This is a genomic window from Haloarcula rubra (genome assembly GCF_019599465.1).
Lineage (GTDB): Archaea > Halobacteriota > Halobacteria > Halobacteriales > Haloarculaceae > Haloarcula > Haloarcula rubra.
In genome coordinates this window covers 164,032-217,185 of sequence record NZ_RKLR01000001.1, presented here as the reverse complement: position 1 = coordinate 217,185, position 53,154 = coordinate 164,032, and the positions used below count along the sequence as shown (strand labels likewise).

At 67.3% G+C, this 53,154-nt stretch carries 66 protein-coding genes (2 of these 66 cut by a window edge); 26 read left to right on the top strand and 40 right to left on the bottom strand.

The window, feature by feature from the left end; all coding sequences use genetic code 11:
- Positions 1–997, bottom strand: partial view of a hypothetical protein gene (locus tag EGH21_RS01225; RefSeq protein WP_220616655.1) — the 5' portion only. Its footprint begins 158 nt before the window's first position; only the first 997 of its 1,155 coding nucleotides appear in the window; its start codon is at positions 995–997; the stop codon falls past the left edge of the window.
- 125 nt (positions 998–1,122) lie between these two features.
- Here EGH21_RS01225 and EGH21_RS01220 point away from each other — a divergent pair, with 125 nt between their 5' ends.
- The 3 genes from EGH21_RS01220 to EGH21_RS01210 all read left to right on the top strand — a co-directional run bounded on the left by EGH21_RS01220 (position 1,123) and on the right by EGH21_RS01210 (position 3,660).
- On the top strand, positions 1,123–2,358 hold the full coding sequence (locus EGH21_RS01220) for a digeranylgeranylglycerophospholipid reductase (RefSeq protein WP_220616654.1): 1,236 nt from the start codon (positions 1,123–1,125) through the stop codon (positions 2,356–2,358).
- Positions 2,359–2,427: 69 nt separating this feature from the next.
- A complete protein-coding gene (locus tag EGH21_RS01215; RefSeq protein ID WP_220616653.1) occupies positions 2,428–3,147 on the top strand; it encodes a diacylglycerol kinase catalytic domain-containing protein in 720 nt (239 codons plus the stop codon).
- 51 nt (positions 3,148–3,198) lie between these two features.
- Entirely contained in the window at positions 3,199–3,660 is a 462-nt protein-coding gene (locus EGH21_RS01210) for a DUF7313 family protein (protein WP_220616652.1), read from the top strand.
- Positions 3,661–3,816: 156 nt separating this feature from the next.
- On the opposite strand, the gene EGH21_RS01205 is transcribed toward EGH21_RS01210, so the two are convergent.
- The 8 genes from EGH21_RS01205 to EGH21_RS01170 form a co-directional block, all read right to left on the bottom strand.
- Complete coding sequence (locus EGH21_RS01205; RefSeq protein WP_220616651.1) at positions 3,817–4,089, bottom strand: DUF7314 family protein; 273 nt, start codon at positions 4,087–4,089, stop codon at positions 3,817–3,819.
- On the bottom strand, positions 4,082–4,432 hold the full coding sequence (locus EGH21_RS01200; protein ID WP_236035354.1) for a DUF7315 family membrane protein: 351 nt from the start codon (positions 4,430–4,432) through the stop codon (positions 4,082–4,084). Before EGH21_RS01200 ends, EGH21_RS01205 begins: the two co-directional genes overlap by 8 nt.
- A gap of 138 nt (positions 4,433–4,570) precedes the next feature.
- On the bottom strand, positions 4,571–5,344 hold the full coding sequence (locus EGH21_RS01195) for a cytochrome b family protein (RefSeq protein ID WP_220616650.1): 774 nt from the start codon (positions 5,342–5,344) through the stop codon (positions 4,571–4,573).
- Positions 5,345–5,348: 4 nt separating this feature from the next.
- Positions 5,349–6,152, bottom strand: a complete 804-nt coding sequence (locus EGH21_RS01190) for a cytochrome b (RefSeq protein ID WP_220616649.1) — start codon at positions 6,150–6,152, stop codon at positions 5,349–5,351.
- 3 nt (positions 6,153–6,155) lie between these two features.
- Positions 6,156–7,016, bottom strand: a complete 861-nt coding sequence (locus EGH21_RS01185) for a ubiquinol-cytochrome c reductase iron-sulfur subunit (protein WP_220616648.1) — start codon at positions 7,014–7,016, stop codon at positions 6,156–6,158.
- A gap of 1 nt (position 7,017) precedes the next feature.
- Complete coding sequence (locus EGH21_RS01180; protein WP_220616647.1) at positions 7,018–7,437, bottom strand: DUF7318 family protein; 420 nt, start codon at positions 7,435–7,437, stop codon at positions 7,018–7,020.
- Positions 7,437–8,102: a halocyanin domain-containing protein gene (locus EGH21_RS01175; RefSeq protein WP_220616646.1), complete on the bottom strand. Its 666-nt coding sequence runs from the start codon at positions 8,100–8,102 to the stop codon at positions 7,437–7,439. Before EGH21_RS01175 ends, EGH21_RS01180 begins: the two co-directional genes overlap by 1 nt.
- 61 nt (positions 8,103–8,163) lie before the next feature.
- Positions 8,164–9,033, bottom strand: a complete 870-nt coding sequence (locus tag EGH21_RS01170; RefSeq protein ID WP_220616645.1) for a DUF7319 domain-containing protein — start codon at positions 9,031–9,033, stop codon at positions 8,164–8,166.
- 86 nt (positions 9,034–9,119) lie between these two features.
- Here EGH21_RS01170 and EGH21_RS01165 point away from each other — a divergent pair, with 86 nt between their 5' ends.
- Together EGH21_RS01165 and EGH21_RS01160 are read left to right on the top strand one after the other, a co-directional pair.
- The gene (locus EGH21_RS01165; RefSeq protein WP_220616644.1) at positions 9,120–9,608 is read left to right on the top strand and encodes a DUF7321 family protein; all 489 of its coding nucleotides are present in this window, start codon (positions 9,120–9,122) and stop codon (positions 9,606–9,608) included.
- Between the two features lie 88 nt (positions 9,609–9,696).
- Complete coding sequence (locus EGH21_RS01160; RefSeq protein ID WP_220616643.1) at positions 9,697–10,218, top strand: universal stress protein; 522 nt, start codon at positions 9,697–9,699, stop codon at positions 10,216–10,218.
- Between the two features lie 21 nt (positions 10,219–10,239).
- On the opposite strand, the gene nth is transcribed toward EGH21_RS01160, so the two are convergent.
- Entirely contained in the window at positions 10,240–10,926 is a 687-nt protein-coding gene (nth, locus tag EGH21_RS01155; RefSeq protein ID WP_220616642.1) for an endonuclease III, read from the bottom strand.
- Between the two features lie 112 nt (positions 10,927–11,038).
- Here nth and EGH21_RS01150 point away from each other — a divergent pair, with 112 nt between their 5' ends.
- The gene (locus EGH21_RS01150; protein WP_220616641.1) at positions 11,039–11,572 is read left to right on the top strand and encodes a GNAT family N-acetyltransferase; all 534 of its coding nucleotides are present in this window, start codon (positions 11,039–11,041) and stop codon (positions 11,570–11,572) included.
- Here EGH21_RS01150 and EGH21_RS01145 read toward each other — a convergent pair.
- From EGH21_RS01145 to EGH21_RS01135, 3 genes are all read right to left on the bottom strand, one after another.
- Positions 11,569–12,033 carry a peroxiredoxin family protein gene (locus EGH21_RS01145; RefSeq protein WP_220616640.1) on the bottom strand — a complete coding sequence of 155 codons (465 nt, stop codon included), beginning with the start codon at positions 12,031–12,033 and terminating at the stop codon, positions 11,569–11,571. The genes EGH21_RS01150 and EGH21_RS01145 overlap by 4 nt on opposite strands.
- 126 nt (positions 12,034–12,159) lie before the next feature.
- Positions 12,160–12,447, bottom strand: coding sequence for a hypothetical protein (locus EGH21_RS01140; RefSeq protein WP_220616639.1), 288 nt, complete (start codon positions 12,445–12,447; stop codon positions 12,160–12,162).
- A 16-nt stretch (positions 12,448–12,463) separates the two neighbouring features.
- Positions 12,464–12,988, bottom strand: a complete 525-nt coding sequence (locus tag EGH21_RS01135) for a DoxX family protein (RefSeq protein ID WP_220616638.1) — start codon at positions 12,986–12,988, stop codon at positions 12,464–12,466.
- 219 nt (positions 12,989–13,207) lie between these two features.
- Here EGH21_RS01135 and EGH21_RS01130 point away from each other — a divergent pair, with 219 nt between their 5' ends.
- Together EGH21_RS01130 and EGH21_RS01125 are read left to right on the top strand one after the other, a co-directional pair.
- Positions 13,208–14,668, top strand: a complete 1,461-nt coding sequence (locus EGH21_RS01130; RefSeq protein ID WP_220616637.1) for an RtcB family protein — start codon at positions 13,208–13,210, stop codon at positions 14,666–14,668.
- A gap of 57 nt (positions 14,669–14,725) precedes the next feature.
- Positions 14,726–15,136, top strand: coding sequence for a universal stress protein (locus EGH21_RS01125; protein ID WP_220616636.1), 411 nt, complete (start codon positions 14,726–14,728; stop codon positions 15,134–15,136).
- Positions 15,137–15,157: 21 nt separating this feature from the next.
- Here the strand turns inward: EGH21_RS01125 and EGH21_RS01120 are convergent, their stop codons facing one another.
- A complete protein-coding gene (locus EGH21_RS01120; protein ID WP_220616635.1) occupies positions 15,158–15,436 on the bottom strand; it encodes a hypothetical protein in 279 nt (92 codons plus the stop codon).
- Between the two features lie 76 nt (positions 15,437–15,512).
- The gene (locus EGH21_RS01115; protein ID WP_220616634.1) at positions 15,513–16,652 is read right to left on the bottom strand and encodes an acyl-CoA dehydrogenase family protein; all 1,140 of its coding nucleotides are present in this window, start codon (positions 16,650–16,652) and stop codon (positions 15,513–15,515) included.
- 78 nt (positions 16,653–16,730) lie between these two features.
- On the opposite strand from EGH21_RS01115, the gene EGH21_RS01110 reads away from it, so the two are divergent.
- Positions 16,731–17,528, top strand: coding sequence for an RIO1 family regulatory kinase/ATPase domain-containing protein (locus EGH21_RS01110; protein ID WP_220616633.1), 798 nt, complete (start codon positions 16,731–16,733; stop codon positions 17,526–17,528).
- Here EGH21_RS01110 and EGH21_RS01105 read toward each other — a convergent pair.
- Both EGH21_RS01105 and EGH21_RS01100 read right to left on the bottom strand, forming a co-directional pair.
- Positions 17,521–18,411, bottom strand: coding sequence for a DMT family transporter (locus EGH21_RS01105; RefSeq protein ID WP_220616632.1), 891 nt, complete (start codon positions 18,409–18,411; stop codon positions 17,521–17,523). The two genes, EGH21_RS01110 and EGH21_RS01105, sit on opposite strands and share 8 nt — an antisense overlap.
- The gene (locus EGH21_RS01100) at positions 18,408–18,959 is read right to left on the bottom strand and encodes an NAD(P)/FAD-dependent oxidoreductase (protein ID WP_220616631.1); all 552 of its coding nucleotides are present in this window, start codon (positions 18,957–18,959) and stop codon (positions 18,408–18,410) included. Before EGH21_RS01100 ends, EGH21_RS01105 begins: the two co-directional genes overlap by 4 nt.
- Before the next feature lie 133 nt (positions 18,960–19,092).
- Here EGH21_RS01100 and EGH21_RS01095 point away from each other — a divergent pair, with 133 nt between their 5' ends.
- Complete coding sequence (locus tag EGH21_RS01095) at positions 19,093–19,635, top strand: hypothetical protein (protein ID WP_220616630.1); 543 nt, start codon at positions 19,093–19,095, stop codon at positions 19,633–19,635.
- Here EGH21_RS01095 and EGH21_RS01090 read toward each other — a convergent pair.
- The 3 genes from EGH21_RS01090 to EGH21_RS01080 all read right to left on the bottom strand — a co-directional run bounded on the left by EGH21_RS01090 (position 19,632) and on the right by EGH21_RS01080 (position 22,350).
- Positions 19,632–20,117, bottom strand: coding sequence for an SRPBCC family protein (locus tag EGH21_RS01090; protein WP_220616629.1), 486 nt, complete (start codon positions 20,115–20,117; stop codon positions 19,632–19,634). The two genes, EGH21_RS01095 and EGH21_RS01090, sit on opposite strands and share 4 nt — an antisense overlap.
- Positions 20,118–20,182: 65 nt before the next feature.
- The gene (locus tag EGH21_RS01085; protein ID WP_220616628.1) at positions 20,183–21,439 is read right to left on the bottom strand and encodes a Glu/Leu/Phe/Val family dehydrogenase; all 1,257 of its coding nucleotides are present in this window, start codon (positions 21,437–21,439) and stop codon (positions 20,183–20,185) included.
- Positions 21,440–21,486: 47 nt separating this feature from the next.
- Positions 21,487–22,350: an HpcH/HpaI aldolase/citrate lyase family protein gene (locus EGH21_RS01080; protein WP_220616627.1), complete on the bottom strand. Its 864-nt coding sequence runs from the start codon at positions 22,348–22,350 to the stop codon at positions 21,487–21,489.
- Positions 22,351–22,440: 90 nt separating this feature from the next.
- On the opposite strand from EGH21_RS01080, the gene EGH21_RS01075 reads away from it, so the two are divergent.
- The 3 genes from EGH21_RS01075 to EGH21_RS01065 all read left to right on the top strand — a co-directional run bounded on the left by EGH21_RS01075 (position 22,441) and on the right by EGH21_RS01065 (position 24,061).
- The gene (locus EGH21_RS01075) at positions 22,441–22,890 is read left to right on the top strand and encodes a MaoC family dehydratase (RefSeq protein ID WP_220616626.1); all 450 of its coding nucleotides are present in this window, start codon (positions 22,441–22,443) and stop codon (positions 22,888–22,890) included.
- A 2-nt stretch (positions 22,891–22,892) separates the two neighbouring features.
- Positions 22,893–23,738: a CPBP family intramembrane glutamic endopeptidase gene (locus EGH21_RS01070; RefSeq protein WP_220616625.1), complete on the top strand. Its 846-nt coding sequence runs from the start codon at positions 22,893–22,895 to the stop codon at positions 23,736–23,738.
- Between the two features lie 113 nt (positions 23,739–23,851).
- Complete coding sequence (locus tag EGH21_RS01065; RefSeq protein ID WP_220616624.1) at positions 23,852–24,061, top strand: TOBE domain-containing protein; 210 nt, start codon at positions 23,852–23,854, stop codon at positions 24,059–24,061.
- Position 24,062: 1 nt separating this feature from the next.
- Here the strand turns inward: EGH21_RS01065 and EGH21_RS01060 are convergent, their stop codons facing one another.
- Positions 24,063–25,835, bottom strand: a complete 1,773-nt coding sequence (locus EGH21_RS01060; RefSeq protein ID WP_220616623.1) for an acyl-CoA carboxylase subunit beta — start codon at positions 25,833–25,835, stop codon at positions 24,063–24,065.
- Positions 25,836–25,947: 112 nt separating this feature from the next.
- On the opposite strand from EGH21_RS01060, the gene EGH21_RS01055 reads away from it, so the two are divergent.
- Entirely contained in the window at positions 25,948–27,915 is a 1,968-nt protein-coding gene (locus tag EGH21_RS01055) for a PKD domain-containing protein (RefSeq protein ID WP_220616622.1), read from the top strand.
- On the opposite strand, the gene EGH21_RS01050 is transcribed toward EGH21_RS01055, so the two are convergent.
- Entirely contained in the window at positions 27,909–28,784 is an 876-nt protein-coding gene (locus tag EGH21_RS01050; protein ID WP_220616621.1) for a class 1 fructose-bisphosphatase, read from the bottom strand. The genes EGH21_RS01055 and EGH21_RS01050 overlap by 7 nt on opposite strands.
- Positions 28,785–29,051: 267 nt before the next feature.
- Here EGH21_RS01050 and EGH21_RS01045 point away from each other — a divergent pair, with 267 nt between their 5' ends.
- Together EGH21_RS01045 and EGH21_RS01040 are read left to right on the top strand one after the other, a co-directional pair.
- A complete protein-coding gene (locus tag EGH21_RS01045) occupies positions 29,052–29,909 on the top strand; it encodes a 3-hydroxyacyl-CoA dehydrogenase family protein (protein ID WP_220616620.1) in 858 nt (285 codons plus the stop codon).
- An 85-nt stretch (positions 29,910–29,994) separates the two neighbouring features.
- Complete coding sequence (locus tag EGH21_RS01040; RefSeq protein ID WP_220616619.1) at positions 29,995–31,137, top strand: acyl-CoA dehydrogenase; 1,143 nt, start codon at positions 29,995–29,997, stop codon at positions 31,135–31,137.
- A gap of 1 nt (position 31,138) precedes the next feature.
- Here the strand turns inward: EGH21_RS01040 and EGH21_RS01035 are convergent, their stop codons facing one another.
- Both EGH21_RS01035 and EGH21_RS01030 read right to left on the bottom strand, forming a co-directional pair.
- Positions 31,139–31,438: a helix-turn-helix transcriptional regulator gene (locus EGH21_RS01035; protein ID WP_220617280.1), complete on the bottom strand. Its 300-nt coding sequence runs from the start codon at positions 31,436–31,438 to the stop codon at positions 31,139–31,141.
- Between the two features lie 58 nt (positions 31,439–31,496).
- Positions 31,497–32,921 (bottom strand): HTTM domain-containing protein, encoded by a 1,425-nt coding sequence (locus EGH21_RS01030; protein WP_328764986.1) that lies wholly within the window; start codon positions 32,919–32,921, stop codon positions 31,497–31,499.
- 88 nt (positions 32,922–33,009) lie between these two features.
- On the opposite strand from EGH21_RS01030, the gene EGH21_RS01025 reads away from it, so the two are divergent.
- The 6 genes from EGH21_RS01025 (at position 33,010) to EGH21_RS01005 (ending at position 36,338) form a co-directional block, all read left to right on the top strand.
- On the top strand, positions 33,010–33,297 hold the full coding sequence (locus EGH21_RS01025; RefSeq protein ID WP_220616617.1) for a DUF7111 family protein: 288 nt from the start codon (positions 33,010–33,012) through the stop codon (positions 33,295–33,297).
- 42 nt (positions 33,298–33,339) lie between these two features.
- On the top strand, positions 33,340–33,525 hold the full coding sequence (locus EGH21_RS01020) for a hypothetical protein (RefSeq protein WP_220617320.1): 186 nt from the start codon (positions 33,340–33,342) through the stop codon (positions 33,523–33,525).
- Between the two features lie 48 nt (positions 33,526–33,573).
- Positions 33,574–33,705 (top strand): hypothetical protein, encoded by a 132-nt coding sequence (locus EGH21_RS24345; protein ID WP_268899033.1) that lies wholly within the window; start codon positions 33,574–33,576, stop codon positions 33,703–33,705.
- A 69-nt stretch (positions 33,706–33,774) separates the two neighbouring features.
- Positions 33,775–34,197, top strand: coding sequence for a cobalamin B12-binding domain-containing protein (locus EGH21_RS01015; protein WP_220616616.1), 423 nt, complete (start codon positions 33,775–33,777; stop codon positions 34,195–34,197).
- Positions 34,194–35,237: a methylmalonyl Co-A mutase-associated GTPase MeaB gene (gene meaB, locus EGH21_RS01010; protein ID WP_220616615.1), complete on the top strand. Its 1,044-nt coding sequence runs from the start codon at positions 34,194–34,196 to the stop codon at positions 35,235–35,237. Before EGH21_RS01015 ends, meaB begins: the two co-directional genes overlap by 4 nt.
- 153 nt (positions 35,238–35,390) lie before the next feature.
- Entirely contained in the window at positions 35,391–36,338 is a 948-nt protein-coding gene (locus tag EGH21_RS01005) for an alpha/beta fold hydrolase (RefSeq protein ID WP_220616614.1), read from the top strand.
- On the opposite strand, the gene EGH21_RS01000 is transcribed toward EGH21_RS01005, so the two are convergent.
- The 3 genes from EGH21_RS01000 to EGH21_RS00990 form a co-directional block, all read right to left on the bottom strand.
- Complete coding sequence (locus EGH21_RS01000) at positions 36,335–36,721, bottom strand: Zn-ribbon domain-containing OB-fold protein (protein WP_220616613.1); 387 nt, start codon at positions 36,719–36,721, stop codon at positions 36,335–36,337. The genes EGH21_RS01005 and EGH21_RS01000 overlap by 4 nt on opposite strands.
- Positions 36,718–37,884 (bottom strand): thiolase C-terminal domain-containing protein, encoded by a 1,167-nt coding sequence (locus EGH21_RS00995; protein WP_220616612.1) that lies wholly within the window; start codon positions 37,882–37,884, stop codon positions 36,718–36,720. Before EGH21_RS00995 ends, EGH21_RS01000 begins: the two co-directional genes overlap by 4 nt.
- Positions 37,885–38,049: 165 nt before the next feature.
- On the bottom strand, positions 38,050–38,247 hold the full coding sequence (locus tag EGH21_RS00990) for a DUF5800 family protein (protein ID WP_220616611.1): 198 nt from the start codon (positions 38,245–38,247) through the stop codon (positions 38,050–38,052).
- Positions 38,248–38,391: 144 nt separating this feature from the next.
- On the opposite strand from EGH21_RS00990, the gene EGH21_RS00985 reads away from it, so the two are divergent.
- Both EGH21_RS00985 and EGH21_RS00980 read left to right on the top strand, forming a co-directional pair.
- Positions 38,392–39,432, top strand: a complete 1,041-nt coding sequence (locus EGH21_RS00985; protein WP_220616610.1) for a polymer-forming cytoskeletal protein — start codon at positions 38,392–38,394, stop codon at positions 39,430–39,432.
- Between the two features lie 90 nt (positions 39,433–39,522).
- Complete coding sequence (locus EGH21_RS00980; RefSeq protein WP_220616609.1) at positions 39,523–40,701, top strand: redox-regulated ATPase YchF; 1,179 nt, start codon at positions 39,523–39,525, stop codon at positions 40,699–40,701.
- Between the two features lie 15 nt (positions 40,702–40,716).
- Here EGH21_RS00980 and EGH21_RS00975 read toward each other — a convergent pair whose 3' ends face one another.
- The 4 genes from EGH21_RS00975 to EGH21_RS00960 all read right to left on the bottom strand — a co-directional run bounded on the left by EGH21_RS00975 (position 40,717) and on the right by EGH21_RS00960 (position 44,374).
- Entirely contained in the window at positions 40,717–41,889 is a 1,173-nt protein-coding gene (locus EGH21_RS00975; protein WP_220616608.1) for a DUF5305 domain-containing protein, read from the bottom strand.
- A gap of 196 nt (positions 41,890–42,085) precedes the next feature.
- Complete coding sequence (locus EGH21_RS00970) at positions 42,086–42,403, bottom strand: DUF7964 domain-containing protein (protein ID WP_220616607.1); 318 nt, start codon at positions 42,401–42,403, stop codon at positions 42,086–42,088.
- Positions 42,404–42,515: 112 nt separating this feature from the next.
- Positions 42,516–43,673, bottom strand: coding sequence for a signal peptidase I (locus EGH21_RS00965; protein WP_220616606.1), 1,158 nt, complete (start codon positions 43,671–43,673; stop codon positions 42,516–42,518).
- A 134-nt stretch (positions 43,674–43,807) separates the two neighbouring features.
- On the bottom strand, positions 43,808–44,374 hold the full coding sequence (locus EGH21_RS00960; protein WP_220616605.1) for a hypothetical protein: 567 nt from the start codon (positions 44,372–44,374) through the stop codon (positions 43,808–43,810).
- A 245-nt stretch (positions 44,375–44,619) separates the two neighbouring features.
- On the opposite strand from EGH21_RS00960, the gene EGH21_RS00955 reads away from it, so the two are divergent.
- Complete coding sequence (locus tag EGH21_RS00955; RefSeq protein ID WP_220616604.1) at positions 44,620–45,213, top strand: DUF7344 domain-containing protein; 594 nt, start codon at positions 44,620–44,622, stop codon at positions 45,211–45,213.
- Entirely contained in the window at positions 45,210–47,336 is a 2,127-nt protein-coding gene (locus EGH21_RS00950; protein WP_220616603.1) for a hypothetical protein, read from the top strand. Before EGH21_RS00955 ends, EGH21_RS00950 begins: the two co-directional genes overlap by 4 nt.
- Before the next feature lie 99 nt (positions 47,337–47,435).
- On the opposite strand, the gene EGH21_RS00945 is transcribed toward EGH21_RS00950, so the two are convergent.
- From EGH21_RS00945 to EGH21_RS00905, 9 genes are all read right to left on the bottom strand, one after another.
- Positions 47,436–48,290, bottom strand: a complete 855-nt coding sequence (locus tag EGH21_RS00945; RefSeq protein ID WP_220616602.1) for a UbiA family prenyltransferase — start codon at positions 48,288–48,290, stop codon at positions 47,436–47,438.
- A gap of 58 nt (positions 48,291–48,348) precedes the next feature.
- On the bottom strand, positions 48,349–48,720 hold the full coding sequence (locus EGH21_RS00940) for a hypothetical protein (RefSeq protein WP_220616601.1): 372 nt from the start codon (positions 48,718–48,720) through the stop codon (positions 48,349–48,351).
- A 60-nt stretch (positions 48,721–48,780) separates the two neighbouring features.
- Positions 48,781–49,077, bottom strand: coding sequence for a DUF8036 family membrane protein (locus tag EGH21_RS00935; protein ID WP_220616600.1), 297 nt, complete (start codon positions 49,075–49,077; stop codon positions 48,781–48,783).
- Positions 49,078–49,114: 37 nt separating this feature from the next.
- Positions 49,115–49,393, bottom strand: coding sequence for an ArsR/SmtB family transcription factor (locus tag EGH21_RS00930; RefSeq protein WP_220617279.1), 279 nt, complete (start codon positions 49,391–49,393; stop codon positions 49,115–49,117).
- Between the two features lie 179 nt (positions 49,394–49,572).
- Entirely contained in the window at positions 49,573–50,697 is a 1,125-nt protein-coding gene (locus EGH21_RS00925; RefSeq protein WP_220616599.1) for a pyridoxal phosphate-dependent aminotransferase, read from the bottom strand.
- A gap of 59 nt (positions 50,698–50,756) precedes the next feature.
- The gene (locus EGH21_RS00920) at positions 50,757–51,134 is read right to left on the bottom strand and encodes a hypothetical protein (protein WP_220616598.1); all 378 of its coding nucleotides are present in this window, start codon (positions 51,132–51,134) and stop codon (positions 50,757–50,759) included.
- A 143-nt stretch (positions 51,135–51,277) separates the two neighbouring features.
- Positions 51,278–52,441, bottom strand: coding sequence for a thiolase family protein (locus EGH21_RS00915; RefSeq protein WP_220616597.1), 1,164 nt, complete (start codon positions 52,439–52,441; stop codon positions 51,278–51,280).
- A 51-nt stretch (positions 52,442–52,492) separates the two neighbouring features.
- Positions 52,493–52,672, bottom strand: coding sequence for a hypothetical protein (locus EGH21_RS00910; RefSeq protein ID WP_220616596.1), 180 nt, complete (start codon positions 52,670–52,672; stop codon positions 52,493–52,495).
- Between the two features lie 34 nt (positions 52,673–52,706).
- Positions 52,707–53,154, bottom strand: the 3' portion of a protein-coding gene (locus EGH21_RS00905; RefSeq protein ID WP_220616595.1) for a DUF7839 domain-containing protein. 323 nt of this gene lie beyond the right edge of the window; the window shows 448 of its 771 coding nt (coding positions 324–771); the start codon falls outside the window, past its right edge — the gene reads right to left on this strand; its stop codon occupies positions 52,707–52,709.

Below are 53,154 nucleotides of genomic sequence, written 5' to 3'. Positions count from 1 at the left end.
CCGGTGCGAGGACGTACTCGGCGGTGACGGGCGTCAACTGGCCCTCGGCCCGGTCGTCGGCGTAGTCGTCCACGTCGTCCAGCCACACCTGCGCGCCGATGATGGCGAGGACGATGGCCTTCGCGAAGTCGTCGTCAATATCCAGTCCGGCGAGTCGGTAGAGGTCCAACATCCCGTCGTAGATGACGCCGACGCGGGCGTACTGGGTCTTGCTGTACGGCAGGTCCTTCTCGGCGTCGGTGAGCGTCGCCGGTTCCTCGTCGTAGTCGGCGAACTTGTACTCCTCGCGGATCGCCTCCCGTGCGCTCTCGTCGCCGTCTTCGGCCGCTTCCAGCAGTTCCCGGAAGTGTTCGTCCCGGTCCTGATGAGCCTCGGAGTAGTCGACGGCCCACTGGTACGCGTCCGCGACGATGGACGGCATCTCGTCCAAGAGGCCGTCGAGGTGGGACTGGAGCGCGGCCTGTGCCGTCTCGGCCACCCGTCGAGGGTCGACGTCGACGTCCGTCTCGAAGTCCTCGAACTCGTCGTCGTTGATAGCGTCACGCATGTCGCCGTCGACGAGCGCCTCGATGGAGAGGCGGGTCATCTGCTCGGCCCGGACGACCATCTCGCGGGGCGAGAGGTCGGGCGTGTCGCCGTCCAGTGCGCCGCTCTCGACGGGGGGAACGCCGGTCGCTATCTCCTCGGTGACCGGGTCGCCGTCGGCCTCTCGGCGGGCCTCGCGGTAGACGTACCCCAGCGTCAACTGTGCGGGCAGGATGAGTTTGGTGTCGTAACTGAACGACACCGGCCGACCGAACTCGTCTTCGAGCGCGGCCTCGACGCGGTCGTACACGTCGGCCATCATCCGCTCGGTTCGGTCGTCGATTTCGGACTTGAGTGCGAGGCTGGCGTAGTCGAACACGCCGGAGTCGGCGTAGTACCCCAGCACCGACCGGACGGCGGTCGGTAACCTCGGCCTATCGGCCAGCACACCAGCACCTGTTTTGAGAACCATGTATCGTCTCCCCGCGTCTGGCAACTGGTGTGACTGGTGGCTCCTTTACCCTTTCGAGAGACACCGCCGCCGTCGCAGGCAGTGGATAAAGCAAGACTGATTACGGATACGAGTAACCCACAACCATGCGCGACCGCTTTGACGTGGTGATAGCCGGGGCTGGGCCCGCGGGTGGGCAGTGTGCCCGTGACCTGGCCGAGCGGAACTACGACGTGCTGGTACTCGAGACGGAAGAGGAATCGGAGTTCCCACGTCAGAGCAACAAATCGACCGCCGGGACCTTCCCCTCCGCGATGACCGCCTTCGCCATCCCGGACGACGTCGTCATGCAGTACACGGAGGAGGTGGTCCTCGAATCGCCGAACGACCACTACGTCCGCACCCAGACCGGGGCCGTTCTGGAGTTCGCCGACTTCAAGCGGTTCCTCGTCCGTGACAGTCGCGAGAAGGGGGCGACGTATCGGTTCGACTCGCGGGTCTCTGCCCCCATCATGGAGGACGGCGACATCGTCGGTGTCCGGTACGACGGTGACGAGGAGGTGTACGCCGACGTCATCATCGACGCCACCGGCCCCGCGGCACCGCTGGCGAAGAAACTCGGCGTCTGTGACCTCCAGCGGGAGAAGCAGGCCATCGGCATCGAGTACGAGTTCGAGAACGTCGACCTGAACCACGACGGCTACGCCGACCTGCGCGACACGATGATGCTCCGACTGGACCACGACCTCGCGCCCGGCGGCTACTCGTGGATCTTCCACACCGGCGAAGACACCGCGAAGGTCGGCCTCTGTTACATCCAGAACGCCTCCCACCACCAGTACGCCAAAGACGGGATGGGTATCGACGACTATCTCGAGTACTGGCTCGACTCGGACCCGCGCTTCGAGGACGCCGAGAAGATCGAGGGGACCCAGGCCCACCGTGGCTCCGCCCACATCCAGCCGCCGAAGTCACTCAGCACGGACAACTTCATGGCCATCGGCGACACCGTCCCGAGTATCGACCCTCTGTGGGGTGAAGGCATCCACAAGGGGATGAAGTCGGCCCGGGCCGCCGCCGCGACGGTGGACGCGGCGCTCACCCCGGAGACGCCGGACACCTCCGCGGAGTCGCTCTCCGTCTACGACCAACTCTGGCACAGTCAGGTCGCCCCGAAACACCGCTCTCGCCTGATGATGACCGAACTGCTGTATCTCGCACCGAACGAACGGTACGACCAGTTGATGGCCGACCTCCGGAGCACCGACGCGGACACGCTCACGCAGATAAACAACGGTGACCGGCGGGCCATCACGAAGCTCGCACACCTCTCTGACGTCCCGCTCCTCGCGAAGTACGCCCGACAGCGACTGTCGAACTGACCGCGGCCGCCCGGCGACGCCGTGGCCCAGTGCGGCAACTTTTTCTCCGGCCGCCCGAACCGTCCGACAATGAGCGACAGCGCGCTCGGTGTCGTCGGCGACGAGAGCGTGGCCGACCGACTCCGCGACGCCGGCGTCTCCGTCGATGTCGGCTCACCGGCGGACCCCCCGACGACCGAGCGAGTCGTCGCCGTCGGTCAGACGGCCGTCGCCGGAGTCGGTGCGAGCGACCACGACCCGCTCTTGCTCCCCGTCGACGCCGGACGCGGCGTCCGGTCGGTGACACGGGACGCCGTGCTGGCGGCCGTACGGGGGCTGGACGACGCCCACGTCGACCGACACCCGGTGGTGGCGGTCACGACCGCCGGCGACACCGTCGGGCGGGCGGTGTGGGACGTGACCGCCGTCACCGCTGACGCCGCTCGCATCTCGGAGTACGCCGTCGAGACGCCGAGCGATTCGGTGGGACAGTTCCGCGCCGACGGTATCACCGTCGCGACCCCCGCCGGGTCGCCGGAGTACGCCCGCCGCGTCGGCGGCCCCGTGCTGGCCCCCGTGGCCGGGGTCGGCGTCGCCGCGCCCATCGCCCCGTTCGCGACCAACCCCGACCACTGGGTGCTGCCGCTCGACGACCTCACCGTCTCCGTCGAGCGCGACGAAGCCACCGTCGCGCTGTACGTGGACGGTGTCCACGAGGGCACCGTCGCCTGTGGACAGACCGTCACCCTCTCGCGGAGCGGGCCGATGCGCGTCGCCGTCGTCGACGAGAGTCGGTCCCGCTTCGCCTGATTCCTGCCGAGATTGGAAAGACACTAATGGCCCTCGGACAGAGGTTTGCGTATGCAGCCATCCGTAACCCTCTTCGGGCCACTGGACACCATCATGGGGGCCACCGGTCCGGGGGACGTGCTCGTCGTCGAGTACCTCCTCCTGGCGCTGGTGGTTGGCAACTTCCTGACGCGTATGGTGGCACACAGGCGCTACACTACCCAGTACGACGACGGTGGGGCCGAAGCCATCAGCCGGCATCCGGTCCACGTCGCGAGCAACGTCCTGTTGGTCGTCACGTCGTTCTACTACATGACCCTCGCTCACCACGGCGGGATGGTCCTCTCGGTGCTCGTCCTCGGGTTGGTCATCACCGACTTCTTCGAGTTCGAGTCCCGGAAAGTCGAAGCGCGCCGTGACCTCGCCCTCGAACGACCGAAGGGCGCACTCGTCGCCGCGATGGTCGTCTTCATGTACGCCGGCTACCAGAGCCTCTTCTGGGTCATCAAGGGCCCCTGGTCCGCTATCGTCTAAGCGGGCCGTCGTCGTTTTTCCGTCTTCGCTACCTCTCGCCGTGGCCTCGTTCGTGTCCGAGCAGACACGTCTCGCTGCACGCTGGCCGAAGCCGAGCGCACCCGTCGCTACGAGACGGAGCGCGTGACTCGAAGCAGAAAGAGACCGACCGGTCGCTCAGGCGGACCGCTCGTCGAGGTACTCGCGAAGCTCACCGACGAGGGGGATGAGTACCCAGAACGTGAGCGCGCCGAAGACGGCGAACCAGAAGAACACGTCCATCATCGCGATGGCCATGCTGTCGAAGACGGTTCGCGACTCGGCCGGTGGCAGTTCGCCGATGAGCTGTGCGCCCTCGAAGCTCGGTGTCCGGTACCATCCAGCGATGGTCATCCAGCCGAGTCCGCCGACCATCAGCGCGCCGAACCCTTTGATGAACTCGTCAGCCATTATCGGACAGTTCGTCAGCGTCGTCTTTAGACTTTCCCATCTCCTCGGTGCGGAATCGCGTCGAAAAGGCGTACACGACGGCCCCGATGAGGATGAGGCCGACGCCGGCGATGGCCACCGGGACGTCTATCTCCGAGGCCGGCGCCGACGCTCTGTTGGTCGCGACGTCGACGAGGATGAACCCGCCCACGACGCTGAACACCGCGATGAGCGTCGAGAACACCGTGACGGTCTTGTAGACGCGGAGGGGGACCACGACGTCACGAGAGCGTCCGCCGTCCGGCGCGCCCGCCTCCTCCGTGGCCTCGGCCTCCGTCGGCACGCCCGACTGGTCCTCGGTCATCACGACAGCTAGGGGCGCGAGATACTTTACTGCGGCGAGACGCGGACGTGTCGGGTCCCGTCGTCGCTACGAACGAAGGGACAGCGACCGCTGGGGGAATCGGCGACACGACGACGAAAGCGGGAGAAAGACGGCGCCTTACTTCGGCGGTCGGAGCCGGTAGTACCGGCGGTTGAGGTCGAACATGTAGCCCTCGCGCATCGTCTTCAGCACCGCGTAGGTGATGGTCCCGGCGACGATGGGGACGAGGAACGTCAGGTCGAACAGCAGGTGGGAGTCCATCGGGATGAGGTTCTTGATGGACAGCGCGGCGATGGTCAGGCTGAATATGACGCCGGCCATGCCGACGGCGGCCCAGAACGGCTGCTCGACGGGACGGCGCGCCGACCCCTTGTTGATGAACGGGACGATGGCGACGAAGCCGACGACGACGACGTTCGCCAGCACACCGTAGGTCCGGTCCGCCATCAGTTTCGCCCCGCCGAGGATAGCGAGGTTGGGGTTCAGCGGGCCGAGCTTGAGCAGGCCGAACGACCAGTAGAGGTACCAGTCCGGCAGGATGATGGCCGGCGTCACGGCGGAGTTCGCCGGGTTCGGCATCTCCGGCGGGAGCGTCGCCGAGAGGAACAGGATCATCCCGACGAAGAAGCTCGTCAGGGCCAGATTCCGAATCATCTCGTGGGGCCACGCCGGGAACGCCAGCACGTCGCGCTCGACGTAGTCGGACTGCTGGCGCAGGTCCTGATCCTCGCGGCGGGCCCGCTCGAAGTACTCGTAAGTGAGCCGCGAGAGGCCCTGCGACCGCTGCTTGCGCTCGGACCACGTCGGCGTCTCGTCGTCCGGTGCGACGATACCGCCGCCGCCCGAGCCGTCTGTGCGAACCTCGTCGTCGTTGGTGTCGTTGTCGCTCATTGTATCAGTGTGGTTCCGCGATGCCCTGCATCCAGACGATGCCGATGTGGACGGCGATGAGCGCCGTCGTGATGAACGGGAGGAAGAACACGTGCAGGATGTACATCCGTTGCAACGTGGACTGTGAGAGGGTGAACCCCCCGAACATCAGCTGTGCGACCCACTCGCCGATGAGCGGAATGGACAGCGACATCTCGACGCCGATCTGTCCGGCCCAGAAGGAAAGCTGGCTCCACGGGAGCAGGTACCCCGTGTACCCGAAGACGAGCGTCAGCGAGATGAGGATGATACCGATGAGCCAGTTGAGTTCGCGGGGTTCCTTGTACGCGCCCGTGAAGTAGACACGGAGCATGTGGAGGAACACCGCCGCGACCATGACCTGCGCGGCCCAGCGGTGGACCGAACGCAGGAAGTAGCCGAGGTTCAACTGCCCCATGATGAGCATCACCGAGTCGTACGCCACGGTCGGGGAGCCGTCGGCGGCCGCCGCGGCCGGGGCGTAGTAGAACCCGAGCAACGCGCCGGAGATGGCGGCGACGACGTACGCGATAGTCGAGAACGACCCGAGTGCGTACAGCGGGTACCAGTACCAGAACTTGTTGTCGAGGTTGTACTGCTCGGTGTGGCTCTTCGGCATCTGCATGTTGACCTTGTAGTACAGGTCTTCGAGGATTTCGAGGTAGTCGACGACACGCAGACGCTTGTCGAGCCAGATGAGCGTGGTCAGGTATATCGATTCGAGTGGCGACAGCTCGCGCGATTCCATCCAGCCTTTGTGGTCGTGTTCGTCTTTGCGTTCTAAGCTCATGGGTCACCCCTCCTGTGGCGGGCGTGGGAGCGCCACGAACTGCTTTTGCACCGGGCTGAACGGGTTGTACACCGACTGGTGGCACTGGCAGTAGATTCGGTCCTCGGCGCCGAAGTTCACGCTCCCCTCCTGTGTCTTGAAGCCGGGGACACAGCAGAAGTGCGTACACTTGTTGAGCCAGGCGATGAACCCGTCCTGCGTGGCCTCGGAGACGAAGTTCTTGATGCTGTTGGGCAGTTCCGAGTACTTCCCCTCGCCGTTGGCCATCTTCTCGATTTCGACGGAGCGGAGAATCTGGACCGGAACGCCGCCGCCCTCGCCGTCCCGCCAGTTCGCGCTGGCGGGCTTGCCGAGGCCGGCCTTCCCGATGCCGTTGCCCCACTCCTGGTAGTCCTCGAACATGTCCACGGTGAGGGGCGCGCCCTGCTCTATCTCGCCCTGCCAGGTGAAGGAGCCGGGGCTGTTGAGGAAGGTGTTGTTACGCTCGGCCTGCGGGTAGATACCCGACGAACTCTGGATACCGCAGTACTGGAACCAGGCCGACGAGTAGTCGATGCCGCTGCCGCCGAAGTCCCGTGCGATGGCGACGCCGGCCTCGGGGTCGAACTCGGGCCAGAGGCCCGATATCTCGCCGCCGTTTATCTCGATGGGGATGATGGGCATCCCGCGCGGTGCTGGCCCGTCGGTGTTCTCCACACCGACGAACGTGGTCGTCCCGCCACCTTCGCCGGCGGCGTCGGTCGTCGCGTCGACGGCGGCGGCCCCGCCGACACCGACGCTGGAGAGGGCCGCGCTGCCGACGACGCCCTTTACGAAGCGACGTCGACCCGTCTCGGCTGGATACTTGTCTTCGTCTAGTGGCATATTACTTCTTGTAGTAGGGGTAGACTGCGCGTTTGATTGTCTCGACTAGCTGGTCCTCGTCCGCGAGCTTCTTCCCGTCGACGTCCTCCTGTCGGATGTAGAGGTCCTCCCACTTGCGACGGCGCTTCTTGACTATCATCACGTCCGGGAGGAACTCCTTGCGGTAGAGGAGCATGATGAACGCCAGATCGAGGAAGATGGCGGTCAGGACGCCGCCGAGGAACATGTTGGCCTCGATGAGGCGGACCGTCAGCGTCGTCCCGATACCGGACGCCCAGCCAGTGAGCATCCCGTAGGTGAACAGGCCGACGAGGACGACCTGGATGACCGTCAGGAGGACGATGCCGACCGCCGCCGCGGTGCTCTCTCGCGGCGGTTCGTAGCGGTGGATGTCGCCGTAGGTGGAGCCTTCGGACGCCATCAGTTGTTCCCTCCGCTGGTGTGTGGTGATTCACCGTACTTCAACTGGAAGAAGGTGAAGACGAGCGGGATGACGACCGCCAGCCCGGCACCGAAGCCGACGTAGTGGGGCTGAATCGGCACCCCTGCTTCGTGCGGGTTGACCTCTTGTGGCCCGCCGCCACCGATGGTCTGGGTCGGGAACTCCTCGCCGACGACGATGGCGCCTTTCATCTGGAGCCCCTCGTGTGGGGCGCAGTAGTACGGGTAGATGCCGTCGCTCTCGAACGTGTGTTCGTAGTTGACGCCGGAGGAGGCCACTGGCGACCCGGAGTCCAGCGGTCCGTCGCCGTCGGAGACGACGTTGTGTCCGCCACCGTTGCCGGTCCACTCGAACTGGACGGTCGCGCCGTTGTCGACGTGGATAGCCGGCGGGCCGAACCCGTAGGCCCCGCCGTTCGCGTTGACACCGACCTCGACTGTAGCAGTGTCCTGTCCAGTCGCGTCGACAGTGCTCGTGGGGCCGGAGAAGTTCCCGACCTGATCGAGGTAGCCGCCGTAGTCCGGGGCTGTCTGGCCGCCGCCACCGCCGCCCTCTTCCTGGGCAGCGGCTGTGCCGGCGGCGCCGAGGGTGGCCGCAGCGCCTGCGGCACCCCCTGCAGTCCGGACGAACTCCCGCCTGTTCATGTACGTCCCGAAGTCAGGACTGTGTTTGTATAAACCCACCGGATACCGCCCGCAGGCACCGTCACGCCCCGGCTTCGTCGGGTTCGTCGCGCTCCGTCTCGTCCCCTCCGTTCTGGGGGGTTAGCTCCGGAACGAAGTCGGGTCGCTCGCCGTCTTCGAGACCGACCGCCCTGAGTCGGTCGCGGTACTCCTCGGCCCGGAACTTGTCGGAAAGTCGCGCGTTCGCGACGGTGAAGAAGAGTACGAGCGCGATGCCGACGAACGCGAGGCCGGCGACGAACAGGGCGACGACGTTCGCCCCCGGGCCGCCGACGACACCGGCGACGGCGAGGACGCCGCCGGCGAGGAGACCGAGTCCGGCGAGCAGTTGGGCCCCGGCGATGACCTGCAACATCCGGTTGCCCAGTTCGCCGCCGCCCTCGGGGACGGCTTCGGGTTCGGGGAGCGGGTTGTCGGGCACCGACTCGGGCACGTCGTAGGAGTCCATCGAGCAGAGCGCGACGGTCGGTTTGACGTCACGGAGGACCGTCCCCTCGCCCTCGACACTCCCGTCGGGATAGACGATGGCGTACCCCTCGTCGGAGTACGCCAGCACCCGCGGCGGGTTCTGGTGGCGCTCCACGCGGGCGAAGACGTCGCGGGTCGAGACGCGGTTTCGGAGGTCCCGGGCCACCCGGTCGAGCAGTTCGTCGCCGGTTATCCACGAGTCCTCGTCGAAGGCGACGTCCCACTCCTCGGCGGTCATCTCGGCCATGTCGGCCGGACCGAAGTCGTCGAAGTCGTACTTCTCCTCGACCTGTTTGCGGAGCGCCTCGGTGTCGAGGTCGTCCGTCTCCCGCCCCTCGCTCGCCGCCTGCGCGGGCCGCGACCGGTCGGCGTCGCTGTCCGTGTCAGCGTCCGCCTCGGGCGACGTCGAGTCGGAGTCTGCCATTGTCGAGAGTAGGGTTTCCTCCGACTTACGCCTTCTGACCTCCCGTATCCGGCACGTTTTAGCGCGTCCTGTCCTAACGCCGCGATATGGTGTCGGACGGCGTCGTGGCCTCTGTCGTACTCGTGTCGGTGAGCCTGAGTTTCCCCTGTTTCGTCTACGGCGCGTACTACATCATCGAGACGGAACCGGTCACGTGGGACGTCCTGTTGCACCACCTGAAGTTCGTCGTCACCGGACTCGTCCTGACGACGGTGCCGATGCTGTTCTGGATGGCGCCACGACTTCCCGAGCAACTGGGCGGGTTGTCGGCAGTCCACGCCTACCTCGGCTTGCAGGCCTACGCCCTCCTGCTGTTCGGCGGCACCGGAATCGTCCGTATCTTCCGGGCCAAACGCGAACACGACCTGTACAACGACTACGACGAGGACCTGTTGCTGGACGAGATCGGCGGCGACCAGATGAGCCACTGGCGCTCGCGCCTCCGTATCGGCGTGTTCGGCTACGTCGTCTTCTGGATGCTGGCGTACGTCGTGGGCGTCTCCCGGTACGTCCTGCGCTACGTCGTCGGTGGGTAGGCCACTGTGTAGTCCGGCCCTAGCCTCTCACTGGGCGAGAAGTACAGATAGTTTGACAATACTGCTGGACGTACGGGTACGTGAGGCCATGTACCAACGAATCCTCTTTCCGACGGACGGGAGTGCTGGGTCCGAGGCAGCGATGGGCCACGTCGTCGACCTCGCGTCGACCTACGGCGCGACCGTGCACGTACTCTACGTCGCAGACAGCGAGAACGAACTCTCGCACATGGTGATGCGCGACGACGACACCGGGTTCTCGGGGATGGTCAAACCCGACGACGTCGAGATGGGGTCGGGAATGACTGCCCCGGATACCGGTGGGATGCAACGACTGGAGACGGCGGGACAGGAACTCGTCGCCGCCGTCGCCGACGAGTTCGCAGCGCACGACGTCGAGACCGTTACGGAGGTCAGAGAGGGGAACCCGTACCGGGCCATCGTCAACTACGCAGACGAGGCCGACGTGGACCTCGTCGTGATGCCGACTCACGGCCGACGCGGTATCGACCGGTATCTGCTGGGCAGCGTCACGGAAAAGGTCGTTCGGACGGCACGACCGCCGGTCCTGACCGTTCGACTCGGCGACAGCGAGGACGAGGCGGAGTAGCCACCCGGCCGTCGCTGCCGACTAGGCCCACGGCTCGCCCGAGGCGAGGTCCACGTCGCTGTCGCCCTTCTCGGAGGGACAGATGTCGGCCAGTACGCACTCGCCACAGTCGGCCGAGCGAGCGCCACACACGGCGCGGCCGTGGTCGATGAGCAGGTGGGTGAACTGCTGCCACTCCGACTCGGGCACCACGTCGAGCAGGTCCTGTTCGATGGCTTCGGGTCGTTCTTCTTCCGTCAGCCCGAGCCGACGGGAGAGCCGTTGGACGTGGGTGTCGACGACGATGCCCTCGACGACGTCGTGGCCGTGTTGCAGGACGACGTTGGCCGTCTTGCGGCCGACGCCGGGCAGGTCGGTCAGCGCGCCCATCTCGTCGGGCACCTCGCCGTCGTGTTCGGCGACGATTTTCTCGCCGATGCCCTTGAGGTAGCCACCCTTGTTGTTGTGGAACGTGATGCCGTAGATGTCGTCGGCGAGTTCCGCCTCGCTGGCGTCGGCGTAGTCCTCCGGCGTCTGGTACTTCTCGAAGAGGTCCGCCGTGACTTCGTTCACTCGCTCGTCGGTACACTGTGCCGAGAGGACGACGGCGACGAGCAGTTCCAACCGGTTCGAGTAGTTCAGCGAGATGGTCGAGTCCGGATACTCCTCGTGGAGGCGCTCGACGACTGCCTCGGCCTGTGCCTCGCGACTCGCCAGCGGTGTTCCCATGTCCACACGACGGGGCGGGCCACTCTTTGCGCTATCGCTCCCGGCAGGCGGGTGTGTGTCACCGTGTCATCCCATCGAAACGTTGTTGGCTGAGACCACCGAGATGGGGCGTATGCCCGGTCCAGCCTTCCTCCACGGCGAGGACGTGACGCTGCACGTCGTCGAGGACGACGACGTCGCGTTCCTCTACGAGACGATCAACGACCCCGACGTCCGCGCGGGCCTCACCTTCGCCCGCCCGAAGACCGAGCGCGAAGAGCGCGAGTGGGTCGAGTCCGTCACCGACCCCGACGCCGACGACGTGCACTTCCTGATATGTGCCGACGGTGCCCCGGTCGGCACCGTCGGCCTGCGCGGCGTCGACAGTCGGGCCGGCACGGGCGAACTCGGGTACTACCTCGCCGCCGACGCGTGGGGCCACGGCTACGCCACCGACGCGGCACGGACCCTCGTCGAGTACGCCTTCACCGAACTTCGTCTGCACCGGGTCCACGCGAGGGCGTTCGCGGACAACGAGGGGTCCCGGCGGGTGCTTGAGAAGGTCGGGTTCGAGCACGAGGGCGTGCTCCGGGACCACTGGTACCGTCGCGGCGGCCACGCGGACGTCCACCTGTACGGCCTGCTCGAAGGGGAGTGGGACGGCTAGAGCGACGCGACGGCGTCCTGCACCGGGCCGACGTCCGGCGGCGCGTCCGGTGACCGCTCCGGGTCGTCGGCCCACGCGAACTGGACGCGACAGCGCTCGTCGACGAGGAACGCCGAACGGCGGGTCGTGCCGTCCGGTCGCTGGACGCCGAACTGGGCGTCGACGCCCGCGTGGTCGACCAGCAACGGGAACGGGAGGTCGAGGTCCGCAGCGAACGCCCGATGGTCGTCCAGCGTGCCGGGCGCGACGCCGAAGACGGCGATAGCGTCGGTCAGCGACCCCCACTCCGTGTCGCGGAGCGCTTCGAGGTAGGTGGTGCAGGCCGGCGCGAAGTCCTCGGTGTAGAACGCGACGACCACGGGAACCTGCTCGCTCGCGGCGGAGAGGCGGTACGAACCGACCCCGGCACCCGCAGTGCCGTCGAGGTCGAAGTCCGGTGCCGGGTCACCTGCGTCGAGCATACCGGCCGGACGCGCGTCGGCGAGAAAAGTCTACGGGCGGGTGGTGCTCGGTCGGCGGACAGCGGTCGCTCGTCGCCGTCGCGATAAGGGCGGAGAATCAGGGGCCGCGGTCGGTTCGTCCGGTTCTCAGTCGGCCATCGTCTCGTGGCCCTTCGCCGTGTCGACCTCCTCGACCGGGGTCGCTAGCTTGTAGGCCGCGTACAGGCCCAGTACGACCAGTCCGGCGACGACCAGCCCGGTCCGGAGGGTCGGGTCGACCATCGGCGTCGCCACGATTTCGCCCGCGTCGTTCGTCACCGGGGCCGCCCCGTAGGGCGGGCCGGCGAGTATCTCCACGATGCCGAGGCCGACGATGCCCAGGAGCATCAGTCCGCCGCTCAGTGCCATTGCCGCCTTGTCGATGATGTCAGTCATGTTCTTTGTCACCTCGTTAACCGAGTAGGTAGCGGAGTTTCGGGCGCTTCTGGACGAACTCCAGTTTCTCGAGGATGGCGTCGAGGCCGTAGTACCGGCCGGCACCGACGACCATCACCGTGGCGAACAGGAGCAGGCCCATCAGGTCGCCGTTGACCAGGCCGTGTCCGAAGCCCGCGTTGCCGACCCAGAACAGGGTCATGAAGATGACCCCGCCGAAGGCCGCCAGTCGGGTCAGGACGCCGACCATCAGGGCCAGTCCGATGAGCGTCTCGAACAGCGGGACGCCCGGCCTGATGAGCCACGCGAGGTTGTTCCCCATCCAGACCGGGATGGGCCCCAGCGCGGTGCCGGTCATCTGCTGGAGGTAGGCCGGGCCGTATCCGAAGGCCAGTCCGTCCTCAATGAGCTTGGTGACACCGGCGTGGAAGAACCACCATCCGGTGACCACTCGCAGGAACGCCAGCCAGTACGCCGTCAACGGCCCGTCCAGCGCGAGCTCGAACTCGTCGGCCAGTGGGTTGGTTGCTTGGTAGGACATCGTCGTTACCTCACATGTGAATCTGTGCGGGGCAACCCCATATAAACAGAAGTGCGTTCCCAACCCGTGAAAACGGTTCTGACGGCCTGAGAATGTAGAATTGTACATGTTCGGCGAAGCGGTCCCGTTCGGTTGCGGGTTTTTATGTCGAACGCGGACGCGACCGGTCGTCACCCCACCGTGACCTTCAACACACCGACCCGACTACCCAGCACCGAGATGGTACTGGAGTTGGACGGGGCGTACACGACGGCGCAGGTGATGGTCGAGGACGAGTCGCTGGTCGAGGCCGGGTGTCGCGACCAGATTCAGCGCCTCGTCGACCACCCCGCGTTCACCGAATCGGTCCGCGTGATGCCCGACACGCACTGGGGCGCCGGCGCGCCCATCGGCTTCACGATGCCGCTGGGTGACCGCATCGTCCCCAACGTCGTCGGCGTCGACGTCGGGTGTGGGATGGCGGCGACCGACCTCGGCCCGGACCTCCCGCTCTCGGACGCCGAGCGAGAGCGCCGCGTCCGCGAGGCCGTTCCGATGGGGCGTGACGTCCACGACTACGACGACGCGCCCCACCTCGTCGACGAGTTCCCGTTCGAGCGTGCGAACCGCGTGTTCGACCAGTTCGACGACGCCTTCGCCGAGCGGTTCGGCGAGCGCATCGACCCCATCGAGTTCGACTTCGACGGCTACGACGGCGACTACTTTGAGACCCTCTGTGACCGCGTTCTGGCCGACCAACGACAGGGGATGGGCCACGTCATCCAGAGCGCCGGGACGCTGGGCGGCGGCAACCACTTCGTGGAGTTCGCCCGCGCACGCGACGGCGGTGACTACTGGCTGGTCGTCCACAGTGGGTCGCGCTACCTCGGGAAGTCCGTCGCCGAGTACTGGCAGTCGAAAGCGACGGACCGCCGGGCTATCGGGGCCATCCGCGAGGAGATTCCCGAGCAGTACGCGGCGTACCTGCAGTTCGACCCCGAGACGGTGAGCGACGCCGACCTCTACGAGTGGGTCACCGGCGGGAAGGGCGAGTCCCACATCGACAAAGACCGCCTGCGCCGGGAACTCGACGGCCGGGACATCGAGGACGCCTTCGACGCCCTCGGGTCGCTCGGCCCGCACGTGGGTCCGGACGACGGGGACCGGGACAACGACCTCGACTGGCTGGAGGGACGGGAGGCCCACGGCTACTACGTCGACATGCTGTTCGCCCAGCAGTACGCCCGCTGGAACCGCGAGTTGATGAGCGACGCCATCTGCGAGACGTTGGGCGTCGACCCGGTCGACCGGTTCCAGAGCGTCCACAACTACGTCGACTTCCGGGACCTGACCGTCCGCAAGGGGGCGACCCCTGCCCGCGAGGGACAGCGTCTCGTCGTCCCGTTCAACATGGCCGAGGGGTCGGTCCTCGCCCGTGGGAAGGGCAACGACGCGTACCACCAGACCGCCCCGCACGGCGCCGGCCGGGTGATGAGTCGGAGCGAGGCCCACGACGTGGTCGACATGGACGCGTTCGCCGACGCGATGGCGGACGTCTACTCCGAGTCCGTCGTCGAGAGCGTCCGCGACGAGGCCCCGATGGCCTACAAGGACGCCCAGCGAATCGTCGACGCACTCGAACCCACCGCCGAGGTCGTCGAGTGGCTAGACGCCGTCCACAATCTGAAGGCCACCTCGTGACGCGCTCGTGTTAGCCATCCGAAAGCTACTATGCCGTCTCGGCCCATGCCTTCGCACATGACCATCCTCGTGGCCGTCGCCAACGACGCGGTGTCCGACGGAGTCATCGATACCGCCGTCAGACTCGGTGAGGCACTCGACGAGGAACTGTACGTGGTCCACCTGCTGGACGACCAACTCGCCGACGCCGAGGCGAAACGGGTCCGTGATATGCTCAGAGAGCGTCTCGCGGACGAGACAGTGGTCGCGACGGTAGCGCTGGAACACGTCGGCCGGTCGAGCACCCGCAAAGGGACCCGTATCGGGGAGGAACTGCTGGAAGTCGCCACCGACGTCGACATCTCCCACATCGTCATGGGCCACGAACCGAAGGGCCTCAGGGGGCGACTCGCGTCAGGCGACGCGGCCTTCTCCGTCGTCGACGCGGCGTCCGTGCCGGTCACTATCGTCCCGAACTCGAGTTCGTGACTCTCTCGCGGGCGCGGACCCCTACTCCGAACGCGGCCGTCGTTCTCGCATCGACGCGGCGAGTCTGTCGAGGCCGAGCGTCGCCACGAAGAACGCGACGCCGAGGTACAGGAGCGTCTGTGGTTCCGCGGCGAACCGACTGAGTACGCTGTGGCCGTACCCGACGAGCGTGGTGAGAAACCCCAGCAGCGACGTCGTCCAGCCGAGTCCGGTGACGCCTGCGAGTTGGTCGAGGGTGTCTGCGCTCGGTCGTGCGATGTCCGGCAGGTCCATGCCGAGGTAGGTCACGGCTACCGACATAGGCGTTCCTCTTGTGGGAACTTACCGAGAACCGACCGCAGGGAACGCGATAGAACCCGGACGTAGGTGGTACGTACTAGAGGCCCAACTCGCGACCGAGGACCAGTCGCTGAATCTCGCTGGTCCCCTCGCCTATCTCCATCAGTTTGGCGTCGCGGTAGAACCGCTGGGGCGCGAAGTCGGTGGTGTAGCCGTAGCCGCCGAGCACCTGGACGGCGTCTTCGGCGACTTCGCGGCATATCTCGCTCGCGTCGAGTTTCGCGAGCGAGGACATCCGCGTCGTGTCTTCGCCCGCGTCGTACATCGTCGCGGCCTTGTGGGTGAGCAGTCGCGCGCGCTCTATCTTGCGGTCCATCTCGACTATCTTGTCCCGCACGGCGTCGAACTTCGAGATGGGCTGGCCGAACTGCTCGCGTTCGGTGGCGTAGGACTTCGCGGCCTCGAAGGCGCCCTGTGCCAGCCCCACCGAGAGCGCGGCGATGGAGATGCGGCCGCCGTCGAGCGTCTTGAGCGTCTGTTCCCAGCCCTCGCCTTCCGCGCCGAGTAGTCGGTCCTCGGGAATCCGGCAGTCGTCGAACAGCAGTTCGCACGTCGGCGAGGCGTTCAGTCCCATCTTGTCCCACTCCGTCGTCACCTCCCAGCCGTCGTCCTCGGGGCCGACGACGAACGTCGAGATGCCGTCGTAGCCGGCGCCGGGGTCGGTGACGGCTTTGACGAGGATGGACCCGGCGACGGAGGCGTTGGTGATGAACTGCTTGGTGCCGTTCAGCACCCACTCGTCGCCGTCTTTTTCGGCGGTGGTGTCCATGTCGCTGGCGTCGCTCCCGCTCCCGGGTTCGGTCAGCGCCCACGCGCCGAGGTGGTCGCCCGTCGCCAGCGGTTCGAGCCATCGCTCCTTCTGGGCATCGGTGCCGAACAGTTCGATGGGCTTCGACCCCAGCGAGACGTGCGCAGCGTACGAGAGCCCGATGGACCCGGAAACACGGCCCAGTTCCTCACAGACCAGCGCGTACATCAACTGGTCGCCGCCGAGGCCGCCCCACGTCTCGTCGATGGGGACGCCCATCACGTCCAACTCGGCGAGTTCGTCGAACACCTCGGCGGGGAACCGGTGTTCGTCCTCGATGTCCTGTGCGATGGGCGCTATCTCCTCGTCACAGAACTCCCGGACCGAGTCCCGAATCATGCGGTGCTCCGCTGGGAGGGTGAAGTCCATACCACCGGGTACGCATCCTGTCATCAAATACCATGGGGGACACAAGCCCTATCCGGCCGCCCCGCCTCCGTCCGGTCGATGGCGTTTCGACGACTCCTCCGGGGGACGGTCCCGTGGGACCGACTGGAGGGCGTCGCCCGCGCGGTCCTCGACCGGTACGACGAGCCATCGGGCCGCGTGGTGTTTCTGGACGCCGACAACTGGCTGTCGACGCCGTTCGTCGTCTCCGACCGCTGGTTCGTGAAGGTCATCACCCAGCAGAACTCGCTGGTCCACGCCCTCCTGACGACGGGCCGGAACCTCGGCGCGTTCTCCTCGGGCACCGAGGGCTTCTTCGAGCACTTCGGGACGCCGGCCCAGATGGCCGAACACGAACTCGAAGCCACCGAGCGGATGCGCGAACTGGGCGTGAACGCGCCGGAACCCATCGAGGCCTTCGAGTACGAGGGGATGGGCGTCCTCGTCTTCGAGTACCTGCGGGAGTTCGAGACGCTCGACGAGTTACCGGCCGAGGCCGTCGACCGCCACGCCGAGACGGTGTTCGACTACCTCCACCGGATGCACGAGGCGGGCCTCGCCCACGGCGACTTCCGGTGTGAGAACGTCCTCGTCGCCGACGACGCGGTGTACTTCATCGACGCGACCAGCGTCCGCGAGGACGCCATCGACGACGCGCGAGCGTACGACCTCGCCTGTGCGCTGGGGGCGCTGGAACCGCTGGTCGGCGGCCGCCGGGCCGTCGCGGCCGCGGCGCGGTACTACACCACCGACGAACTCCTCGGCGCCGAGGAGTTCCTCGACTTCGTCAACATCCGGCCGGACCACGACTTCGACGCCGCCGCCATCCGCGGGGCCGTCGAACAGCGCGCTAACTGACCGCGTTCCGCGACCGGGCCGTGACGCCGATGCCGGCGAGGACGACGACGCCGCCGGCGAGCGTCCACGACCCGGGGACCTCGGCGAGCAAGAACAGGGCCAGCAGTGCGCTCCCGACTGGTTCACCCAGTAGGGAGACGCTCACCAGACTCGAGTCGAGGTGACCCAGCGCCCAGTTCAACACCGTGTGACCGAACAGTCCCGGCCCGACGGCCATCAGGAAGAACAGGAGCCACTCCCGCGGGGGGTAGTCGAGGACCGGGTGCCCGCTCCCGACGACGAAGACGAGCAAGCAGACGCCGGCGACGGCGTAGACGATGGTGACGTACGGGAGCAGCGGGAACCGCTGTCGGAGCGACCGGCCGGCGAGTACGTAGGCGGCGGCCATCACCCCGCCGACGAGCGCCAGCGCGTTCCCGTACAGCGGGTTCGGGCCGACGCCACCGCCGCCGAGCAGTTCGCCGAGCGACATCACCACGATGCCGACGACGGCCACCAGGATACCGGCCGTCGTCCCCCGCGTGACGCGTTCGTCAAGTAGCGCCCACGCCCCGAGCGCCACGAACAGCGGTTGCGACTGGACGAGCGTCACCGAGGCCGCCACGCTGGTCCACGCGAGGCTCTCGAACCACGTCGCGAAGTGGACGGCCAGCGCCACGCCTGTCGCCGCCGCCGCGACGACGTCACGCGGAGCGAGTCGCGTGAAGGCTCCGGGGTCGTGGCCCAGCGCCAGCGGTGCGACGACGAGCGTCGTCGCGACGACCCGGTGGAGCGCCGCGACGCTGGCGGGCGCGTCGCTGGCCCGGACCAGAATCGCGCTGGTACTGACCGCGAGAACCGCGACGACGAGGGCGATTCGGGGGTCTAGCTCCGAGTCGCTCACTCGGCGTCGTCCGGGGTGTCGAAGTCGTGGAAGTGTTCGCCCTCTTCCTTCGAGAGGACGTCGAGTGCGGCCGCGCCGCCGTCGCCCGCCGAGATGATGGCCTGCCACTCCTGGTCCCGGACCATCGCCCCGGTGGCGTAGGCGTCGTCGACGCTCGTCTCCATCGAGACGGTGACGTCCACCACGTCGCCGTCGAACGCACAGCCCAGTTCCTCGGCCAGCGAGCGGTCGGTGCCGGTCGCGAGGACGAGGTACGTCGCCTCCGTCTCGCCGTCCTCGGTGGTGGCGACGAACCCGTCGTCGGACTGCTCGACGGCCGTTACTTCCCCCTCGCGCAGGTCGGCGCCGAACCCCTCGACCTGGTCGCGAGCGTCCCCGAGGAACTCGGTCCCGTCTCTGGACTCGATACCGAGGTAGTTGAACAGGTGTGCGTTGTGAAGCCACGTCTCGTCGGTGTCGTAGACCACCGTGTCGAGACCGTTCTTGGCTGTGAACAGTGCGGCGCTCAGGCCGGCGGGACCCCCGCCGACGACCAGTACGTCAGTCATGGGTGGCATTGGGTCACAGTGGTGGATAAATGTACGCCCGTGAATGGTCGGTGCCGGTCCCGGCGACGCCGACGCTACAAACGCCGTCGAACCCATCTGAAGGCTTATTCCCCGATTCGTCCACTGTACAGACGTGAATCGACGACAGTACCTCGCCGGCGTCGGCGGCGGCCTCGCGGCGCTGGTCGGTGCCACCGCCGTCGCGGACGCGACCAGAGCGGACGTCGCCTTGGACGGTAACCTCCACCGCCCCGGCGGTGCTCCGGTCGAGACGACGGTGACCGTCGATCGGGACGTAGTCACGTACCTCCCCGACCGCGACGCCGTGCGCGAAGACGGCGAGACGCGACCGTTCGACGAGTGGGTCCGCTGGACGGCGTTCGAACGCGCCGCCGAGACGGTGGTCCCGGTCGTCGAGGACCGACTCGACGAACCCGACGCCGGCCTCGGCCGGGGGATACGGAGCCTCGTGTTCGGACTCGTCGCCACTGTCGACTACGCCATCACCCGGAATCGCGACGGGGCGGTCGTGAGCGAACCGACCGTCCCGCTCGACCGGGTGGTGTCGGTGGCTCCCCGGACGGTGACCGTGACCGTCGAACTCGCCGGTCGCTCGGCGGTCCGTGTGGCCCCGGTCGCCGTCGAGAAGACCGAAGCCCAGTACCAGGACGGTTAGGCTTCGAGTAACGCCCTCGTCTCGCGGTGGCGGTAGCGGAACATCGGTTCCATGCCGAGGAACCCGATGGGACCGACCGCCCGGCCGAGCGGACCGCCGGGGAGTTCGTACTCCACCCGGTCGTGGACGATGGTGGCGTCGTCGCCGTCGGCCCGGAACCGGTGAGTGTGTTCCCACTCGGGGAACGGCCCCTCGGTCATCACGTCACGGAACATCGCCTCCGCCTCGCTCTCCTCGCGGGCGACGATTTCGGAGACCCAGCGCTGGCGCGGCGCGACGCCGAACGGCTTGACCGAGGAGACGACGACCGACCCCGCTTCCAGCACCTCGGGGTCCGGGTCGCCGTCCGGCCCGCGCGTCTCCTCGACTCTGAGGTGCATCCAGTCGGGCGTGAGGGCGACGAGACCGTCGGCCGTCGAGTGGAACTCCCAGACCTCGGACAGCGGCGCCGACACACGGACCTCTCGCTCGAAGACGGGCATACCCGGACTTGGGGAGACACGGGGAAAACCCCGGCGGTGTCAGCGAGGCGACTGCCGGCGGGCGTTCAGGGCCAGATGCCGCCCTCTTCGGCGGCGTCGACGACGCGTTCGATGGCGACGACGTACATCGCCGTGCGGAAGTCCTCGGCGTCGGTGCGCTCGTAGGTGTCGACGAGGTCCTCGAAGGCCGTCGTGATGACCCGTTCGAGTTCGTCGTTGACGCGCTCTTCCTCCCAGTAGAAGCGCTGGCGGTTCTGGACCCACTCGAAGTACGACACGGTCACGCCGCCGGCGTTCGCGAGGATGTCGGGGAAGACGGCCACGTCGCGCTCAGAGAGCACGTCGTCGGCGCGCGGCGTCAGCGGCCCGTTGGCCGCCTCCACGATGATATCGGCCTGCACGTGGTTGGCGATGTCGCCGTCGATGGCGTTCTCCAGCGCCGCCGGGATGAGCAGGTCGACGTCCATCGTCAGCAGTTCCTCGTTCGAGAGTTCCTCCGTCGCCCCCTCGAATCCGGCGAGGGAGCCAGTCTCGTTCTTGTGGTCTTTCGCGGCGCGGGCGTCGAAGCCGTCGGGGTTGTGGACGGCCCCGGAGGAGTCCGAGACGGCGACGACGTTCGCGCCCAGATCGTCGATGAGTTTCGCGGCGACCGAGCCAGCGTTGCCGTACCCCTGCACGGCGACGGTCGCTCTCTCGATGTCCTTCCCGAGATAGTCGAAGGCCTCTCGAGTGGTGAGCATCACCGACCGGCCCGTCGCCTCGACCCGGCCGGCGCTCCCGCCGGACTCGGGTGCCTTCCCGGTGATGACGCCGGGTTCGGTCGTGTTCTCCAGCGTCTCGTAGGTGTCCTTTATCCAGTTCATCTCCCGCTGGCCGGTGTTGACGTCCGGCGCGGGGATGTCCCGGTCCTCGCCGATGAGGGGCCGGAGTTCCTTCGCGAACGAGCGGGTGATGCGCTCGACCTCGCTGGCGGAGTACTGGCGCGGGTCGAACTTGATACCGCCCTTCCCGCCGCCGTAGGGGATGTTGACGGCGGCGCACTTGTACACCATCCAGCCGGAGAGGGCCTTCACTTCGTCGCGGGAGACCTGCGGGTGGTAGCGGATACCGCCCTTGTACGGGCCGCGGTCGCCGTTGAACTGCGAGCGGAAGGCTTCGAACACCTCGACCGAGCCGTCGTCCATCTCGACGGAGAGGGTCGTCTCGAGGACGCGCTCGGGGTGTTTGAGGCGTTCGAGAACGTCCGTGGAGTACTCGAGGTAGGCGGCGGCGTCGTCGATTTGCTCCTGCAAGCTCTCGAACGGATTCACCTCGTCAGACATACGTACTCAGTAGCCGACCGGAGACAAAAGGGTGCCGCCGGCCATGGTCACGTGGTGCCGTCGTGGGTATCGTCCGGGGGCGGGCCGTCGACGCCCGCCCGTTCGAGGACGCGCTCGGCCTGTCGAATCTGCGGGGCGTCTATCATCTCGCCGCCGACGACGAAGACGCCGCCGTCGGCCTCGTCGCGGGCCGAGAGAATCCGCTCGGCCCACTCGATTCGGTCCGCGTCGGGCGTGAACACGTCGTTGAGGACCGTCGCCTGTGCCGGGTGGATGGCGAGTTTGCCGTCGTAGCCCAACTGGAGCGCTCGGCGGGCGTCCCGGCGGAGGCCGGCGTCGTCGGTGAAGTTGGGGAAGTGGGTGTCGATGGGGGTCACTCCGGCCGCCCGCGCCGCGAGGACGACGTGCTGACGGGCGTGGGCGACTTCGCTCCGGTCCTCGCTCCCTGTCGCGCCGATGTCGCCGGCGAGGTCCTCGGCCCCGAACACGAGGGCGTCCGTCGCCTCGACGGCCGCGATGGCCTCGGCGTGGAGGACGCCCGCGGCCGACTCGACGAGCGAGAGAATCGGACAGTCGACGCCGGCCTCGTCGAGCGACTCCGCGAGCAGTCGCACGTCGTCGGCGTCGCTCGTCTTCGGGAGCATCACGCTGTCCGGGGCCGGACCCGCCAGTACGACGGCGAGGTCGTCGGCCGCCCCCGCGCCGACGGGGTTGACGCGGACACAGACCTCGCAGTCGGCCGGCAGTATCGCGGCGAGGGCGTCCCGAACGGCCTCGCGGGCGGCGGGTTTGGCGTCGGGGACGACGGCGTCTTCGAGGTCGAAGACGACCACGTCGGCGTCGCTCCGCGGCGCCTTCCGTAGCTTCTCGGGTTCGTCACCGGGGGAGAACAGGACGCTTCTGCGGGGCATACGCCCCCGTTCGTCGCCCCGGCCCGTAAGTGTCGGCGCTCGGTCGCACCCGTCCCGCAGGGATAAGGCCGCGGCGGGCCATCTCCCGGTATGACCGGCCTGTACTACGAGGAGTTCACCGAGGGAGAGACCATCGAACACGAGAAGCGCCGGACGATAAGCGAGAGCGACAACCAGCGGTTCTGCGACCTCACGATGAACCAGCAACCGCTCCACTTAGACGCGGAGTTCGCGAGCGAGACGCAGTTCGGCGAGCGCCTCGTCAACGGTCTCTACACGATGTCGCTCGCCGTCGGCCTGACCATCCCGGACACGACGGACGGCACCATCGTCGCGAACCTCTCGTACGACGACGTGGAGCATCCCGCGCCGGTGTTCCACGGCGACACCATCCGCGCCGAGTCGACCGTCACGAACAAACGACTGACGAGCGACGGGGACCGCGGTATCGTCACGATGCGCGTCGACGTCTACAAGCAGGACGACACGCTCGTCTGTTCGTTCGAGCGAACCGCGCTGGTCCAGCGCGCCGAGGACTGACGATGCCCACGCCCGACCGCGGCCGACTCGCGCGGTTCGTCGTCACGCTCGTCGGCCTCGCCGCGGCGCTCGTCGCCGTCTCGCTGGCCACCGGCGTTCGGATGGTCGCGCTGGCGCCGGTGTACATGTTCACGCCGATGGTGGCGGGCCTCGTCGCCACACTCACCTCCGGAGTCTCGCTGCGGACGGTCGGCCTGCGCGTCGGTCGGCCGACGTGGCTCGCCGTCGCGGCGCTGTCGGCACTCCCGATGGTCGCCCTGACGCTGCTCCTCTCGGTGGCCGTCCCCGGTATCGGCTTCGACCCGAGCGCGAACGCTCTCCCCGGGGTGACACTCCCCGGCGGGGCCGTCGGCGTCCTCGTCACCGCCGCCGTCGTCCTCGCACTGGGGGCGACGGTCAACGCCGCGTTCGCCTTCGGCGAGGAGTTCGGCTGGCGGGGCTATCTGCTCTGGGAACTCGCGCCGCTGGGGTTCTGGCGGGCGTCCGGTGCCATCGGCGTCCTCTGGGGGCTCTGGCACGCGCCGATAATCCTCGACGGGTACAACTTCCCCTCCTTTCCCGTCGTCGGGGTGGGGCTGATGGTGGTCGCCTGCGTCGCGTTCTCCCCGCTGTACACGTATCTCGTCGTCCGTGCCGAGTCGCTGGTGGCCGCGGCGCTGTTCCACGGCGTGTTCAACGCCGCCGCCGGGTTCGTGGTCGTCTACGCCGTCGCCGAGGACCCCGCGCTGGACGAACTGGTCGCCAATCCCGTCGGGGTCGCGGGTGCCCTCGCGTTCGTCCTCGTGGCCGCGGCACTCGCCGCTCGAGCGACGCCGACGCTAGACCGGGTGACGCTGGCCGGGGAGTGAGTCGACCGGAGCGATTCCGCCGCGACGGCGGTCCCGGTCCGTCGTGGGGGCACTCTGACGGGTCGGCGCGGCCGACCGACACGATATACGTGTTGGAGAACCTATCTGTTCGCATGGTACTCAGTGCCAGAAACAACTTGCGCGGCACCGTGACGGCCGTCGAGATGGACGGCGTGATGGCAGAGGTCGTGGTCGAACTCGACGACGGACAGACCGTCACCTCGACCATCACGCGGGCCTCGGTCGAGCGTCTGGACCTCGTCCCCGGCGACGACGTCAGCGCCGTCGTGAAGGCCAGCGACGTGATGATAGACGCCGAGTGACTCAGATGACCGTCCCGTGTTTCTTGTCGGGGCGGTCCTTCTCGACGGTCTCGTACATCTCGAAGCGAGCGGCCAGTTCCGCCCGCAGGTCGCTCGGCGGGACGATTTCGTCGATGACCACTTCGCTCGCCATCCGATGGACGTCGATGTCGCGGCGGTACTCCTCCCGGAGTTCGCGTTCACGTTCGGCCCGTTCTTCGGGGTCGTCGATGGCGTCGAGTTTGTTCGCGTAGACGGCGTTTATGGCCGCTTCCGGCCCCATGATGGCGATTTCCCCGCTCGGGAGCGCCAGCGTCGCCTCCGGGTCGTAGGCCGGCCCGGACATGGCGTAGATGCCCGCCCCGTACGCCTTGCGGACGACGACGCACTGCTTCGGGACGGTGGCCGAGGACGTGGCGTAGATCATCTTCTTCCCCGCTTCGAGGATGCCCTCCTTCTCGACGCCGGACCCGGCCATGAACCCCGGCGTGTCACAGAGGTACAGCAGGGGGACGTTGTAGGCGTCGCACTTCCAGACGAACTCGGCGGCCTTGCGGGCCGCGTCGGGGAAGATTGCGCCGGCACGCTGGGCGGGTTGGTTGGCGACGACGCCGACAGAGCGGCCGTCGACGCGGGCGAACCCGGTCAGAATCTCCTTTCCGTACTCCGGTTGCAACTCGAAGAAGGAGTCCCCGTCGACCACGCGCTCTATCACGCGGTGCATGTCGTACCCCTTGTTCGGCTCCTCGGGGACGACACTGTCGAGTCCCGCCGGTGACTTCGACGGTGCGACGGTCTCGGCACGCGGCGGTTTCTCGTCGGCGTTGTCGGGCAGGTACGTTATCAGGTCGGCGACGAGTTCGCGGGCGTGTTCCTCGTCGTCGGCCACGAGGTCGGCGCTGCCGGAGTGGCGGGCGTGGACGTCCGGGCCGCCCAAAGTCTCGAGGTCGATGTCCTCGCCGGTGACCATCTCGACCATCCGCGGCGAGGCGATAGCCAGCGCGCTCATCCCGCGGACCATCACGGTGAAGTCGGAGAAGACGGGCGTGTAGGCCGCGCCGGCGATGCAGGGACCGTACAGCACGCAGATTTGGGGGACCGCGCCGGAGAGGATGGAGTGATTGTAGTAGAACTTCCCGATGCCCTCTCGGTTGGCGAAGAAGCCCGTCTGTTGGTCGATGCGGCCGCCAGAGGAGTCGACCAGATAGAGCGCCGGTCGCCCGGTCTTCAGAGCCCGTTGCTGGAGGCGGAGGAACTTCTCGACGCCGCGTTCGGCCATCGACCCGGCCTTGACCGTGAAGTCGTTGGCGGCGACGTGGACCTTGCGGCCGTCCAGCGTGGCCGCGCCGGTGAGCATCCCGTCGGCCGGGAGGCGTGTCCCGTCGTCGTACTCGTCGACCTCGGGACTGTCGGCGTGCCACGCGTCGAAGTTCGCGAAGCGACCGTCCTCGAAGTCCAGTCCGTCCTCGCCGAACCAGAGTTCGAGTCGGTCACGGACGAACAGTTTGCCCTGTTCGGCGAGGCGCTCGCGGTACTTCTCGGGGCCGCCGCGCTCGATGTCGGCTATCTCCTCGCGGAGCCGTCGCTCCCGGTCGGTGGGGCCGGCGTCGTCGGCGTCGCCGCTGTCGACGGTCCCGCCGTCGTCCGTGTCGGCCTCGGCGACTTCCTCGACGAACGTGGGGTCGTCGCTGTCGCCGACGTACACCTCGACTCGCTCTCCGACGTGTTCGGCGACGGCGGCGGCGATAGCCGACGCCTCGTCGCGGCTGGCGTCTGCGGCGATACGAACCTTCATACCGTGTCCCACGGCCCCGGGGGTCACAGTCCTTACCCCGCTCGCGGTTCGATTATCATCGCTCGTAATGTCGCCGGGCGATTGATAACCGGCCGTAGGCAACTGGCGAGCAATGAGCGTCGCCAGCGCCGGGGAAGAGCGGAGTCGGCCCGCCTCTCGGGGGATTCCGCGCACCCTCCTCGCCGTGCTCCTCCTCGGTGCCCTCGCCGTCGCCGCGAGCGGTCCCGTCGCGGCCGCCGATACGACGCCCCCGGAGTGGGGGAACGCGACGAAGGGGAACGCGACCACTATCGACGTGACCGTCTACGACGACGGGACCCTCGACACGGGGAGCATCTCGGCCGACGACTTCGTGCTGACCGAGGGGACCGTCGAGAACGTCTCCGTCACGCCGCTGGACGTCGGCGGCGAGAACCGCACCGGCGCACGGGTCTCGCTGTTCCTCGACGGCCGGCTCGACGTGAACGAGGTCACGGTCGGGCTCCGGAGCGGTGCCACCATCGAAGACGAGGCGGGCAACGCCCTCGCCGACGGCACCGTCACCGTCTCCGGGATGGACACCGTGACGCCCCGGTATCGCTCGTTCGCCCTGCGGCGCGTGAACGAGTCGACCGTCGAGATACGGGCGGAGACGAACGAACCCCTCGGCGGCCTCCGGGTCAGTATCGGCGGCCCGACGACGGACGAACTGAACCGCTCGGACTTCGACGAGTCGGTCGACTCCACGGCGGTGTACACGACCCGCTACACGTTCCCGGAGGAGGGGAAGTACGCGGTCCTCTGGATGTCGGCCACCGACCGCTACAACAACAGCATCAGGTTCAGCCGGCTGAAGCAGTTCCGCTACGACGGGTCCGCGCCGAACGTCACGCTCGACGGCCCCGAGAACGCCACCGTCGGCGACCCGGTGAACTTCACCGCGGCCGACTCCACCGACGACCAGCGAATCGAGGACTACCGCTGGCGCGTCGACGGCGGCACCATCATCCCGGGCGAGTCGATTCGCGTGGCGTTCGCGACGCCGGGCACCCACGCGATAGCCGTGGAAGTGACCGACCCGTTCGGCAACGCCGCCGTCGCCACGCGAACCGTGACCGTCAGGACGGCCAACGGGAGCGCCGGTGCGGTCGCCCTCACCCGGCACAACGCCACCCACGCCACGGCGACGGTCGACGGGACGGGATTCGCACAGACCGTCGACGCGCCGGACGGTCCGCTCGTCTCGGGAGCGAACGCCTCGCTGGTGCGCGTGACGGCCTCGGTGCCGGACGATGGGACCGTTCCGGTCGCTCTCAGGGCGCGCAATCGGACGCCGCCCTCGCTCGCGACGGCGACGGGCGACGCGGGCCTCGGGCTGTTCGAAATCGACCACGCCGACGTGCCCGCCGAGGCCGTGACGATTCGGTTCGCCGTCGACCGGGCGGCGCTGAACCGTCACGGGGTCGGCCCCGACGCGGTCACGCTGTACCGGGACGACGGCGGGTGGACGGCGCTCGAGACGGCCGTCGTCGAACGCGGCGACACCCGCGTCGTCTACCGTGCGACGGCGCCGGGGCTCTCGCGGTTCGCCGTGGGTCTCGACACCGACCAGACCACGGAGGAATCCGGTGACGACACGACGCCGACACCGACAGAACAACCGACCGAGCAGGCCGCCCAGCAGGGCACCCCGGACGTTCGGGTCACGAACGTCACCGTCGACCCCGCCAACCTCTCGGTCGGCGACCGGGCCGTGCTCACGGTGACGCTGACGAACCGGGGGACCGCGACGGGCGATTACCTCGTCGCCGTCTTCCTGAACGACTCGACGCTCGCCACTCGCGAGGTGACGGTGCCCGCCGGCGAGACGCGGACGACGGAGTTCGCCAGAGACGTGGCCGAGCGTGGCCCTCTCGAAGTCGGGAACCAGCGAGTCACGAACGTCAGTAACGGCGGTGGCGGGTTCGCACTCCCGGGCGTCCCGAACCCGCTTGCCCTCTGGCCCAGTGGTATCGTCGGGACGATACTGAGTGTCCTCGTGGGACTGGTCGTGGTGGTCTACGGTATCCTGAAAGCGCTGGCGATATACCTCGGTTACTGACCGACCTCGGACTCGAGGCGGTCGACGAGCGAGGCGTTACCGAGGTGGAGGGGCGTTCGCTCGTGGAGTTCGTCGGGGTTCAGGTCGAGGAGCGACTGCTCGCCGTCCGAGGACCGACCCCCGGCCGCCTCGACGATGTAGGCCATCGGTTGGCCCTCGAACTGGAGGCGGAGTTTCCCCTCGGGGCGGGACTCCAGCGCGGGGTACGCGAAGATGCCGCCGTAGGTGAGCACCTGATTGATGTCGGCAATCATCGCGCCGCCGTAGCGGAGTTTGAGTTCGTGGCGAACCGCCTCGGCGAACGTCTGGAACTCGTCGGTCCACGAGTCGACGCCGCCGCCGAACCCGAACACGGTCGGGTCGTCGGGGACGGTCACGTCGTCGTCGACGAGTCGCTGTTCGTCGCCGAGGACGTACTCCTTGACGCGGCCGTCGCGGGCGACGACCATCGACGTGACCGGACCGTAGATGACGAACCCGGCGGCCAGCAGGTTCCGGCCTTTCGTGGGCGGGCGCTCGGTGTACACGCCGAAGATTGTCCCCATGCCGCTGTTTGGTTCCAGATTGGACGACCCGTCGAGCGGGTCCATCGCGACGTGGAGGCGTCCGTCGCTGGTCGCGACTTCTTCGCGTTCCTCGCTGGCGTAGGTGGCGACGCCGTCGATGCCGAGGATGCGCTCCTCGAACAGTTCGTCCGCCCGGAGGTCGGCGGCCAGTTGCTCGTCGCCGCTGGGGTTGACCGTGCCGCTGTGTTCGCGTTCCGTCGCGATGGCTGTTCGAACGTCGCTCGCCGCATCCGCGATTGTGTCGATGACCTGTGCGACCGTCCGGTCGGCCTGGGCGGCCGAGGCGTCGAGTGATTTGCTCATCTATGGTGGGGCTGGGGGTGTGCCGGTCGAGTCGGGTGTGGGGTCGTCCGGCGGCGGTTCCCAGTGTGTCTCGTCACCTCCTGCTTCTGGCCCACACCATAAGTATCTTGTTGCTGACATTTACTACGGAGCGAGTCAATTATTCAGGAGCCGCGCCCTCGTGGGGTTTACGCATGGCACTTAGTCACACGTTTATACAATGGTAAGGTTAGTTATCGTTCTCCTAAGGTCGGCAGACTTACACGAACGGGAGGCGAACCGCCGGGTATGCAACTCGACGACATCGACCGCGTCGGCGTCGTGGGTGCCGGCACGATGGGCAACGGCATCGCGCAGGTCGCCGCCACCGCGGGCTACGACGTCGTGATGCGCGACGTCGAACAGCAGTTCGTCTCCGCGGGGTTCGAGGACGTGGACGAGAGCCTCGCCCGACTCGTCGCCCGGGACGAACTGACCCGCCCGGAAGCCGACCGCGCCCGCGACCGCATCGATGGGACGACCGACCTCGCCGACCTGTCCGACTGTGACATCGTGGTCGAAGCGGCCACGGAGGACATGGACGTCAAGCAGTCCGTCTTCGAGGACCTCGCGGAGACCTGTGCCCCCGAGACGGTGCTCGCGACGAACACCAGCACGCTCTCTATCACCACCATCGCCAGCGTCGTCGACCGACCAGAACGGGTGCTGGGACTGCACTTCATGAACCCAGTCCCGGTGATGAAGGGGGTCGAGGTGGTCGTCGGCGAGAAGACGAGCGAGGACACCCTCGCACTGGGGCACGCGTTCGCCGAAGACCTCGGGAAGGAGACGTGGGAGGCCGACGACAAACCCGGCTTCGTCGTCAACCGTATCCTCATGCCGTGGATAAACGAGGGCATCCGCGCCTACGACGAGGGGGTCGCGGAGATGGCCGACATCGACCGCGGGATGACCCTCGGGACGAACGTCCCGATGGGGCCGCTGGAACTGGCCGACCACATCGGGCTCGACGTCGTCCTCGACGCGAGCGAGACGCTCCACGAGGAACTCGGGGACCGCTACAAGCCGGCGTACCTCCTCAAGCGGAAGGTCGCCGCCGGCGACCTCGGGAAGAAGACCGGGGCGGGGTTCTACGAGTACGACTGACCCGCCGTGGCGGCCGGCATACGATGGCAGACAACGGACCGCCAGTTGCCGAACAGTAAAGGCGCGGGCCTCGATACCTTGTCACATGGACTTCAGTCCCACAGCGGAACAGCGCCAGATCCGAGAGATGGTCGCGGAGTTCGTCGACGAGGAAGTCGTTCCGCGCGCCGCCGAGATAGACGAGTCGGACGAGTTCCCGTGGGACCTCGTCGACCAGATGGCCGAGTTGGGGCTGATGGGGATGCCCATCCCCGAAGCGTACGGCGGCGCCGGCCTCGACTACCACAGTTACGCGATGGCACTGGAGGAGATATCCCGCGGGAGCGGGGGTCTCGGCACCATCGTCGCCGCCCACATCTCGCTGGCCTGCAACATGGTCTACGAGTTCGGCGACGAGGCCCAGAAGGAGACGTACCTCACCCCGATGGCCGAGGGCGAGGACGTCGGCGCGTTCGCGCTCTCTGAACCCGGCGCCGGCAGTGACGTACCGGCGATGACGACGACGGCCGAACCGGACGGCGACGGGTACGTCGTCGACGGCGGGAAACTGTGGATTTCGAACGGTTCCGTCGCCGACACCGTCGTCCTGTTCGCGAAGACGGACCCCGAGGCGGGCAACAAGGGCATCTCCTCGTTCGTCGTCCGACCCGAGGAGGACGACGGGTTCGTCGTCGAGGGGACCGAACACAAACTCGGCGACAAGGGCTGTCCCACGGCGGAACTGCGCTTCGACGAGATGTACCTCCCAGAGGAGCGCCGCCTCGGCGACGAGGGCCGCGGGTTCGTCCACGCGCTGAAGACGCTCAACGGCGGGCGCATCACTATCGCCGCCCGCGGCGTCGGCATCGCACAGGCCGCGCTGGACGAGGCGCTGCGGTACGCACAGGACCGCGAGCAGTTCGACCAGCCCATCTCCGACTTTCAGGCCATCCAGCACAAACTCGCGGACATGGACACGAAGACACAGGCCGCCCGCCTGTTGATGCATCAGGCCGCCGACCTGAAGATGCGCGGCGAGAACTTCGTCAAGGAGGCCGCACAGGCCAAACTGTACGCCTCGGAGGTGTCCCGCGAGGTGGCCAACGAGGGCATCCAGATTCACGGCGGCTACGGCTACACGAAGGACTTCCCCGTCGAGCGGTTCTACCGCGACGCCAAACTCAACGAGATATACGAGGGGACCAGCGAGGTCCTCCGCAACACCATCGCCGACGAGTTGCTGGACTGAGTCACTGTTCGCCGTCCGCCTCGCCGAGGTGCTCGCCCATCCACGCGTAGTGCTCGCGCAGGCGACGCTCGCCGCCCTCGGTCAGCGAGTACTTGTCGGCGATGCCGTCGGTGCGGTGTTGGACGAACCCGGCGTCCGCCATCGCCTCCAGCGCCCCGTAGAAGCTCTTTGGCTCGATGCGCGCGTCGTACCGCCGCTCGAGGCGCGTCTTGAGCCGTTGGCCCGTCAGTTCGCCGTCCTCGGCCCCTGCGAGGATGACGCACATGTCCCGCCGCCGACCGCTCTGGAACCACTTCGCCATGGCCGGACTCAGGTCGGGCGCCCCTTCGGGTGTTTCGACTTCGCGCCGGTCGCCGCGGTCACCGACCGGACCGGACGGCGCCACAGCGATACCGTCCCAACCGCTCCCGCTCGACCGTCTCTGGACCGTCGAGGTCCGTCCGTTCCGTCGCCACCCACAGGCTCACCGCCGTCATCCCGTCGGCGTGGGTCCGGTTCCACCGCTCACAGAGGAACCCCGCCAGCGAACGGCGGAGTCTGGGTTCGCTCCGCGCGTCGTCGAGGAACTTCCGCCAGCGCTCGTTGGGGTACCGTGCCGCGGCCTCCGTGGGACGGGTCCGCTCGTAGGGGTCCCCGGTGAGTGCGTCGATTCGGTCGCCGCTGGTCAGGTTCGCCGGGGCCTCGTACCACCACGTCGCCAGCGGCGGCGACGGTGCGAACATGTCCCACGAGCGGTCCGTCAGTCGGTCCGGCGTGCCCGCCGGCGCGGCGACGACGCCGAGGCCGACGGCGTTGGTCACCAGAATCACGGCCAGACAGCAGACCGCGAGCGCGCGGGCGACGTGCGAGAGCGCCGGAACGCGGTCGGCAATCGGCGTCCGACCCGACCCGGCCGTCGAGAGCGACGCGAGCGGTCGGAGGCGGCCCTCGACGCGGTCCCAGACGACGCTCGGGACCAGCGCGAGCAACCCCGTCACCGAGACCAGCGGGAACACCCCGATGGAGAGCGTCAGCACCATCCCGAGGTGAGCACCGACGAACGCCCCGACCAGCGCCGCCCGACGCCACCCGGTCAGGACGACGAGCAGCGGCGAGGTCAGCAACATGCCGACCCAGAGCCAGTCGACGAGCGTCAGGAGCGGTGTCCACCCGGCGACGACGTCACCGAGCAAGACGGTGAAGTGGTCCAGTTGGAAGACGTAGCGGACCGCGTCGCCCCGAAGCCACACGTCGGCCCGCAGTTTCACGGCGGCGTTGGTCGCGTAGACGACGACCACCTGTGCCAGCAACCCGGCCGTGGCGGGGCCGACGACGCCGTGGTCGTCGGTCGCGCCCTCGGTGGCGTCGACGGCCCAGCGACTGCCCAGCGGGAGGAAGGCCCCCCAGAACAACAGTCGACGCAGGAGCACGTCGCCGCTGTTGAGGACGAGCGGGTTTCGGACCTGTACGGAGACGAGGAGGACGAGCGAGACGACCGTCGCCAGCCGAGTCCGATAGCCGACGAGCAGCGACAGAGCGGCGAGTCCGGCGGCGACGAACAGGAGCACCTGCACCCACGCGGCACCGGAGAGCGCGTGGAGCGAGAGGTCGTTCCAGCCGGGGTACAGCGCCGCCAGCACCGACCGCGGGAGCACACCGGCGTCGGTGTAGAACGCGACGAGGTCCGGCGCGCGGCGGACGAGGTCGACGAGGAGCACGACCGCGAGCGAGACGCGGAAGGCAGCGAGTGCCCGCCGGTCTAGCGCGACCCGACGACCGAGCGCCTCGCGGACTGTCGACGTCACGGTGTCCACTGACAGCGCGGTCGCGGACATAAGTCTTCCACCTCCGTAACCGACAGCTTTCACTGCGTCCGGTCCCAACGCCCGGTCGATGGCAGACACCGAGGACCCGACGGAGGCGACGGCCGACGGCATCACCGCTCGCTATCGAGAGACCGAGGCGGAGCGACTGCTCACCTTCGAGGCGGACGGGCGCACCGCCGCCGTCGCCCAGAACGTCGAGGGGTACGCGATGCTGAAGGTCCGGCCCAGCGCCGACGGCGACGAACTCGAACGCTACTACGGGTTCGACATGGCGCTGGACCACGCCGCGGAGCTGCTCGGCACCTCGCCGAACGCACTCCCCGTCCCCGAAGCGGCCGCCGACATGGGGATGTAGACCGCCGACACGACGCCGAGCTTCTGTCGTCGGGACGCTGATATGAACGCGCCAGTGCCGGACAGCGTCGAGGTCGAGTCGTGGATAGCCCTCTACTTCGACGTCCACTGGGTCGCCTCCTTCTACGGGGAGAAACCCGAGAAGGTCCAGCGCTACGCCAGCCGCGTCCGGAAGCGGGCAGAGACGATACGGGACGGCGTCCGAGAGCGCGGACTGGGCCGGCAGTAGTCCGCGTTCGCCCGAACTTCTTTGTCACCCGCGGTCGACAGAGACGCTATGACGGCGCTCGACCAGTTCGACCACCCGGCGTGGCTGACCGCCGCCGGGACGCTCGCCGGGTACGGTCTCGTCTTGTTGTTCATGTTCCTCCTGCTGTTCGTCGTGCCGTATCTCGTGTTTCCGGCGTAAGTGGCCACTCCTCGTCTGGCGCTCCGGACCGGGGCAAGAGTCAAACCGCACGCCGTGGTAGCTGGTGCCATGAGTGTCGAGCAGGAGCAGGGAGAGCGCACCATCCGGTGTCTGGTCGCGAAAGTCGGCCTCGACGGCCACGACCGGGGCGCACACGTCATCGCCCGCGCACTACGTGACGCCGGGTTCGAAGTCATCTACTCCGGCCTCCACCGGTCCCCGGACGAAGTCGTGCAGGCCGCCGTCCAGGAGGACGTCGACGTCGTCGGCATCTCCATCCTCTCGGGGGCGCACAACACGCTGGTCCCGAAGATTCTCGACGGCCTGCAGGAGTACGACGCGTTCGACGACCGACTGATTCTCGTCGGCGGCATCGTCCCCGACGACGACAAGGCCGAGTTGCGAGACCGGGGGGTCGACGAGATATTCGGCCCCGGCGCGTCGATGGAGGAGATGATTTCCTACATCCGCGAACACGCACCCGAGCGATGACCGACCTCGTCGACGACCTGCTGGCTGGCAAACACAGCGCGCTGGCGCGGGTCATCACGAAGATAGAGAACCGCGCACCGGGCTACCGGGAGATAGTCTCGGAGTTACACCAGCACACCGGCGACGCCGACGTCGTCGGCGTCACCGGCAGTCCCGGCGCGGGGAAGTCCACGCTCGTCGACAAGGTGGCCGCCGAGTACCGCGACCGGGGGCTGACCGTCGGCGTCATCGCCATCGACCCGTCCTCGCCGTACTCCGGCGGGGCAGTACTGGGCGACCGCATCCGCATGGCGTCGAACGCCGGCGACATGGACGTGTTCTTCCGGTCGATGTCGGCCCGTGGGTCGCTGGGCGGCCTGTCGACGGCGACGACGGACGCCGTCACCGCCCTGGACGCCTTCGGGAAAGACGTGATAATCGTCGAGACGGTCGGTGCCGGGCAGAACGAAGTCGACATCGTCCGGACCGCCGACACGGTGGCCGTCCTCGTCCCGCCGGGGAGCGGCGACGACGTCCAGATGCTCAAAGCCGGTATCCTCGAAATCGGGGACGTCTTCGTCGTCAACAAGGCCGACCTGGACGGCGCGGACCGCACGGTCCAGCAGTTACGTGAGATGTTACAGGGACGGAGTGGGGCCGGCAAGGCGGGGCACCACGGGGCGGTGGCCACCGCCGAACAGGGCGAGGCCGCGACGGAGGGAACGGACGACACCGACGAGACGTGGGACCCGCCCATCGTCGAGACGGTGGCCAACCGGAGCGAGGGCGTCGAGGCGTTCATCTCGGTGCTGGAGGACCACAGCGAGTTCCTCGACCGGACGGGCGCGCGAGAGCGACAGGCCCGCGACCGGTTCGCCGCGGAGATACGGACGCTGTTGCGCGAGGACGCCAACGAACTGGTGGCCGGCGAACTGGCCCGCCACGGCGGTATCGAGTCGGCCGTCGACGACGTGATGGCGCGCGAGACGGACCCCTACACCGTCGTCGACGAGGTACTCGCGCCGCTCCGGGAGTGTCTCGACGCCGAGAACGCCCCGTGAGGGGAAAGGGAAACCACGCGGACGACGAGTCCTCGTCGGCGCGCGGCGGGCGGGTGTTCTCCACGGACGTCCTTATACCGTCGCATCTGTCGACCCGTCGGTTTCGGCCCCTCCCCACCACGTATAAACAGGGTCCGGCCCGTAGGCGGGTGTATGAAGTTCCGAAAGGTACTGGGTGCCGCCGTCGGTGCGGTCGGGACGACGGCACTCGTCAACCGCGTCCTCCAGTCGCGCGCCGACGGGTTCGAACCACTGTTGCCGGGCGACCAGCGGACCTACCGCTGGCGTGGCTTCGACGTCGCCTACACGGAGGCCGGCGACCCCGACGACCCCGACCTCGTGCTCCTCCACGGCATCAACGCGGCGGCCTCCAGCCACGAGTTCCACACCGTCTTCGAGCAGTTGGCCGAGGAGTACCACGTCCTCGCGCCGGACCTGCCGGGGTACGGTCACTCCGACCGGCCGCCCCTGCTGTACTCGGCGTCGCTGCTGACGACGTTCGTCAGGGACTTCCTCGAGGACGAGGCCGAGGACGCCACCGTCGTCGCCTCGTCGCTCACGGCCTCCTACGCCGCGCTGGCCGCCCGCGACGTCGACGTGGACGAACTCGTCCTCGTCTGCCCCACGGACTCCTCGATGGGCAATCGGAACGTCTGGGTCCGGTCGCTGCTCCGGTCGCCCGTCGTCGGGCAGGCGCTGTTCAACCTCGTCGTCTCGAAGGCTTCCATCCGCCACTTCCACGACGACCACGGCTACTACGACGTGGCCAACCTCTCCGACGAGATAGTCGACTACGAGTGGCAGAGCGGCCACCAGCAGGGGGCCCGGTTCGCCCCGGCGTCGTTCCTCTCGGGGTTCCTAGACCCAGAGGGGGACCTCGGCGACGTACTGGCGGACCTCGACGTCCCGACAACGCTCGTCTGGGGCGAAGACGCGGACATCACGCCGCTGTCGGACGGCCGTGACCTCGCCAACCGGGCCGACGCGACGCTGGTCGTCTTCGGCGACTCGCTGTTGCTCCCCCACGTCGAACATCCCCACGAGTTCGTCGACGTGGTGCAGGGTCGTACGGCGGAGATTCGCGTCGAGAACGAGGGTTAGCGAGGCCGGAACACGACGGCACGGTCGCCGGTCGTCTCTCGCTCGCCGACTTCGACGCCGACGACCGCACCCATCTCCACCTCTTCCGGGTCGACACCGCGGACGAGCCCCGTCACCGACACCGGGCCGAAGTCTGCGATGGCGGTGACGTAGGGCGCGTCGTCCTCGAACTGCGGCGTCGCGACGGTGATGGTCGAGTGCGTCACGATTTCGCCGCTGTCGGGGAGCGGTTCCGCGGTCAGTTCTCTGGACCCACACTCGGGACAGACCCGACGTGGCGGGAGCCAGCCGTGCCCGTTCGCACACTCGACGTAGTACCCCTCGTCGGCCTCGATGGCGTCCAGCCACTCGTCGTACTCGCCGTCCGGGGCTGGTTCGGTCATTCTCGCACCTCCAGTACGTGGACCGTGGTAGACGCGACGGTGCCACCGGCGTTGTGGGCGACGCCGACGGTGCCGTCCGGGACGGCGTCCGCCCGCGGGTGTGACCCGTCCAGCACCCACGCGACGGTCGCCAACTGGGCGACGCCCGTGGCACCGACCGGGTGGCCCTTCGCCTTCAGGCCGCCGGAGAGGTTCACCGGCAGGTCGCCGTGGCGGTCCGTCTCGCCGTTCGTCGCCGCGTGGATGCCCTCGCCGCGTTCGTAGAGGCCCAGCGACTCGATTGCCAGCACTTCGGCGATGGTGAAACAGTCGTGGACCTCGGCGACGTCGACGTCGTCGGGGCCGACGCCGGCGTCCGCGTAGGCCTCCTCGGCCGCTTTGTCGGCGGCGGGCGTCTGTGCGAGGTGTGGTCGGTCCTGTAACGCGAGGTTGTCGCCGCCCTGACCGGTGCCGGTGACGGCGACGGGGGCGTCGAGGCCGTGGTCGGCGGCGTACTCGGCCGTGGTCAAGACGGCTGCGGCGGCCCCGTCCGTGATGGGGCAGGAGTCGTACAGACCGAGCGGACTGGCGATAGTCGGTGCCTCGATGGCGTCCTCGACGGTAATCTCCTTCTGTATCTGGGCGTGGTCGTTGACCAGCGCGTGTTCGTGGTTCTTCACCGCGATGTGGGCCAAGTCCTCGCGGGAGCCGCCGTACTGGTCGAAGTACGACCGCGCCATCAGCGCGTACGCGCCGGGGAAGGTCATCCCCGCTCGGACCTCGTAGAGGTCGTCGGCGGCGATGGCGAGGGCGTCGGTCGCCGCGGCGGTGCCGATGTTGGTCATCCGCTCGGCGCCGCCGACGACGACCACCTCGGCCTCGCCGTTGCGGAGGTCCCGTACGGCGGACCGGACCGCGGCACCGGCGGACGCACAGGCGGCCTCGAACCGGGTGGCCGGTGCGTCGACGCCGATAGCTTCGGCCATCAGCGGCCCCTGATGGCCCTGGTGCTCTGCGAGCTCGCCCATGAAGTTGCCGTAGTAGAGCGCGTCGACGTCCTCCGGGGCGACGCCAGAGGCGTCGAGTGCCTCCAGGCCCGCCTCCGCGAAGAGGTCGCGACCGGTGCGTTCGGGGTGTTTCCCGAACGCCGTGACGCCGGCCCCTGCGACTCGTGGGTCTGACATTACCACACAGTGGGTCCCGCGCTCTTAAATGCCTGCCGACTATGTGTGATTTTGCCACGATTTCGCACGTCCGAGAACGCAAGACGGCGGTGCTTATGTCGATTAGCCGTTATGTTCCTACGAGGGATTCGATACCTTCGTGAGAATCGCACTATGGCAGGGTGGTCAGTCGACTATCTCCGCGATTCGCTGTGGCTCACCGGAGAGCGACGGGTCGGGTTCGACCAGCTGGAGGACCTCGTGGTCGGTCACGTCGGGGTAGGACTTCTGGGTGGCGTCTTCGATGAGGGCCTTCTCGAGCCGGAACTCCGTGCCGTCGTAGACGACGTCGACGCCGTGTTCGTCGAACGAGAGAACGGTCATACCGCTGGATAGGGCCGTTCCGAATAAAAGTGTAGTCTCTCACCGGGTATCAGACAGTGGTTCACACACGCACGTCAGACGTGTGTCAGACGCCCGTCGTGCACGCCCTCAGGCTTTAAGACCGTCGAAAACGCTTTAGATGGTGTGCCAATCGGCTCTGACCCGCTCTCCGAACTCGCGATTCCCGACGGGACCACCGTCGAGGAACACGACCTCGTCACCGACGGCGACGTCATCATCGGCGGGCAGAGCACGGTCGAGTTCGGCGTCCGCGGCCGGTCCGTCATCGCCGACGAACGGGTCCGCTTCGGCGGCCACATCGAGGCGGAAGGCGACTGCCGCCTCGACATGTGGTGTGACGTCGAGGACAACGTGTTGGTCGGCGAAGACGCCTACATCGGCGAACGGGTCCACATCGGCGGCGAGTTGCGGGTGGCCGGCGACCTGGACATCGGCGACGACGTCGACATCGAGAACGGGTTCGAGGCCAACGGCTGGATAGTCATCCGGAACCCGATGCCGACCATCGTCTTCCTGTTCGTCTACCTCTCGCAACTCCTGCGCATCGGCGAGGACGAGGCCGCTCGGGACCTCGTCGACGAGATGCTCGGCGACGACGCGGACGACCACGACCCGATACTCGTCCCGCGTGGCGCCAGCGTCTCCGACGACGCGTGGCGCGTCTCGACGCCGGCGACCATCGGCGACGACTGCCGTCTCCACGGCAACATCCGCGCCGAGTCGCTCGAAGTGGGCCGCGACAACGTCGTCTTCGGGAGTCTCCGCGCCCGCGAGGACGTGGTGGTCGGGAAGGGAACCGAAATCAAGGGCGACGTGACGACCCGCAACGGCGACGTTCGCGTCGGTCCGGGCGCGAAAGTGTGGGGCGACATCTCCGCGAAGACCGTCGAACTCCACGAGAACGCCACCGTGGACGGGAAGATTCGCGCTCGCGAGGGCATGCGGATGCACACCGAGGAAGTGCTCGACCGGCCCGACGAGTCCGCCGCCGCGATGGCGGAGATGGCCGAGGAACTGGAGAGCGATAGCGACACCGCTGCCGAAACCGACGCGGACGCACCCGAGGACGGCGACGCCGACGACTCCGGCGACGACTCCGCCGACGAGACAGAGGCGGCGGCCGACGCCAGCGACCGAGAAGACACGGCCGAAGCCTCGGACTGAAACCGCGCCGCACGGCCCCACTGTGCGTGCCCCGCCGATTCGACCGCTCGAACCGAAACCCCCTTTCCGCCCTCTCTGGTAGGGGGTAGCATGCTCTCTATCGCACTCGCTGGCAAACCCAACGCCGGGAAGTCTACCTTCTACAAGGCGGCGACGATGGCCGACGTGGACGTGGGGAACTACCCGTTCACGACCATCGACGCCAACCGCGGCGTGAGCCACGTCCGCACCGAGTGTCCCTGTCTCGACCGCGAGGAGCGCTGTGGCGACGACGACTGCCGGGACGGCAAGCGCTACGTCCCCGTCGAACTCATCGACGTTGCCGGCCTCGTCCCCGGCGCCCACGAGGGGCGCGGACTGGGCAACCAGTTCCTCGACGAACTCACGAACGCCGACGTCATCCTCAACGTCGTCGACGCCTCCGGCGGCACGAACGAGGAGGGCGAACCGGTCGAAGTGGGTGAACACGACCCGGTCGAAGACGTCGACTTCGTCGAGACGGAGATGGACCTCTGGCTCGCCAGCATCGTCGACCGCAACTGGGAGTCCGTCGAACGCCAGTCGCGCTCGCCGGACTTCGACTTAGACGAGGCACTGCTCGACTTGCTCGCCGGCGTCGGCGCGAGCGAACTGGACGTGGCTCGAACGCTGCGTGAACTCGACTACCCCGAGGACCCAATCGCGTGGACCGACGACCATCGTGAGGCGCTGGCCAGGCAGATACGCCAGCGGACGAAACCCATCGTGGTCGTCGCCAACAAGGCCGACGTCGCGCCCGAAGACAACGTCGAGCGCCTGCGGGAGGCCGCCGAGTTGGTCGTCCCGGCGACGGCCGACGGCGAACTGGCCCTGCGGAAGGCCGCGGAGGCGGGGGCCGTCGACTACGACCCCGGCGACCCGGACTTCGACATCGTCGCCGACGTGAGCGACCAACAGCGACAGGGCTTAGACCGCATCCGCGACGTGATGGCCGAGTACGGTGGCACCGGGGTCCAGCAGGCGATGGACGCCGCCGTCTACGACCTGCTCGACCACGTCACGGCCTATCCCGTCCAGAACGACACGAAGTGGACCGACGGACAGGGCAACGTCCTACCCGACGCGCACCTCCTGCCCCGCGGGTCGACGCCGAAGGACCTCGCCTACGCCGTCCACTCGGACATCGGCGACGGCTACACCCACGCCGTCGACGCCCGTGAGAACCGCCGCATCAGCGACGAGACGGAACTGGAGGAGGGCGCGGTCGTCAAGATAATCAGCGAGAACTGAGCGACGGGGGTGCCTTCACCTCTCGCCGTCGGTCCCGTCCGTCTCGGTGCTCGACGCCTCGGCTCCGCTCGCCTCCATCGTGGACCCGTCCGTCGGCGTCGTCGGGCGGTCGTCCGGTGACGCTCCGTCTATCTCCGGCGGGGCGTAGCTGTAGGCGTAGCCGTCGTGAATCACGTAGTACGCGCCGTCGTCGGGTCGCTCGACGACGCTGTTGTCCGTGTCGATGGCGAAGTCGACGAGGTCACCGAGCGACGACGCCTCCGCGCGGGGCAGCGACTCGGCGTCGGACGGGAGTTCGATGGCGTTGATCCACTCGTCGAACTCCTCGCGGTCGTCCTCGAACGCGAGGCGTTCGCGTTCGGCGTCGGTGAGTGCGAGGTCGTTCCGCCAGCGGGCGGCCCCGAGTGCGACGAGGCCGAGCAGTCCCAGCGCGAGCGCTGCCGGCCCGCCGAGGGTCTCGGCTTGGCCGGGTTCCCGCGGCACCACGACCGTCTCGGTCGTCTCGAACCGCTGCGTCGCCGCCGTCGCGTTCACCCGATACGCGCCCCGGTCGAAGGCGACCGGGAGGACGTACTCCATCGTGCGGTTGACCTCGCCCCCGTTGACGGTCCCGTTCAGCCGGACGGTCGCGACGACCGCCATCTGCGGAGTCCCGGGCGGGTCGCCGAGTCGTTCCTCGATTCGCTCCGTGCGGTTCATCGTCCGGTTGACGTCGACGGTGAAGGGCACGCGAACAGTCCTGTTCGGTCGCACCGAGTCGACCGACTGCTCGTCGAGCGAGCGGACCTGCCGCCAGACCTCGACGGTCGCGTCGTCCTCTTCGGCCACGGAGTGGACGACGAGATGCTCCGCGACGGTTACGTCGAGGTTACCGCCGTCGGTCGCGTTGTAGCCGAACCTGAAGGTCCCGTCGAGTTCGGGCGCGACGGCGGCCACGTAGAGCGACTGGTTCTCCAGCGTCGTGCCGACGTCGTAGATGGGGTTCGGTTCGACGACCGTCGCGGCGTGGTCGTAGTCGCCGGTCGTCCCCCACGACGAGACGACCCGTTCCTCCGTCGTGGTTCCGGGGTCGACGTACGCGCCGTAGGTCACCCACCCGCCGGCGAGTGCGAGGGCGAGGAGGACCACGACGAGCAGTTCGAACTGCGACTCCAGCAGCGCCCGCACGCGCAACCAACGTCTATTCATAAGTCCTCACGGTTCACCGCACCTGTTTGTTATGCCACTGATATCCTCGTTCAGGCGAACTTTCGGTCGGCGAGTACGAACTGCTTTCGTTGCCAGAGGCGGGGGGAAACGGACGCGAAGACCGCTATCGACTCGAGTCGCTGGACTGCCGACAGTACCTCTCTCTCGGCCTACTGTCTCGCTGTCCCTCGGCCGTCTAACCGATAGGCTTCACCACGTCGAAGCTTCCGCCGTAGGTCTCGACGGCCCACTCGTCGAGCACCGTATCGAGCTGGTCGTCCGCAGCCGACAGGTCCGCCGCGTCCACCGTCAGGAGGTGCTCCCACTGCTCGGTCGCGTCGTCGAACCCGAGGGCGTACGCGGTGTCGTCGACGGCCAACTTGACCGCGTAGATACGGACGCCGTCGTCCCGCACCCCGCCGTACGGTGCGACGTCGATACGGTCGTCGCCGTTGAGTTCGGCGACGTCCGGTGGTGCCAGCGGGCGTCGAGGGAGGTTGGTGACGGTGGTCATGCTACGTCGGGGACTGCACAGCCACGGTGATTGCTATAGTCAGGATACCGTGGCTGCTGTCTCGCTCGCGCTCCGCAAGGTGGCCTTTCGGCAGGGTTCTCGGCGTCGGTACTCAGTACAGACGCCTGACCCATCGGTGCAGACGAGCACTGACCGGCCGTTCCACGTCCCGCGAGCGGTTCCGTATCCGTCCGGTGCCGACCAGTCTGACACCGACGAGGTAGAACGGGACGCCGAGTACCGTGTCGATGACGACGATGGGTGCCCAGGGGTGAATCTCGTAGAGTGTGCGGATGTGCGACTGTGGGAGTAAGGCGAGGTAGCGGTGTTCAATGACGAAATAACGGTAGTACCCTGTCTCTGGTGGTGCGTGCAACGTGACTGTGGCGTTGGCGACCGACCGCCGGGGAACCGCGAGTTCACGCGGTTCGACGTCTATGGCGTCGCTCCCCGGTTCGAGATAGGTGACTACCGGAACCACTCCCCCGTTGCCGACTGGGTACGTCGTTGACTCGGTCGTTCCCTGTTCGATGACGCGGGTCCCTGGCGAGTCGGTTTCCGCGCTGACGACGCCGAATTCTTGCGGTCCTGCTGGTCCGATCATCACTGCTGTGGCTGAGAGAACGATAGCGGCAGCGAAGATACCGACAAGGAGTCGTGTACTCGTGCCCGAGTCGCGGGAGTGAGTTCGCGAATCACGCTTTCGATTATCAGAACGCCAGGTATCGACAAGATAGACGAGTACCGTGAAACCGAAGAACAGGTATGCCAGTCCCTGTACGCCCAACAGCGAGCGGGTACCCAACGCGGCGGCGAGTTTTCGTTGAACTAGTTGGAGCACATCTTGCGTTCCGGTAACAACCGCACCGACACCGGGAATCGCCAGTACCTCGCCGCCTGGTTGCCAGACTACTGCGACGATCTGATCATTCCTGACAGGTGGTTCTTCACCATCCTGATCGGTAAACGGGTTGGCGTCACCTCTCGTGACGTATCCACTATCGGTTGATTCAACAATGCGGTGGGTTGTCAGGCCACCGCCTTGTATCTCTTCGGCGCGGAAGACAACGACATCCCCTTCTTCTACTGGTCCCGCGACGACCGCAGGGATGGCGACAAAGCCGTCGCCGGTTTGCAGGGTTGGTTCCATACTACCTGTCTCTACAAACCCGAGCAGAATTGGTTGCCCCAACATCGCTCCGATCAACAGAGCAACGACAAACAATAACACGCTACCCGTAACGAGACGGTGAACTGATATTTCACCCATGGCCTAATGACTTAGATAGATGTTTAAGTTCCGAACGGCCGTACGTAGATTTGGATAGTATATAAGTGAAGTATATAGTTCAAAAATTTATGAATTAAATACCTATTGGGATGATTATAGTAATCTGGATAATGTTATACTTCTTGCGCTTTGATGACTATGTTACCACCGGAGTTCTCAGGGTTTGCGTTCTTTGTATCGACCGTGAATTGTACCGCATCACTTACTGAGCCACCAGGGCCTAAGGTGGGATCACCGTTGAGCGCCGCTTGGATACCTGAACCAGTGTTGTCAACGAGATCAATATTAACTGTTTTTTGATTCCCGCCCTGGTTTTGGATGTTGATAGTATTCACTACCGTCACGGCGTTGTCGTTGAATCCTTGACCTCCTTCATCGGTCGTCGGCCCACCTAAATCAACTGTCAGGGTTCCAGTCCCACTATCGTTTGTGACGTATTCGTCGTCGGCAGTGAGTTTAAGATAAGCATTGGCGTCTGCAGCCAGACTTACACTCACACCACGTGTTGCGTTGGCACTCTCAAACGCACCAGTACCTATTGCAGCCGCTGAACCAGCGGCGAGCGATCCCATTCCGATGAGGAATTTGCGTCGTTGCATTGTCTTGTGCTCCTTGTGCACACCCGTACGACCAATCACGTCACCAACATTCGCTTCCAGTGTGCTCACTTCCACCATCATCGTATCACACCTTTGGTATATGCGGGCCGCAGCATGCAGACGCCGGTTGCAGCGGTGAAATAGGGTACTGAGGCCTGCAATCCGTCTTTTCGAATCGGTAACCCGACCGTATGTTCGGCCGGTAATAGTTTACCGACTATTAAAACGAGACAACCTCGGGATATTCCTATATGTCATCTATCTAACTAAGTCCCCTCCCTGTGGTGAGATTCGGCAGCGTTGACGCGGGGTCAACGGACCCAATCATGAGCGAAGTCGACGTCGAACCATCCAGACCACAGCAGGGCAGCGCGGATCAGCCACCCTCCGAAAACACCGTCTTCGAGATACTGAGCAACGAACGCAGGCGGTTCGTCTTCCACTATCTCAAGCAACAGGCACGGCGCGTGTACCTCCGCGAACTCGCGGAACACGTCGCGGCGTGGGAGAACGAGAAGGCCGTCGGGGAACTGACCTCGGCCGAGACGAAGCGCGTCAAGACTGCGCTCCACCAGCATCACCTGCCGAAGATGGACGCCAGCGGGTTCGTACAGTACGACAACCGCCGGGAGACCGTCGAACTCGCCGACGCCGTCGCCGACCTGGAGGTGTATCTCGACGTCGTCCCCGGCGTGGACGTGCCGTGGAGCCGATACTACCTCGCGCTCTCCACGCTCGGGCTGGTCGTCGTCACGGCCGCGTGGGCCGACCTCGGTCCGCTCGGTCGGGTACCTGACCTCTCCTGTGCGCTGTTCCTCGTCGTCGCCGTCTTCGTCTCCGCGGTCGTACACACCTACCTCAATCACTCGCAGCTACGCCTCGGGAGTACGGCCGAGCCACCAGAGGTGCGCGAGCGATGAGGCGACGCCGACTCGTCCTCGCCGTCGGCGCGCTGGTGGTGTTCGCGTCGCTGCTGGCACAGAGCGGCGCGTTCAGCAGCGTGACCGCCGGGCGGGGGCTGACCGCGGCCGTCGTCGAGGACGAGAACGCGTATCTGGGCATCGCACACGACCGGGTCACCGTCGACGGGAACGGCAGTTCCGACGTGACGCTCGCGTCGTTCACCAACCGGTTCGGGAGGGCCCTCGAACTCGACCTGACCGTCACGAACGAAACCGACGGCGGCGTCCGACTGACGAACTTCGAGAAACCGGGCTCGCTCGACAGCGGCGAGACCGGTGCTCTCGTCGCCGACGTCAGTTGTAGCGAGAGCGGTGCCACGGAGACGGTCACGGTCGAGATACGCGCGACGGGCAGCGGCGTCGAGGTGTCGCTGGACAGAACCGTCAACGTCGAATGCAGCGGCGGCAGCCTCCAGGACACCCTCGCCGAGACCATCCAGGGATCCATCGAGCGAGTGCAGGACATCGGCGACAGTTTCGGCGGCACGAACCAGTCCGAGACGACCACGACGGCGACCCAGACTAGTGACGCCGACTCGTCGTCGGATGGCGGCGACAGCGACGCCGACACACAGGACTCGGGAGGGACTACCGAGCAGCAGACGGACACCCGCACCGACAGCAGCACCGAACAGGTGGCGTCCCAGAGCGTCGACACGACTCAGCTAGATGAGACGCGCACACCCGAGTCCGAGTCGACGGCGAGCCTCCTCGACGTGGTGTCCAGAGAGCCGACGCCGGAGGGAGACGTCACGCCGACGTCGGCACGGACCGAGACCGACTCTCCGACTCAGAGCGAAGCGCCGACGACCCCGACCGCGACTCCCGTCGATACGGCCACTGCGTCCGCCGACCGACAGCCAGACTCGTCGACGGAGTCTCCGTCGGAGGACTCGCCAGTCACGACGTCGTCCCCCGAGACGACCTCGTCGGAGACACAGTCCACGGACGAGACCGACTCGTCTTCGGACCCACCACCAGAAGTGTCGGCTCCGACGCCGAGTGAGACGGCGACGGCAACACCGACAGACGACACGACGGCGACCGAGTCACAGACGCGGACTGACGGTTCGAGCCCTACACAGACGGTCGACGACGCTGGTGCCACGGCGACGTCAGCACCGACGGGGTCACCGACCCGGACCACGACCGGGGCAGCGTCACCCACCGAGAGCGAGACTCCGACCGGGACGTCGACAGCGGGAGGGGCCGCCACGTCGACCACGGAGGCGACCGCTACGACGGCCGAATCTACGGCGACCGAACAGCAGACGTCACAGAGCGAAATTCGGGACGAAGACGCGTCCGTGACGCAGACCGAATCCACGGCGACCGAGGCACCGACGTCGGCCGACTCGGGGTCCGAATCTCAGGCCACCGAATCGGCCCCGACGGCGACTCCGGCAGAGACGTCGACTGCGACGCCGGTTCCGACCACGACGCGGACTGCCACTCCTGCGGAGTCGTCGACGGGGACCCGGACGCCGACAACGACGGCGACGGAACCGGCGTCGGAGACGCCGAGCAGAACTGACACGCCGACACTCACCCAAACGCCAACCATGGACGCGGGAGGGTCAGCATCCGACTCGTCGACGGCGACACCTGAGCCGACGCCGACGGAATCGAGTACACCTCCGCCGTCCCCTGCACCGACGTCGACACCCACCGAAACCGAGACAGAGACTGAAACGCCGACGGCCACCGGGACAGATACTTCCAGTCCAACCGAGACGGGGACCGAGATACCTGCAGAGACAGAGACTGATTCGGCGGTTCAGATAGAACAGGAGACGGAAACCGGGACGCCGACAGAGGACGACACGCCGACACCAACCGAGACGCCCACTGAGACAGAGACGGAAACGGCGTCACCGACCAAGACAGAGACGGAAACACCAACAGAGACGGAAACGGAGACACCGACACCGACTGAGACTGAAACCGAGACGCCGACCGAGACATCGACACCAACCGAGACAGAAACGCCGACACCGACTGAGACGGAAACCGAGGCCCCGACTGAGACAGAGGCGCCGACCGAGGCAGAAACAGCAGACGAGGGCGAGACGGACGATTAGTAGAACTTCGACCGACGCGAGCGCCGGTTCACTGGCCGTGAGAGACGCGCGAATCACGGGACGGTCGCGGCAGAGGACCGACCGACGACCGCGCTCGACTCACCCGAGCGGCCGGAACCACACCGCGGCCACGAGCACCGCCAGAAAGAGGTACGAACCGCGAATGAGCAACTTCGTCGCCAGCTCCGACTCCGCGCGGTGGGCGACGGCGGCGACTACGCCGAACACGACGGCCGCACCCGCCGCCGTCGGGGGGACCCCGGGCAGCGTGAACGCGAGGCCGACGACGCCGACCATCGCCGCGACGAGCAGCGACCGGGCCAGTTGCCGCGCTCGTCGGGGCCCCAACACCACCGCGACGGTCCGTTTGTCGATGGAGCGGTCGTAGTCGTAGTCCTTCTCGTCGTCGATTATCTTGATGCCGGTCAGCAACGCGAGGAAGACGGCGGCCAGCCCCAGTACTCGCGGGCTGAGTGCCGAGGCCTGCGCGTAGTACCCGCCCAGTAACGCCAGCGCGATGCCGGTCGGATAGCCCATCGTCGCCCCCACTGGGTTGAGGTCGAGTTGCGGCGCGTGCGTGTAGCCGATGACCCACGTCGGGAGTGTCAGGAGGGCGGCGCCCGGGCCGACGAACAGCCAGAGGCCGACCGTGCAGGTCAGAAAGCCGACTCCGGCGCCGACGAGTGCGCCGCGACACCCGCCGACCGTCAGCGGGTGGTCGTCGTCCTCCCCGCGGACGTGGAAGTCGACGTAGCCGTCCTTGACGTGGGCGGTGTAGACGGCGAAGAACATCGCCGCGGCGTGGAGCGCGGCGACGGCGACCGTGACTTCGCCCGCGAGCAACGCGCCGAACAGCGACGTCGCCAGCGGTGGGAGCATGAACACGGGGTGTACCTGTGAGGCGAGGGCTCTGCCCGCCGCGACGGGGCCGGACTCGTGTCGGGCGACTGCCATACGACGACACAGGGCCCGACGTGGCAAAAAGTCTCGTGCGGCTCTGTCTCGGCGGGCCCTACCGCCAGTTGTCGCGGTCCAGCACGAACTGTGAGATGTGGGACGCGAGGTCTCGGCCGTCGCCCTCGCTCGACGTGTGTAGTTCGCCCGAGACGGGCCCGGCCTCCCCGCCGACGCCTTCGGTCTCGGAGATGGGGTCGGTCCCCGTCGGGTACGGACGACGGGAGCGAACCCGGTCGCGCAACCGCTGGAGCGTGGCCGCCGAGAGCTGTTCGTCCAAGTGCTGGAGGTCGTAGCGGACGATGTACCCGCGCGTCGCCGCCCGGACGGCGACGACGGGGTGGCCGCGGTTCGCACAGCGCTCCCAGATTGCCTGTTGCTCGTCGGGCGTCGCGTAGACCGGGACGTTCGACGGGGCGAGGTGGTCCATCGAACCACCGTACGGGTCGGACCCCTATCGACCCTTCGGCTACTGCAATATCGACGACAGCTACCGGAGCGTCGTGTAACTCAGGCCGGCGATGGCGACGAACTGGAGCGCTCGCAACACGAGGACGGCCTGCTGGACGTGTGGGTCGCCGGCGTAGAAGCTCTGCATCGAGAAGAAGAAGTACAGCGCGACGGCGTTCTCGACGAGCATCGCGACGGCGAACGCCACCAGTCCGGCGACCAGTCCGGTCCGGAAGGTCGCGTAGTTTCGCACCCAGACCCCGAGCAACGGCAACAACAGGAGGACGTTGACGCCCGCGAGTACCGCCGCGGCGGTGATGAGGGTCCCCATCGCCATCAGCCCTCGACCTCCTGCCGTCCGTCTGTGCTGTCGCTCATGTGTCCATCTGCTCCACGATGTCCTCGAAGGTGTCCCGATACTGGTCGAACCGGTCGGTGAGGAAGTACAGTTTGGCGTAGTCCTCGTCGCCGGACTCGACCACGTCGTGCTCTTCGAGTTGCTCCATGTGGTGGCGTATCGTCTTGTAGCCCACGTCCAGTTCGTCGGCGAGTTCGTTCGCGTTCATCGGTCGCTCCGTGAGGGCGTCGATGATGCGCGCCCTGTTGGCACCGCCACGCGTCGCCGTCAGCAGGTACCAGAGCGCTTTCTCCATCCCTCTCGTATCCTGACTGCTCGTGCCTGTCTCAAAGGTCTGTCTCTCGGCGGTCCGCTCGCCGGCGTCCCGCCGGTCGCTGTCGTGTACGTGGCCCACGGCGAGTTCGCTCGAACCGAGGACAGCGACCCTGAAAACCGTTCTTGCAACTCTCTACCGAGACCGTACCAATTTCGGGACTACTCCCGAACCGCCGCCGTCGCCTCGGCCATGACGTCGATGGCCTCCTTCAGCGTCTCCAGGTCCGTCGCGTAGGAGATACGGGCGTAGCCGTCGCCGTTCTCGCCGAAGGCGTCGCCGGGGACGACGACGACGCCGCGGTCGATGACTTCCTCGACCCAGCCCTCGGGCACCTTCGGCATCGCGTAGAACGCCCCCTTCGGCGTGGGACACTCCAGCCCCATCTCCTCGAAGCCCGCCAAGAGGACGTCGCGGCGCTCCTCGAAGGCCTCACGCATCTCCGCGACTGGCTCCTGCGGGCCGGTGAGTGCCGCCTCGGCGGCGTACTGGGCCGGCGCGGAGGCACAGGCCTGTGCGTACTGGTGGACCCGGAGCATCCGCTCGATGCGTTCGTTCGACCCGGTGACCCACCCGAGGCGCCACCCGGTCATCGAGTACGCCTTCGAGCAGGCGTTGACGACGACGACGTTGCCCGTATCGTCGAACTCCGCCGGGGAACGGTGCTCGCCCTCGAACACCTGATGCTCGTACACCTCGTCGGAGATACAGAGCACGTCGTGGTCGCTCGCGATGCGGGCGAACTCGCGCATGTCCTCGGGCGACTGGACGGCGCCGGTCGGGTTGGCCGGCGAGTTGACGACGAACGCCGCGGTGTCCTCGGTGATGGCGTCCTCGACCGTCGCGGGGTCCATCGTCAGGTCCTCGCGCAGACCGACGGGGTTGGGCGTCCCGCCAGCGAGGTGGGTCAGCGCGTCGTACGAGACGAACCCGGGGTCCGGGAAGACGACCTCCTCGCCCTCGTTTACGTGGGCCTCCAGCGCGATGTGGAGGGCTTCGCTCCCGCCGGAGGTGGCGATGACGTCCTCGGGGTCGACCTCTAGGTCGTTGTCCCGGTCGTGCTTCGCGGCGATGGCCTCGCGGAGTTCGCGGGTCCCCTTGTTCGACGTGTAGGCGTCGACCTTGCCCGACCGGATGGCGTCGACGGCGGCCTCGCGAGCGTGGTCCGGCGTCGGGAAGTCCGGTTGCCCGAGGCCGAGGTTGATGGCGTCCTCGCCCGCGGCCTCGAACACCTCGCGGATGCCCGAGATGGATACCTGTTCGACGCGGCTGGAGAATTCGGTCATGCTCTGTCCTGTGGGGGGTAGGCCGATAATTCTTCCCGATTTCGTCGGCCCGGCGTCGGTCAACACACCGCCACGTCGTCGCCGCCGACGCGGGTGGTCGTGGTGGGTGTCACGACGTAGGTGGCCCGGGAGGCAGTGTCGGCGAACACCCTGTCGTCGCCCGTTCCGACGGTGTAGGCGTACGGGACCGTCACGTCGACGTAGACGCCCCCGAGCGTCACCTGCCGTATCTCGGCGTCACGGGACGGTCCCGCACCCTCGTCGGTCCCCCAGTCGGAGAGGCAGGCCGCCTGCTGTTCGAGACGGTGGTCGACGTACTCCGACTCGGCGTCCAGGGCGCGTCGCTCGGCGGTCGTCGCACCCACGGCGAGGACAGCGGCGGCGAGTACCACGAGAACGGCCACGTAGCGGAGCGTCCGATTGGCGTGGACGGGCATCGGTGGGACGGGGTACTCGACACGGTCCCGAAGAACCAGCGGTCGCTTCGACCGGCCTTTGAGCGTCTCGCTCGTGCTACCGCCCCAGCGACATGGCGATAGCGCCCCCGCCGCCGACTTCCTCGCGTGTCCGCTGGGCGGTCCTACCGCACCAGCGACATGGCGATAGCGCCCCCGCCGCCGACGCTCATCCCCACCACGCCCCTGTCGTGGTCTTCGCGTTCCATCGCGTACACCAGCGTCGTCGTGAGGATGCCGCCACTGGCACCGATAGGGTGGCCCAGCGCCACCGCGCCGCCCAGCGGGTTGTGCTTCTCCGGGGGAATCCCGAGTTCGTCGGCGACGTACACCATCTGTGCGGCGAAGGCCTCGTTGAGTTCGAAGTGGTCGACGTCGTCGACCGAGAGGTCGTTCCCGTCCAGCAGTTTCGAGACGGCGTCACAGACCGCCAGCGAGAACTCCGAAGGGTCGCGGTAGGCGACGGCGTAGTCCTCGACGTGGGCCATCGGCCCCAGTCCGGCCTCGTCGACCGTCTCGGCGTCGGCCAGTAGCAGTGCACCGGCGCCGTCGGAGAGTTTCGAGGCGTTGCCCGCCGTGATGGTCCCGTCGTCGGCGAACGCCGGTGGGAGTCTGGCGAGGTCCTCCATCGTCGTCTCGGGGCGCGGGCCTTCGTCCTCGGTGACGAGGTGGTCGCCTGCTTCGACGGGGACCATCTCCTTCTCGAAGTGTCCTTCGGCGATAGCCTCGCCGGCGCGGTGGTTGCTCCGGCGGGCGTACTCGTCCTGCCGTTCGCGAGAGACGTCGAAGCGCTCGGCGATGCGGTCGGTGAGCGTCCCCATGTGAGCGTCGTAGGTCGCGTCCCACAGGGCGTCGTGAATCATCGCGTCGACGAGCGTCGAGTCCCCGTGTCGGCGGCCATCGCGCATCTCCCGGACGAGATAGGGTGCGTTCGACATCGACTCCATCCCGCCGGCGAGACAGGCCGACGCCCGGCCCGCGTCGATGCGGTCGACGGCCGTCGTGATGGCTCGGAGGCCCGACCCCGACGCCTCGTTGGTGGTCGTCGCCGGACACCGGTCGGGGAGCGGCGACTCGACCACGACCTGTCTGGCCGGCACCTGCCCGACGCCGGCCTGTACGGCGTTGCCGAGACACACCCAGTCGACGAGGCCCTCGTCGACGCCGGTGCGGTCGAGGACGCCCTCGACGGCCGCCCGTCCGAGGTCCGTCGCCGACTTCGCCGAGAGGGCGCCGAGGAGACTGCCGTGTGCTGTGCGAGCGCCGTCGACCACGACCACGTCGGTCATACTCCGAAGTGACGCCGAGGCTACAATACTGTTCGCCCGCCGGCCGGCTGCTCACTCGTCGTCGCTACCCGTGGCCTCGCGCAGGGACTCGATTGCCGTCTCCAGACGCCGCAGGATGGCGTCGGCGTCGGTGTACCCCTTGTCGTACTCCTCGTAGGCCGAGTCGGCCTCACCGAGGAACGTCTGGACGGCCTCTGTCACGTCGTCCGAACCGTCGTCGCTGTCGCTCATACTCGACCCGACGCCCGCCGGCGAGGAAAAGGTTTCACTGCGTGACGTCGTAGCCGACGCTCGCGTCCCGCAGGGCGTCGGTGACGCGGCCGACCGTGTCCTGTGTGGCGACGACGACGGCGTCCAACCCGCGAGAGGCGGCGTCGGCGGCCACCTCGCCGGCCGCGAAGTACGTCGTCGGTTCGACGCCCGCCTCGCGGAGGGCGGCGACTGCCTCGACGCCCGCCGCCGTGACGATGGGGGCGTCCTCGCAGGCCGCGGCGATGTCGTCCGTGTTCGTGACGGCGCCCGACCGAACCGGCGGGACCTGCACGACGCTGACGTGGCCGGGTTCGAGGTCGATGACGCCCTCGAATCCGGTGACGCCGACGACGGACCCCGCCGCGGCGCTCGTCGTCGTCACGCCCGTCGCCCCGCCGTCGTCGCCGGGCGCGGCGTGGAGCAACCCCTCGGAGAGCGAGAGCGAGACGGTCTCGCCTTCC

Coding starts and splice junctions, on each gene's coding strand:
- EGH21_RS01115 (WP_220616634.1), bottom strand. CDS start 16,652: ATGGACTTCACCCTCCCAGCGGAGCACCGCATGATTCGGGACTCGGTC.
- EGH21_RS24345 (WP_268899033.1), top strand. CDS start 33,574: ATGACGGCGCTCGACCAGTTCGACCACCCGGCGTGGCTGACCGCCGCC.
- EGH21_RS01045 (WP_220616620.1), top strand. CDS start 29,052: ATGCAACTCGACGACATCGACCGCGTCGGCGTCGTGGGTGCCGGCACG.
- EGH21_RS00990 (WP_220616611.1), bottom strand. CDS start 38,247: ATGACCGTTCTCTCGTTCGACGAACACGGCGTCGACGTCGTCTACGAC.
- EGH21_RS01195 (WP_220616650.1), bottom strand. CDS start 5,344: ATGAGCGACAACGACACCAACGACGACGAGGTTCGCACAGACGGCTCG.
- EGH21_RS01130 (WP_220616637.1), top strand. CDS start 13,208: ATGGTACTGGAGTTGGACGGGGCGTACACGACGGCGCAGGTGATGGTC.
- nth (WP_220616642.1), bottom strand. CDS start 10,926: ATGGGAACACCGCTGGCGAGTCGCGAGGCACAGGCCGAGGCAGTCGTC.
- EGH21_RS01025 (WP_220616617.1), top strand. CDS start 33,010: ATGGCAGACACCGAGGACCCGACGGAGGCGACGGCCGACGGCATCACC.
- EGH21_RS01075 (WP_220616626.1), top strand. CDS start 22,441: ATGACCGGCCTGTACTACGAGGAGTTCACCGAGGGAGAGACCATCGAA.
- EGH21_RS01000 (WP_220616613.1), bottom strand. CDS start 36,721: ATGACCGAACCAGCCCCGGACGGCGAGTACGACGAGTGGCTGGACGCC.
- EGH21_RS01125 (WP_220616636.1), top strand. CDS start 14,726: ATGACCATCCTCGTGGCCGTCGCCAACGACGCGGTGTCCGACGGAGTC.
- EGH21_RS01040 (WP_220616619.1), top strand. CDS start 29,995: ATGGACTTCAGTCCCACAGCGGAACAGCGCCAGATCCGAGAGATGGTC.
- EGH21_RS01210 (WP_220616652.1), top strand. CDS start 3,199: ATGCAGCCATCCGTAACCCTCTTCGGGCCACTGGACACCATCATGGGG.
- EGH21_RS01050 (WP_220616621.1), bottom strand. CDS start 28,784: ATGAGCAAATCACTCGACGCCTCGGCCGCCCAGGCCGACCGGACGGTC.
- EGH21_RS01020 (WP_220617320.1), top strand. CDS start 33,340: ATGAACGCGCCAGTGCCGGACAGCGTCGAGGTCGAGTCGTGGATAGCC.
- EGH21_RS01185 (WP_220616648.1), bottom strand. CDS start 7,016: ATGCCACTAGACGAAGACAAGTATCCAGCCGAGACGGGTCGACGTCGC.
- EGH21_RS01180 (WP_220616647.1), bottom strand. CDS start 7,437: ATGGCGTCCGAAGGCTCCACCTACGGCGACATCCACCGCTACGAACCG.
- EGH21_RS01005 (WP_220616614.1), top strand. CDS start 35,391: ATGAAGTTCCGAAAGGTACTGGGTGCCGCCGTCGGTGCGGTCGGGACG.
- EGH21_RS01065 (WP_220616624.1), top strand. CDS start 23,852: ATGGTACTCAGTGCCAGAAACAACTTGCGCGGCACCGTGACGGCCGTC.
- EGH21_RS01205 (WP_220616651.1), bottom strand. CDS start 4,089: ATGGCTGACGAGTTCATCAAAGGGTTCGGCGCGCTGATGGTCGGCGGA.
- EGH21_RS00960 (WP_220616605.1), bottom strand. CDS start 44,374: ATGATGGTGGAAGTGAGCACACTGGAAGCGAATGTTGGTGACGTGATT.
- EGH21_RS01150 (WP_220616641.1), top strand. CDS start 11,039: ATGCCCGGTCCAGCCTTCCTCCACGGCGAGGACGTGACGCTGCACGTC.
- EGH21_RS01060 (WP_220616623.1), bottom strand. CDS start 25,835: ATGAAGGTTCGTATCGCCGCAGACGCCAGCCGCGACGAGGCGTCGGCT.
- EGH21_RS01120 (WP_220616635.1), bottom strand. CDS start 15,436: ATGTCGGTAGCCGTGACCTACCTCGGCATGGACCTGCCGGACATCGCA.
- EGH21_RS00925 (WP_220616599.1), bottom strand. CDS start 50,697: ATGACCGAATTCTCCAGCCGCGTCGAACAGGTATCCATCTCGGGCATC.
- EGH21_RS01085 (WP_220616628.1), bottom strand. CDS start 21,439: ATGTCTGACGAGGTGAATCCGTTCGAGAGCTTGCAGGAGCAAATCGAC.
- EGH21_RS00935 (WP_220616600.1), bottom strand. CDS start 49,077: ATGGCGATGGGGACCCTCATCACCGCCGCGGCGGTACTCGCGGGCGTC.
- EGH21_RS01145 (WP_220616640.1), bottom strand. CDS start 12,033: ATGCTCGACGCAGGTGACCCGGCACCGGACTTCGACCTCGACGGCACT.
- EGH21_RS01110 (WP_220616633.1), top strand. CDS start 16,731: ATGGCGTTTCGACGACTCCTCCGGGGGACGGTCCCGTGGGACCGACTG.
- EGH21_RS00940 (WP_220616601.1), bottom strand. CDS start 48,720: ATGGACCACCTCGCCCCGTCGAACGTCCCGGTCTACGCGACGCCCGAC.
- EGH21_RS01165 (WP_220616644.1), top strand. CDS start 9,120: ATGGTGTCGGACGGCGTCGTGGCCTCTGTCGTACTCGTGTCGGTGAGC.
- EGH21_RS01080 (WP_220616627.1), bottom strand. CDS start 22,350: ATGCCCCGCAGAAGCGTCCTGTTCTCCCCCGGTGACGAACCCGAGAAG.
- EGH21_RS00920 (WP_220616598.1), bottom strand. CDS start 51,134: ATGCCCGTCCACGCCAATCGGACGCTCCGCTACGTGGCCGTTCTCGTG.
- EGH21_RS01215 (WP_220616653.1), top strand. CDS start 2,428: ATGAGCGACAGCGCGCTCGGTGTCGTCGGCGACGAGAGCGTGGCCGAC.
- EGH21_RS00930 (WP_220617279.1), bottom strand. CDS start 49,393: ATGGAGAAAGCGCTCTGGTACCTGCTGACGGCGACGCGTGGCGGTGCC.
- EGH21_RS00945 (WP_220616602.1), bottom strand. CDS start 48,290: ATGGCAGTCGCCCGACACGAGTCCGGCCCCGTCGCGGCGGGCAGAGCC.
- EGH21_RS01070 (WP_220616625.1), top strand. CDS start 22,893: ATGCCCACGCCCGACCGCGGCCGACTCGCGCGGTTCGTCGTCACGCTC.
- EGH21_RS00980 (WP_220616609.1), top strand. CDS start 39,523: ATGCTCTCTATCGCACTCGCTGGCAAACCCAACGCCGGGAAGTCTACC.
- EGH21_RS01190 (WP_220616649.1), bottom strand. CDS start 6,152: ATGAGCTTAGAACGCAAAGACGAACACGACCACAAAGGCTGGATGGAA.
- EGH21_RS01170 (WP_220616645.1), bottom strand. CDS start 9,033: ATGGCAGACTCCGACTCGACGTCGCCCGAGGCGGACGCTGACACGGAC.
- EGH21_RS00950 (WP_220616603.1), top strand. CDS start 45,210: ATGAGGCGACGCCGACTCGTCCTCGCCGTCGGCGCGCTGGTGGTGTTC.
- EGH21_RS01090 (WP_220616629.1), bottom strand. CDS start 20,117: ATGCCCGTCTTCGAGCGAGAGGTCCGTGTGTCGGCGCCGCTGTCCGAG.
- EGH21_RS00915 (WP_220616597.1), bottom strand. CDS start 52,441: ATGACCGACGTGGTCGTGGTCGACGGCGCTCGCACAGCACACGGCAGT.
- EGH21_RS01160 (WP_220616643.1), top strand. CDS start 9,697: ATGTACCAACGAATCCTCTTTCCGACGGACGGGAGTGCTGGGTCCGAG.
- EGH21_RS00975 (WP_220616608.1), bottom strand. CDS start 41,889: ATGAATAGACGTTGGTTGCGCGTGCGGGCGCTGCTGGAGTCGCAGTTC.
- EGH21_RS01035 (WP_220617280.1), bottom strand. CDS start 31,438: ATGGCGAAGTGGTTCCAGAGCGGTCGGCGGCGGGACATGTGCGTCATC.
- EGH21_RS00910 (WP_220616596.1), bottom strand. CDS start 52,672: ATGAGCGACAGCGACGACGGTTCGGACGACGTGACAGAGGCCGTCCAG.
- EGH21_RS01015 (WP_220616616.1), top strand. CDS start 33,775: ATGAGTGTCGAGCAGGAGCAGGGAGAGCGCACCATCCGGTGTCTGGTC.
- EGH21_RS00965 (WP_220616606.1), bottom strand. CDS start 43,673: ATGGGTGAAATATCAGTTCACCGTCTCGTTACGGGTAGCGTGTTATTG.
- EGH21_RS00995 (WP_220616612.1), bottom strand. CDS start 37,884: ATGTCAGACCCACGAGTCGCAGGGGCCGGCGTCACGGCGTTCGGGAAA.
- EGH21_RS01220 (WP_220616654.1), top strand. CDS start 1,123: ATGCGCGACCGCTTTGACGTGGTGATAGCCGGGGCTGGGCCCGCGGGT.
- EGH21_RS01100 (WP_220616631.1), bottom strand. CDS start 18,959: ATGACTGACGTACTGGTCGTCGGCGGGGGTCCCGCCGGCCTGAGCGCC.
- EGH21_RS01140 (WP_220616639.1), bottom strand. CDS start 12,447: ATGACTGACATCATCGACAAGGCGGCAATGGCACTGAGCGGCGGACTG.
- EGH21_RS01055 (WP_220616622.1), top strand. CDS start 25,948: ATGAGCGTCGCCAGCGCCGGGGAAGAGCGGAGTCGGCCCGCCTCTCGG.
- EGH21_RS01175 (WP_220616646.1), bottom strand. CDS start 8,102: ATGAACAGGCGGGAGTTCGTCCGGACTGCAGGGGGTGCCGCAGGCGCT.
- meaB (WP_220616615.1), top strand. CDS start 34,194: ATGACCGACCTCGTCGACGACCTGCTGGCTGGCAAACACAGCGCGCTG.
- EGH21_RS00955 (WP_220616604.1), top strand. CDS start 44,620: ATGAGCGAAGTCGACGTCGAACCATCCAGACCACAGCAGGGCAGCGCG.
- EGH21_RS01135 (WP_220616638.1), bottom strand. CDS start 12,988: ATGTCCTACCAAGCAACCAACCCACTGGCCGACGAGTTCGAGCTCGCG.
- EGH21_RS01200 (WP_236035354.1), bottom strand. CDS start 4,432: ATGACCGAGGACCAGTCGGGCGTGCCGACGGAGGCCGAGGCCACGGAG.
- EGH21_RS00970 (WP_220616607.1), bottom strand. CDS start 42,403: ATGACCACCGTCACCAACCTCCCTCGACGCCCGCTGGCACCACCGGAC.